At 38.5% G+C, this 57,671-nt stretch carries 43 protein-coding genes (2 of these 43 running past the window's edge); 24 read left to right on the top strand and 19 right to left on the bottom strand.

The window, feature by feature from the left end; genetic code table 11:
• The 3 genes from F580_RS0106370 to F580_RS0106380 all read left to right on the top strand — a co-directional run.
• A protein-coding gene (locus F580_RS0106370) for a diguanylate cyclase domain-containing protein (RefSeq protein WP_019026868.1) crosses the window boundary here: on the top strand, positions 1–4,958 show its 3' portion. 139 nt of this gene lie to the left of the window's left edge; 4,958 of the gene's 5,097 nt are visible here — the last part of the coding sequence; the start codon falls outside the window, past its left edge; it ends in the stop codon at positions 4,956–4,958.
• A 1,021-nt stretch (positions 4,959–5,979) separates the two neighbouring features.
• A complete protein-coding gene (locus F580_RS0106375; protein ID WP_019026869.1) occupies positions 5,980–8,010 on the top strand; it encodes a diguanylate cyclase in 2,031 nt (676 codons plus the stop codon).
• Between the two features lie 416 nt (positions 8,011–8,426).
• A complete protein-coding gene (locus F580_RS0106380) occupies positions 8,427–10,031 on the top strand; it encodes an ABC-F family ATPase (protein WP_026301285.1) in 1,605 nt (534 codons plus the stop codon).
• Between the two features lie 140 nt (positions 10,032–10,171).
• Here F580_RS0106380 and F580_RS24085 read toward each other — a convergent pair whose 3' ends face one another.
• The 4 genes from F580_RS24085 to F580_RS0106400 form a co-directional block, all read right to left on the bottom strand.
• Positions 10,172–10,660: a type 2 periplasmic-binding domain-containing protein gene (locus tag F580_RS24085; protein WP_019026871.1), complete on the bottom strand. Its 489-nt coding sequence runs from the start codon at positions 10,658–10,660 to the stop codon at positions 10,172–10,174.
• Between the two features lie 129 nt (positions 10,661–10,789).
• Positions 10,790–11,386, bottom strand: coding sequence for a TetR/AcrR family transcriptional regulator (locus tag F580_RS0106390; RefSeq protein WP_026301286.1), 597 nt, complete (start codon positions 11,384–11,386; stop codon positions 10,790–10,792).
• Between the two features lie 75 nt (positions 11,387–11,461).
• A complete protein-coding gene (locus F580_RS24090) occupies positions 11,462–12,352 on the bottom strand; it encodes an alpha/beta hydrolase (RefSeq protein ID WP_019026873.1) in 891 nt (296 codons plus the stop codon).
• A 414-nt stretch (positions 12,353–12,766) separates the two neighbouring features.
• A complete protein-coding gene (locus tag F580_RS0106400) occupies positions 12,767–14,176 on the bottom strand; it encodes an MATE family efflux transporter (RefSeq protein ID WP_019026874.1) in 1,410 nt (469 codons plus the stop codon).
• Positions 14,177–14,437: 261 nt separating this feature from the next.
• Here F580_RS0106400 and F580_RS25440 point away from each other — a divergent pair, with 261 nt between their 5' ends.
• The gene (locus F580_RS25440) at positions 14,438–16,765 is read left to right on the top strand and encodes an ATP-binding protein (protein WP_019026875.1); all 2,328 of its coding nucleotides are present in this window, start codon (positions 14,438–14,440) and stop codon (positions 16,763–16,765) included.
• A gap of 114 nt (positions 16,766–16,879) precedes the next feature.
• On the opposite strand, the gene F580_RS0106410 is transcribed toward F580_RS25440, so the two are convergent.
• A complete protein-coding gene (locus F580_RS0106410; protein ID WP_245560589.1) occupies positions 16,880–17,830 on the bottom strand; it encodes a choice-of-anchor H family protein in 951 nt (316 codons plus the stop codon).
• A 129-nt stretch (positions 17,831–17,959) separates the two neighbouring features.
• On the opposite strand from F580_RS0106410, the gene F580_RS25445 reads away from it, so the two are divergent.
• The 3 genes from F580_RS25445 (at position 17,960) to F580_RS0106430 (ending at position 20,523) form a co-directional block, all read left to right on the top strand.
• A complete protein-coding gene (locus tag F580_RS25445; protein ID WP_019026878.1) occupies positions 17,960–18,358 on the top strand; it encodes a PepSY domain-containing protein in 399 nt (132 codons plus the stop codon).
• A 42-nt stretch (positions 18,359–18,400) separates the two neighbouring features.
• Positions 18,401–19,078 carry a response regulator transcription factor gene (locus F580_RS0106425; RefSeq protein ID WP_019026879.1) on the top strand — a complete coding sequence of 226 codons (678 nt, stop codon included), beginning with the start codon at positions 18,401–18,403 and terminating at the stop codon, positions 19,076–19,078.
• A gap of 86 nt (positions 19,079–19,164) precedes the next feature.
• Entirely contained in the window at positions 19,165–20,523 is a 1,359-nt protein-coding gene (locus tag F580_RS0106430) for an ATP-binding protein (RefSeq protein WP_245560590.1), read from the top strand.
• A gap of 75 nt (positions 20,524–20,598) precedes the next feature.
• On the opposite strand, the gene F580_RS24100 is transcribed toward F580_RS0106430, so the two are convergent.
• On the bottom strand, positions 20,599–23,208 hold the full coding sequence (locus F580_RS24100; RefSeq protein ID WP_019026881.1) for a M1 family metallopeptidase: 2,610 nt from the start codon (positions 23,206–23,208) through the stop codon (positions 20,599–20,601).
• A gap of 198 nt (positions 23,209–23,406) precedes the next feature.
• Here F580_RS24100 and F580_RS0106440 point away from each other — a divergent pair, with 198 nt between their 5' ends.
• Positions 23,407–24,711, top strand: a complete 1,305-nt coding sequence (locus F580_RS0106440; protein WP_019026882.1) for a DUF3300 domain-containing protein — start codon at positions 23,407–23,409, stop codon at positions 24,709–24,711.
• Positions 24,712–24,723: 12 nt separating this feature from the next.
• Here F580_RS0106440 and F580_RS0106445 read toward each other — a convergent pair whose 3' ends face one another.
• Together F580_RS0106445 and F580_RS0106450 are read right to left on the bottom strand one after the other, a co-directional pair.
• Positions 24,724–25,200: a DUF4442 domain-containing protein gene (locus tag F580_RS0106445; protein WP_019026883.1), complete on the bottom strand. Its 477-nt coding sequence runs from the start codon at positions 25,198–25,200 to the stop codon at positions 24,724–24,726.
• A 269-nt stretch (positions 25,201–25,469) separates the two neighbouring features.
• On the bottom strand, positions 25,470–26,366 hold the full coding sequence (locus tag F580_RS0106450) for a LysR substrate-binding domain-containing protein (RefSeq protein WP_245560591.1): 897 nt from the start codon (positions 26,364–26,366) through the stop codon (positions 25,470–25,472).
• A 182-nt stretch (positions 26,367–26,548) separates the two neighbouring features.
• Between F580_RS0106450 and F580_RS0106455 the strand changes: the two genes are divergently transcribed.
• Positions 26,549–27,325 carry an isocitrate lyase/PEP mutase family protein gene (locus tag F580_RS0106455; RefSeq protein ID WP_245560592.1) on the top strand — a complete coding sequence of 259 codons (777 nt, stop codon included), beginning with the start codon at positions 26,549–26,551 and terminating at the stop codon, positions 27,323–27,325.
• A gap of 231 nt (positions 27,326–27,556) precedes the next feature.
• Here F580_RS0106455 and F580_RS0106460 read toward each other — a convergent pair whose 3' ends face one another.
• Positions 27,557–29,929 carry a TonB-dependent receptor gene (locus tag F580_RS0106460; RefSeq protein ID WP_019026886.1) on the bottom strand — a complete coding sequence of 791 codons (2,373 nt, stop codon included), beginning with the start codon at positions 29,927–29,929 and terminating at the stop codon, positions 27,557–27,559.
• Positions 29,930–30,326: 397 nt separating this feature from the next.
• Here F580_RS0106460 and F580_RS0106465 point away from each other — a divergent pair, with 397 nt between their 5' ends.
• Positions 30,327–31,052 (top strand): hypothetical protein, encoded by a 726-nt coding sequence (locus tag F580_RS0106465; RefSeq protein WP_157443021.1) that lies wholly within the window; start codon positions 30,327–30,329, stop codon positions 31,050–31,052.
• A 562-nt stretch (positions 31,053–31,614) separates the two neighbouring features.
• Here F580_RS0106465 and F580_RS0106470 read toward each other — a convergent pair.
• The gene (locus F580_RS0106470; RefSeq protein WP_019026888.1) at positions 31,615–33,183 is read right to left on the bottom strand and encodes a methyl-accepting chemotaxis protein; all 1,569 of its coding nucleotides are present in this window, start codon (positions 33,181–33,183) and stop codon (positions 31,615–31,617) included.
• A gap of 63 nt (positions 33,184–33,246) precedes the next feature.
• Positions 33,247–33,789 (bottom strand): SCO family protein, encoded by a 543-nt coding sequence (locus F580_RS0106475; protein WP_157443022.1) that lies wholly within the window; start codon positions 33,787–33,789, stop codon positions 33,247–33,249.
• A 755-nt stretch (positions 33,790–34,544) separates the two neighbouring features.
• On the opposite strand from F580_RS0106475, the gene F580_RS0106480 reads away from it, so the two are divergent.
• The 4 genes from F580_RS0106480 to F580_RS0106495 all read left to right on the top strand — a co-directional run bounded on the left by F580_RS0106480 (position 34,545) and on the right by F580_RS0106495 (position 37,398).
• Entirely contained in the window at positions 34,545–35,156 is a 612-nt protein-coding gene (locus tag F580_RS0106480; protein ID WP_245560593.1) for a TetR/AcrR family transcriptional regulator, read from the top strand.
• A gap of 260 nt (positions 35,157–35,416) precedes the next feature.
• On the top strand, positions 35,417–36,073 hold the full coding sequence (locus tag F580_RS0106485) for an MlaC/ttg2D family ABC transporter substrate-binding protein (RefSeq protein WP_019026892.1): 657 nt from the start codon (positions 35,417–35,419) through the stop codon (positions 36,071–36,073).
• 37 nt (positions 36,074–36,110) lie between these two features.
• On the top strand, positions 36,111–36,737 hold the full coding sequence (locus F580_RS24105; RefSeq protein WP_019026893.1) for a hypothetical protein: 627 nt from the start codon (positions 36,111–36,113) through the stop codon (positions 36,735–36,737).
• A gap of 31 nt (positions 36,738–36,768) precedes the next feature.
• Positions 36,769–37,398: a DsbA family protein gene (locus F580_RS0106495; RefSeq protein WP_019026894.1), complete on the top strand. Its 630-nt coding sequence runs from the start codon at positions 36,769–36,771 to the stop codon at positions 37,396–37,398.
• A 127-nt stretch (positions 37,399–37,525) separates the two neighbouring features.
• Here F580_RS0106495 and F580_RS0106500 read toward each other — a convergent pair whose 3' ends face one another.
• Both F580_RS0106500 and F580_RS0106505 read right to left on the bottom strand, forming a co-directional pair.
• Positions 37,526–39,787, bottom strand: a complete 2,262-nt coding sequence (locus F580_RS0106500) for a carbohydrate binding family 9 domain-containing protein (protein WP_019026895.1) — start codon at positions 39,785–39,787, stop codon at positions 37,526–37,528.
• Positions 39,788–40,083: 296 nt separating this feature from the next.
• Positions 40,084–41,289: a serine hydrolase domain-containing protein gene (locus F580_RS0106505; protein ID WP_019026896.1), complete on the bottom strand. Its 1,206-nt coding sequence runs from the start codon at positions 41,287–41,289 to the stop codon at positions 40,084–40,086.
• Between the two features lie 164 nt (positions 41,290–41,453).
• Between F580_RS0106505 and F580_RS0106510 the strand changes: the two genes are divergently transcribed.
• A complete protein-coding gene (locus F580_RS0106510; RefSeq protein WP_026301291.1) occupies positions 41,454–41,816 on the top strand; it encodes a DUF2750 domain-containing protein in 363 nt (120 codons plus the stop codon).
• A 65-nt stretch (positions 41,817–41,881) separates the two neighbouring features.
• On the opposite strand, the gene F580_RS0106515 is transcribed toward F580_RS0106510, so the two are convergent.
• The 3 genes from F580_RS0106515 to F580_RS0106525 form a co-directional block, all read right to left on the bottom strand.
• Positions 41,882–42,223 carry a GIY-YIG nuclease family protein gene (locus F580_RS0106515; RefSeq protein WP_019026898.1) on the bottom strand — a complete coding sequence of 114 codons (342 nt, stop codon included), beginning with the start codon at positions 42,221–42,223 and terminating at the stop codon, positions 41,882–41,884.
• A gap of 526 nt (positions 42,224–42,749) precedes the next feature.
• Positions 42,750–44,102: an ATP-binding protein gene (locus F580_RS24110; RefSeq protein ID WP_169338299.1), complete on the bottom strand. Its 1,353-nt coding sequence runs from the start codon at positions 44,100–44,102 to the stop codon at positions 42,750–42,752.
• Positions 44,103–44,149: 47 nt separating this feature from the next.
• Positions 44,150–44,554, bottom strand: coding sequence for a PAS domain-containing protein (locus F580_RS0106525; RefSeq protein WP_019026900.1), 405 nt, complete (start codon positions 44,552–44,554; stop codon positions 44,150–44,152).
• Positions 44,555–45,342: 788 nt separating this feature from the next.
• On the opposite strand from F580_RS0106525, the gene F580_RS0106530 reads away from it, so the two are divergent.
• From F580_RS0106530 to F580_RS0106540, 3 genes are all read left to right on the top strand, one after another.
• Positions 45,343–45,909, top strand: a complete 567-nt coding sequence (locus F580_RS0106530) for a type II secretion system protein (RefSeq protein ID WP_019026901.1) — start codon at positions 45,343–45,345, stop codon at positions 45,907–45,909.
• A 339-nt stretch (positions 45,910–46,248) separates the two neighbouring features.
• Positions 46,249–47,808 carry a glutamate synthase-related protein gene (locus F580_RS0106535; protein WP_019026902.1) on the top strand — a complete coding sequence of 520 codons (1,560 nt, stop codon included), beginning with the start codon at positions 46,249–46,251 and terminating at the stop codon, positions 47,806–47,808.
• 176 nt (positions 47,809–47,984) lie between these two features.
• On the top strand, positions 47,985–49,310 hold the full coding sequence (locus F580_RS0106540) for a DEAD/DEAH box helicase (protein ID WP_019026903.1): 1,326 nt from the start codon (positions 47,985–47,987) through the stop codon (positions 49,308–49,310).
• Between the two features lie 135 nt (positions 49,311–49,445).
• Here F580_RS0106540 and F580_RS0106545 read toward each other — a convergent pair whose 3' ends face one another.
• On the bottom strand, positions 49,446–50,282 hold the full coding sequence (locus tag F580_RS0106545) for a mechanosensitive ion channel family protein (RefSeq protein ID WP_019026904.1): 837 nt from the start codon (positions 50,280–50,282) through the stop codon (positions 49,446–49,448).
• A 267-nt stretch (positions 50,283–50,549) separates the two neighbouring features.
• On the opposite strand from F580_RS0106545, the gene F580_RS0106550 reads away from it, so the two are divergent.
• From F580_RS0106550 to F580_RS0106575, 6 genes are all read left to right on the top strand, one after another.
• Positions 50,550–51,005: a YehS family protein gene (locus F580_RS0106550; RefSeq protein WP_019026905.1), complete on the top strand. Its 456-nt coding sequence runs from the start codon at positions 50,550–50,552 to the stop codon at positions 51,003–51,005.
• Positions 51,006–51,130: 125 nt separating this feature from the next.
• On the top strand, positions 51,131–51,319 hold the full coding sequence (locus F580_RS0106555; RefSeq protein WP_019026906.1) for a DUF3545 family protein: 189 nt from the start codon (positions 51,131–51,133) through the stop codon (positions 51,317–51,319).
• A 416-nt stretch (positions 51,320–51,735) separates the two neighbouring features.
• Positions 51,736–52,812 (top strand): MipA/OmpV family protein, encoded by a 1,077-nt coding sequence (locus tag F580_RS0106560; RefSeq protein WP_020621317.1) that lies wholly within the window; start codon positions 51,736–51,738, stop codon positions 52,810–52,812.
• Positions 52,813–52,822: 10 nt separating this feature from the next.
• Positions 52,823–53,254: a DUF3019 domain-containing protein gene (locus tag F580_RS0106565; RefSeq protein ID WP_019026907.1), complete on the top strand. Its 432-nt coding sequence runs from the start codon at positions 52,823–52,825 to the stop codon at positions 53,252–53,254.
• An 82-nt stretch (positions 53,255–53,336) separates the two neighbouring features.
• Positions 53,337–54,083: a response regulator gene (locus F580_RS0106570; protein WP_019026908.1), complete on the top strand. Its 747-nt coding sequence runs from the start codon at positions 53,337–53,339 to the stop codon at positions 54,081–54,083.
• Positions 54,084–54,132: 49 nt separating this feature from the next.
• A complete protein-coding gene (locus F580_RS0106575) occupies positions 54,133–55,437 on the top strand; it encodes an ATP-binding protein (RefSeq protein ID WP_019026909.1) in 1,305 nt (434 codons plus the stop codon).
• A gap of 38 nt (positions 55,438–55,475) precedes the next feature.
• On the opposite strand, the gene F580_RS0106580 is transcribed toward F580_RS0106575, so the two are convergent.
• Positions 55,476–55,973: a CreA family protein gene (locus F580_RS0106580; protein ID WP_019026910.1), complete on the bottom strand. Its 498-nt coding sequence runs from the start codon at positions 55,971–55,973 to the stop codon at positions 55,476–55,478.
• A gap of 114 nt (positions 55,974–56,087) precedes the next feature.
• Positions 56,088–57,671, bottom strand: partial view of a hypothetical protein gene (locus tag F580_RS25450; RefSeq protein WP_019026911.1) — the 3' portion only. 510 nt of this gene lie beyond the right edge of the window; 1,584 of the gene's 2,094 nt are visible here — the last part of the coding sequence; the start codon falls outside the window, past its right edge; its stop codon occupies positions 56,088–56,090.

The raw sequence follows: 57,671 nt of genomic DNA on the forward strand, positions 1-57,671 counted from the left end.
CGGATTACCCTTCAATAGAATTAGACGCTCGTTGGAGAAACGAATTTAAAATTTTACGCGCCATCGATTCAAAATGGGTGATTAAAGCACACGCTTTAAAGCGACATCAAAACAGTCATATATTGGTACTAGAAGATTTTTCGTCAACAACGTTAAGTAACCTCATCGCAACAAACACACTCACATTTAGCCAACGTCTACATATAGCGTGCCAGTTAACCTCCGCCTTAGCTGATGTGCACCGTTTACAATTAATCCATAGAGATATTAACCCAAGTAATATTTTAATAGACCCCGCTACACTGCAATTAAAACTGTGCGATTTTGCCTTAACCACTCGTCTTAGTCATAAACAAATAAAATGTCTGAATCATGACCTATGGGGGAAGTTTGAATATATTTCACCTGAACAAACAGGACGTACCAATATAAAGGTAGATTATCGCAGCGACTTTTATTCGCTAGGCGTTACTCTGTATGAGCTGTTTAGCGGACGTTTACCCTTTACTTCGCAAAATGCGATGACCTTATTACACTCCCATATTGCTCGTACGCCCGAGCCTTTAGTTAATATAAAACAAGACATTCCATTGGTGGTTTCGACGATTGTCACTAAACTCATGGATAAATCGCCAGAGAATCGTTACCAGAGTACTTATGGGCTACAAGCGGATTTAGATAAATGCTTCGATCAATGGAAAAAGAACAATACTATTGAAAACTTTATTTTAGCCGAAGCTGATGTATCTTTTCATTTTAATGTATCGAATAAACTTTACGGCCGTGAAAATGAACTGGCGACTATTTTAGTAGCATATCAACGCGCCTGCACAGAACATAACGAGTTAGCCATGGTTAGCGGTTATTCTGGTGTGGGTAAATCAGCCTTAGTACATGAATTACAAAAAAACATTATCGCCACCGATGGTTTATTTATCATGGGTAAATGTGATCAATACAACCGTGGGCAACCTTTTTTAGTCTTAATTGAAGCTCTGCAACAGTTACTACAACATCTGTTAAGTGAAAATAGTGAAAAACTCAATCAATGGCGAACTAAGTTACAAATGACGCTTGGTAACAATGCCGCGATTATTACTGAGTTATTACCCGATTTAGCCTTAATTCTTGGCCCTTCATCAGCATTAACCGTGTTACCACCCGCTGAAGCTGAAATGCGATTAAACATGGTGTTTATTGATTTTGTTAATGTGCTGTATTCTAAAGAGCAACCACTGGTTATATTTCTTGATGACTTGCAGTGGGTTGATATGCCCACATTAACCCTATTACAACAAGTGAACGATAGTAATAAAAATGGCTTATATGTTATTGGTGCATACCGCGATAACGAAGTCGATGAGGCGCATCCCCTTACGATTGCCTTACAAAAGATAGAACAGGCAAACGCATTAACGAAAATCCATCTCCTCCCGCTAAAATTAAAGAGCGTTCAAGAATTACTGTGTAATACACTACAGTGCGATTTTGATGAAGTATCGGCTTTAGCTGAATTATGTTTAGAAAAAACAGAAGGCAATCCTTTTTTCCTCAACCAGTTTTTATTAGCACTTTATCAAGAAGATAACATTAGTTATAACCATAAAAAAGGTAACTGGCAATGGCGTATTGAAGAAATAGACAAGCACTCAATGACTGAAAATGTTGTTGATTTAATGATTGAAAAACTTAAAAAACTCAATAGCGAGACACAATTGCTTGCGTCTATCGCTGCACATCTTGGCCATAGTTTCAGCTTGCATCAATTATCATCAGCGTGTAATCACGATACGATAACAACCGCAAAAACCTTATGGCCAGTATTAGAAGCTGGATTTATAGTACCACAAGATGAGTATTACCAATTTATCGATGATGAAGCTAGCTTAAACCAATCTCACTATTGCTTTTTACACGATAAAGTTCAACAAGCCGCTTATCAATTAACGCCTGAAGAAGGTCGTGAACAATTATTACTGCGTATAGGCAAACATTGGTTAGAAAACATAACAGAAGATGAGTTAGACGTTAACCTTTTCACTTTACTACGCGTACTTAATGGCGCCATCAACATCATAAATAATACTGATGAATTAAAAAAAATTGTCACGTTAAATTTACGAGCAGGATTAAAAAGCAAAGATGCTGCCACTTATGATACGGCGGCCAGTTATCTACGAATTGCTAAACAACATTTAGCAATTGATGCATGGGAAAATGATCCACAGCAAACCTTAGCCGTATACAAAGGGTTAATAGAAACTGAGTTTTTAGCCGGAAACATCGATACAGCAGGAAATTTATACCTTAAGAGCGTTAACAGTGCCCCAACAAATAAAGCTAAAATAGCCTTAATTTTAGTGCAAGCAGATCAACATCAGTCACGAGGAATGTTTCCAGATGCCATAGAAGTTTTAATGGGCGGCTTAACACTTTTGAATGTTGACTTCCCAGCAAGTGAAGCTGAGGCCGAACAACAATTAGTTACTACTTTTACCACGACGAAAAACTTAACGAAGCAATATACTGATGAGCAACTATTAGCCGCAGATAAAATGACAAATGAGCATTGTTTACTGCGTATGGAAATACATAATGCTTTAGCTTCCGCTTTTTACTTATCTGGCTGTGCCCGTTCATACGCCACTAACGCCTGTAATATGGTGAAATTAACCTTAGAACATGGCCAATGTGAACTTAGCTCCATTGGATATGCTGCTTATGCCACTGCTATGTCTATGATGGGTGAAAAATATCCTGCTTGTTACCAAATGAGTAAACTGGCAAAAAGTGTTTCAGACTTATGGGAAAGTAAATATCACCGCGCAACCATTTATCAATATTTTGCTTCAAGTTATCAACACTGGTGTGAACCCATTGAAAATTCTTATATTTTTCAAGAACAGATTATTGCTTGGGGAGAAGAAGGCACCAACCTTGTTTTCGCTGGTTATGCCGTTTTATTTAAGGCCTGTAACAAATTCATTAAAGGCGTGCAGTTAGAAGAATTACAAAAAGACATTGAACAAGGTTTAGCTTTTTTGAATAAAAAGCAACAGCCTGCAACCATAAACTTTGTCTTATTAGGTGCTTATCAATCATTATTAGCCTTCCAAGGAAAAACACTTATTCCACAAGCATTGAGCACGGAAGCATTAAACACTGAATCGTTCAACGTTGGCCAATATTTTAATGATGATTTTCATACCCCTTCGATGGATATGGCTTTTTATACTTTTGCAACTCTCCGTTATGCTTATCTGATGAATGACAAAGTATTGCAAGCGCAATGCATTCAAAATATTGATATTGTTTGTATGTTTTTACCCGACACACCAGAAATGACAGAGAGCTTGTTTTACGTCGCTTTAATTTTATTGGATGACAATATTACCCATAAGAATACCAAAGATAATTCCAATAGTAATGCTCAAAATAATGCAAAAGCTAACTTGGAAAAAGCACAAGAAATTTGTGACCAGTTTCAAATATGGTCCGTTGATAGTCCCAAAAACTATTCACACAAATATTTATTACTCGCAGCAGAAATAGCCAGAGTTCAAAGGCAAGATGCCCTAGCAACTGAATTTTACAATAAAGCACTTGATGCCGTTGAAATAGCTAATTTCATTCATTGTGAAGCGCTGATTAACGAACGGTACGCAAAATACTGGGCTGATGTAGGACAGAAACGTATCGCCAAAAATTTTATTAAAGATGCACATTACCTTTATGCTCGTTGGGGGGCTACAGCAAAATGTACCCAGTTAGAACAGCAATGGCCGCAGCAACGTTTCAATTTAATCAGTGGTACTGTTCCATTGGGGGGCAGTTCACAAAGTTCAATACACAGCACTTTCGCTAGCCAGACTCAATTTCTTGATTTACATTCACTGCTAAAAGTTAATCAGCTTTTATCTGAAGAAATTTATGTCAATTCTTTATTAGAAAAAATGATGACTGTACTGATGGAAAATGCAGGCGCTCAGCATGGCGCGATTATTATTAACGAAGAAGAACAATTGATAGTGGAAATAGTCGGTTCTATTAATGATTTTTCTGCTCGTATTGACAGCCAATCACATAACATCAACCTTGATGATGTTGCTGCTGAAAAACAGCCTTTATTACCCGATACTTTAATTCGTTATACGCAAACAACCATGCAAACATTGATCATTGATAATCCAGGCGAAGATGCTCGTTTTATTAATAATAGTTACTTACGGATGAACAATCCCAAGTCGGTTCTGTGTTTGCCTATTATTAGCCAAGGTCGATTAATCGCTATCGTTTATTTGGAAAATAACATTACGGAACACGCTTTTACTAAAAAACATAAAGATACGGTTGAGCTTATTTCAGCACAAGCTGCTGTTTCATTAATTAATGCACGGCATTATGAAACACTAGAAAAGAAAGTCGCACAGCGTACTGAAGAATTGCAGTTATTGGCGATTAAAGATGGTCTTACCGGTATTTTTAATCGCCGTGAATTTGATACCACCTTAGAGAAAGAGTGGAGTCGGGCTTCTCGAGAATTTGGTTCATTATCATTAATAATGATAGATATAGATTATTTTAAAGCTTATAACGATAATTACGGACATCCCGAGGGTGATTCTTGTATAAAGTTAATTGCTCAAACGTTAAGTTCAGTAGTTGCGCGTAAAAATGATTTTGTCGCTCGTTATGGTGGTGAAGAGTTTGTTATTTTAATGACAACATCAGATCAAAACGCGGTTGAAAGTCTTGCTCAACGTTGTATCAAAAAAATTAGGGATTTAGCCATTCCTCATCAATTTTCAGAAAACGCCGAACATGTCACCATAAGTATTGGTATTGCAACGATAAAAGCATTACCTAATGTAGAGCCTACTACGTTAATAAAACAAGCAGATATAGCTTTATATCAATCAAAAGCAAATGGTCGTGATCAATATACCTTCTCTATATAGAGATAATTATTACGGAGTGACGTCATATCCTTACGCCTAATGATTTAATGACCGCTTGTGGCATCAGTTCCCCTAAAGAGCAACCGATAGCTAAAGTCTATAATGCGCAAGTTGCGCATAAAATCTATGGCGCAATGTGCCCCATACCGCCACAGAATTTAATACCTAAAATCATATTAATCTAATGTCCGCTTTGTTATTTTCTAATCAAATTAGAATTTTTGACTTTATAAATTCCTGATGAAATTTAGAACAATTCTATTATCTAACGCCGGCTTATTTTCATCGGTTCAAATGTCGCTAGATAAGCCAAGGCTAAGGTCTTCTTTCGTATCAAAGTAGTCGTTAGACAGGGTGATTTGGAACAACAAATTTAGACCGCAAAGTGGTAGCTACTGCCCTTAACCACTCACTTTAATAAATTAGTATATTCCAAATAAAGTAGCTATTTTGTTAAGAGCTTCTTTGTGCGCATAACAGACCAAATCAACTTCCTGATTTACTCAAAATTAGGTGCGCTATTGATACGTAAGCTGACAGAATAATTTGAATATGCCATGCACACTCTGTTAAGGTTTGTTGAAGTGAACAACATTAAAACTTAAAACTTTTCTGCTGGATTTTAAGTTGACATTTAAGTAAGGCCCACACATCATTAACAGCACCAAAGACAATATGACTAAAGTAGAGTTACAACTATACTTAAACCCAATATAATCACTATGTGTAGCTGTATTTTAAATAAAGTGCATAAATAAACCTTAATGTGATAAATAACAATTTTTATTCTGATTATATAGTTAGTTTATAAATGTCAAAACTTAGCGGAGTTAAAGCAACTCGTCGATAAATTCATATACAGTGAAAGGAGGGCGCACTTAAGCTTAGGTATGAAAACACCAAACCAAGTACATAAAAAAGACCAGCAAGTAGAAGCTACTTGCCTTCCATTAAAAACTATCAACGTATATTAGGACGGGACAGTGTTTAACAATGATATATATTAAAGAGGCTTAACCAATTGAAAATAATCAATCCCCGTGAAAGTTTTCAGCTTAGTTCTCTTATTATGTCACTCCGTGAAACGCAGCTAAGTACACTATATTATTCTCTTGCCCTCGCTTTTTCAGTGCTCTTGTTTTCAGCAAATGTGCACGCTGTAGAGAAGGTGGTATTGCAACTCAAGTGGAAGCATCAATTTCAATTTGCGGGTTTTTATGCTGCCGTGAAGCAAGGCTATTATGAGGAAGAGGGTCTGAGTGTTGAAATTCGATCTGCCGATATGCAGCGCAGTACCTCGGAAGTAGTGCTCAGTGGTGACGCCCAGTATGGTATTTCTGATTCCAGCTTGGTGTTATCTAGGCTAAAGGGGCGACCCTTGGTGGTGCTTGCAGCAATTTTTCAACACAGCCCTATGGTTCTGTTGACCTTGGAGTCTTCAAGGATAATCAGTCCTCTGGAGCTGAAAAACAAGAGGGTAATGTATCAACGTAATATCGATGACGCTGTTTTATTAGCCATGTTTATTGAGATGGGTTTAAGAGAAAATGATCATATTTATGTGCCGCATACTTTTAGTGATAACGCTTTAATCAATGCTAATGTTGATGCTATGTCGGCCTATATCACAGATCAGCCCTATTTCTTTAGGGAGCGTGGAATAGCAATCAATATCATCTCACCCGCGAACTATGGCATCGATTTTTATGGTGATATGATTTTTGTCGAAGAACAATACCTGTTGGCTCACAAGGATCAAGTCTTGGCTTTCCGTCGTGCTAGTCTTAGGGGCTGGGACTATGCCATAAAACACCAGGAAGAAGTGGTCGATTGGATTTTGGCGAATATGGAAACCGATAAATCCCGTGATCATTTGCTCTTTGAAGCGGAAAGAACTGAACGCTTGATTCAACCAGATCTGGTGGAGTTGGGGTACTTTAGTCATAACCGTTTTCTCCGCATTGCCAATATTTATCGACAGTTGGGTTTTGCGCCTGCCCACGCAGAAATATCAGGTATTAATTATCTCGACTATTACAAGGAAGATGGTCGCAATCTCCGATGGTTGTACATAACTGGATTGATTTTTCTCTCACTATCCATTCTTGCACTGGTATTATGGATACTTAACCTGCGACTTAAGGCTAAAGTCGTCTCGCGTACTAGGGAGCTTGAGGAGACGACTCGCTCTCTAGAGCAGCATCTTAGAGTATTAGACCAATATGTAATTACCGCCTCATTTACACAGGACTGCACATTAACAGAAGTATCGAAAGCATTATGTAATATATCTAGATACGAAAGACAAGAGCTTATCGGTAAGCCACTCTCGTTTTTGCTTCATCCTGATACGCCTGAGGACACTTACAGCAGCCTATTGGAGGCGATTAAAAATGGCCAGAATTGGTCCGGTGAACTCCTCTATTGCGACAGTCAGGGAGACGATTGTTGGATATATACTGAAATTGAGCCACAACAAGACAGAAATGGATTAACCACGGGTTACACCGCAATATCGGTTGATGTTAGTGACAAGAAAAAAATGGAAATAATGTCGACCACCGATAGTCTCACGGGTTTAGCAAACCGCCGCAAGTTGGATGACGCACTTGCACAATCTTTGGCCGAAGCACAACGCTATAATAAACCCTTATCAGTTGTAATGTTGGATATTGATAAATTTAAAGTGGTTAACGATAGCTATGGTCATATTGTTGGCGACCAAGTAATTAAAACTATAGCTAACTTATTGAAGTCGAATGTACGCGATAGCGACATTTCTGGCCGTTGGGGCGGTGAGGAATTTTTGTTAGTTTGCCCTGAGACTGAACTAATGGGAGCACAGCGCGTTTCTGAATTACTACGACAAATTATCAACGGCCACCATTTTCTTGATATCCCCAACCAGAGCTGTTCCTTTGGAGTGGCGCAGTGGGATCACACTGAGTCTCTGAATACTTTACTGGAACGAGCCGATAAGGCCCTCTACTCAGCAAAAACAAAGGGTCGAAATCGCGTGGAGTTAGGGCGTGTTAGTGGCTCGGTTGAATAATAGAATGTTGCGTCGACTAATTGGATCCACAGCTCAAAAGAAGACATTAAGTTTTTCAGAAGCTAATGTCTGTTATGGTGGTAACAGTGAGCCTTAGCTCGTAATCAAATGATCAACTAAAAACAGGTCACCGCTAAGGACTTCTTGGTGCATTAAGCGGAAGTCTTAATAGCTAACTTCTTCTTTGCGCACTTAGTGAATTAAATACGGTGTAGTAGGTTTGCCCTAACAACTAAACACTATCTGTATACGATAACCCCATAATTAGATTACGGACAACCTCCAAATCCCGCCATCACCAATGAGTTCGTTATTTGTACAATTAATCTAATTATCATTATCATTAAACCGTCAACTCAGCTATAATACGCGACTTGAAAAATCCATGATCACTTTTTCGTTCGGAGTATAGGCTTATCATCACTACAAGTAATATCACCATGCAATTTGGCGCAGAGCCGTTGTTTGAAAACATCTCGGCTAAATTTGGCAACGGTCACCGTTACGGTTTGATCGGCGCAAATGGCTGTGGAAAATCTACATTTATGAAGATACTCAGTGGTGAATTAACGCCAAGCTCGGGCAATGTATCGGTTAGTACCGGTAACAAAGTAAGTACTTTGGGCCAAGATCAGTTCGCCTTTGAAGAGTTCAATGTTATTGATACTGTGATCATGGGTGATATGCCGCTATGGAAAGTTAAGCAAGAACGTGACGCTATTTACGCTCAAGTAGAAATGAGTGAAGCCGATGGCATGCGCGCGGGCGAATTAGAAAGTGAATTTGCTGAAATGGATGGTTACACCGCCGAAAGTCGTGCTGGTGAAATTTTATTAGAAGCCGGCATTGAAGAGTCTTTTCATTTCGGTACTATGCAACAAGTTGCACCCGGTTGGAAGTTACGTGTATTACTAGCACAAGCGCTTTTCGCTAATCCTGATATTTTGTTACTTGATGAGCCAACCAACAACTTGGATATTCATACCATCAGTTGGTTAGAAGCTGAGTTAAACAAGCGTAAATGTACCATGATCATCATTTCTCATGATAGACATTTCCTTAATTCAGTTTGTACTCATATGGCTGACATAGATTACGGTGAATTACGCATTTACCCGGGTAACTATGAATTCTTCCTCGAGCAATCGGGATTATTACGTGAACAGTTATTATCAGGTAATGTTAAAAAAGCGGAAGAAATTGCTGAGTTACAAGATTTTGTTAACCGTTTTGGTGCTAATGCTTCAAAAGCAAAACAAGCGAGCTCTCGTGCTAAGAAAATGGATAAAATTAAACTTGATGATGTTAAGTCGTCGAGCCGTATCACCCCTAAAATCGCCTTTGCTCCAGGTAAAAAAATGCATCGTCAAGCATTAGAGCTTGAAAACCTAGGTCACGGTTTTGATGGCGAAATGTTATTTGAAAAAGGTGATTTATTGCTTAAAGCAGGTGATAAATTAGCGATTATCGGCGAAAACGGTGTCGGTAAAACCACCTTGTTACGCTGTTTAATGAGTGAACTAGAGCAAACTGAAGGTGTGGTTAAGTGGTCTGAAAATGCATCAGTGGGTTATTGTCCACAAGATAGCGGCTCATTTTTTGATAATGACTTAACATTAATGGATTGGATGTCACAATGGCGTAGACCTTGTCATAACGATTTAAGTGTTCGTGGTATGTTAGGCCGTATGTTGTTTACTGACGATGATGCCAACAAAAAAGCACGTAACTGTTCAGGTGGTGAAAAGAACCGTTTATTATTTGGTATGTTAATGATGGCTGATATCAATGTATTAATCATGGATGAGCCCACTAACCACATGGATATCGAAGCGATTGATGCATTAAATAATGCCCTGAAAGATTTTGAAGGTACGTTAATTTTTGTAAGTCATGACCGTGAGTTTGTTTCAAGCTTGGCGACACGAATTATTGATATTAAAGATAAAAAATTAGTTGATTTTCAAGGCTCATTAGATGAATACCTTGCTAGTCAGTTAGAAGCGAAAAAAGTCGCTTAATTTGGCATAGTAAAAATCAATCTAACAATAAATTCATCGATGGACTGTTGTTAGATTGATATAGCTAAGCATTATATTTTGTGGTTTATTTTAGTTGAGCTGTTTTCGTCATTATCTCGACTTGTTTGCTGCAGATACCGTCACTGAAAATCATGCTTTTGATACTTCGCAACAATTTCTTTTAACGTCCCTTTCTCAACTAGGCGCGCAAAGCCCTGAGCAATATTCTGCTGCAACGCTTCATTGATAGACTGTTTACTTAAGGCAAAGTAAATAGGGTTCTGATGAATAATCAACCCAGAATAGCGCAAGCCATAATATTGCACATCATGTTTAATTCCATGAATAACGTTGCGTTTTACTTCTAAAAAACCACTGATCCTACCGCGTTTTAATAATCTTAATTTAGTTTCATTATCGGGAACATGAACGAAGTATCCTTTATAATCATTGTGATGGATAAAACGTTCGATTACTTTCCCGTAGTAGGCATCTCGTTGAATTGCTATTGGCTTATCAAGCTTGATAATGTCATCAAGGCTATTTAAGTGGTAATTTGAATTGACATAAGTGACAAAAACAATAACTTCATTTCGAATCGGTCCGATAAAATATAAATTAATTGCCACTTAGTCATCGGGCTACTCTTAATTACTGATGCGTTAATTACTAATTATAGGAAGTGGGGGGGGGGAATAATATTTTATTAAAACTTAGCGGATAAAAGTGTTAAGGCTAGCAAAGAGACTTTTACTTAATTACACTTGATATTGTTTTAATAACCTAGCAACGCTGTTTTTAAATAAAGTGTCTGAGGCGTTTATTAGTACCGTGTGTTGGGTAATCGCATGACCTAAATATAAACTATAAAGCTCATAAGCGATGGCCACGCTGTCAACTTCAGACGTTAATTTATTTTGCTCAACACAACGATCAATTCTATGGGTGAGGTAGTTGAGCAATCTATTTTGTTGCTCAATGGTAAAGGTTCTTACTTTTGACGAAGGTCTATTTTGGAATTCAACCACAGCCTTGATAAAAGGACAGCTTACTTGGTGTTCTTTAAACATTTCACTGGTCCAGTCGGCCCAGTTTCCTAATAACGAGATCACATGCTCCAATGGATCTTCTCGCCACGCTGGTTTTATTACTCGCTCTCGAAATAAAGCTTCACCATATTCTAAGATGGCAATTTGCATATCTTCTTTATTTTCAAAGTGTGAAATAACGCCGGTTCTTGATAAGTTACAGAGCTTAGAAACCGTGCCTATGGTTATGTCGGCAAGTCCATACTGGCTGCTATGTATTATGCTTTGTTTAAGTATTTCTAAACGGGTACGTTCGCCTTTGTTCATTGGTAGCAATTCCATTAACTTTGTTATCAACGTCTAGCTCTTACCTTATAAGGAAATAAAAACCTTTTCATTTTCCTAAGTGGCAAGAAAATGAGTAGATTTGGTATTAGCCAAAACCTGTGCAATCTTATTAATGACGCTAGTATCGCTTAAAATCCTGCTATGACCAAGCCCTTGTGTCGTAATCAAGGTTGTTTGCTCTTGTTGTAAGAATTGTCTAACGTCCTCAAAGGGGGCATACCTATCTTGCTCGTCATGAATAAAGGTAAAATCCAACGTTAACTTATCTCGGTTACTTTCGGTAGTTAATTGCTGCCATTTTTTACCATGCTTATGGCTGATACTCTCTAAAACTCGAGTCAGTAACTTTCTTGAAATACCTGCTTGTTCTACTTTTTCAAACATTAATTCGAAAAAGTTAATCGGTGATGAAATAAGGATTATCTTTTTACTCGTCAGTAAATATCTTGGTAGGTTCAAGGTGGCAATTGCGCCCATTGAATGACCAATAATGGCCTCAACCTCGATACGCTCTTCATTGAACTGCTCAATAAGTAATTCTAGGCTTTCAATAAAACTGAGTAAATGTGAGTTATTGCCAGATGATTTGCCATGACCGATATGATCAATGGCAGCTACCCTATAACCTAGCTCGGTTAATGAAAGGATCATTTCTTGAAAGCTTTTACTAGTATCCCCCCAACCATGACTGACAATAACGACTCGGGAACCAGAGCCAAATAAATTCACGTGAGCAATGCCCATAGAGGTCAATAATTTTAACTCTGTAGCTGGCTTAATTTGTTCGAAATCATACTGACGTCGACCATAAGGTTTCATTAAAATATTTTCCCCCAAGAAGGAGCTGAACCTAGGGGCTAATGTACTTAATAGACCGGTTAAACCACGACTGATTGAAGTTAAACCAAATTTTGAACTGGTATTGTTAAAGTAACTAAATTTCATATTTATTACCCGTGTGTTATCTAAAACACAAAATAGTACGACTGTGCTTTTATAATAGTTCGACTGTACTATTTTGTAAAGTTATTTATTAGCGGCTTGGCATTTTTGTTAAAAATAGTCATAAAATAAAAGCTATAAAAGTACTCTTTTCGAGAGTGATAACAAGGGCAGTTAAGCGTTGGCAACAGATGTTAAGTGCCAGCTTTTATGGGCAGGTTTAGGGGGAGCTTATTAGAGCCTATTTTTCCTAGTCGGTCGTGAGCAGAAACTATTTTACCGGAGGGGATTTTCCTTGCTTAGTATCGCTAGCCCTACTCTAGCAGTGGCTATTGTTATTCCCGGGCTTCAGTTTTATTAGTAAGCATAATGTATAAATACTGCTTACTCTGACTATTAACACAGCAAAATAACGGCTTAGCTAGCTGAAAACTTACTTTTCTCCAGGTCATCAGTAGTGTCTTTGGGCAGACCATTTTTTGTTAAATCATCACTAGGTAAACGTTTTTTAAATTCTCGTTTGAGCAAGTAAAAGCTTACCGACGCTTGAATACAAACAGTAATAACAGAAACATACCACAGCTGTTCTATTTGGAAATCACTCTGTTGTGATAACCAAAGAGCAGGCAGGATAAAAGTGGTTAAACGTGTTGCCGTGCTAATTAATGCCGGCATGGTATTACCTAGTGATTGAAACATACCTGAGCAAGTAAACACTAAACCTGACGGGACAAAATTCCAACAAATAAGTTGTAAAAACATCATACTGATTAAGATAACTTCTTTGTCATCAGAGAAGCCTTGTACCATCAATTCAGCTTGGCTTAAACAGACTAACGTGAGTATTGCCATCAGTGAACAAGTCATGATGGCAGACCAAGTAAATGTCTCTCTCACTCTTTGATAGTTTTTCGCACCAAAGTTTTGTCCGGCAATGGCGGGTGCAGCAAAGGCGATAGCCATGGCCGGTAAAAATAATGATTGCATTATCCGTGAACCCAAACCAAATCCTGCTTGCGCATCCGCGCCAAAGGGCTGAATTAACCAATAAATACTGGCCATATAAATAAACATTAGCAAGAATTCACCACCAGCAGGTAGGCCAATGGCGAGTAATTTTTTAATGCGCGGCACATCGACATACCAAAGGGAGAAGTCAACACTGACGTATTTCTCAGAGGTTTTGAAATAATAACATAACAACACTACCGCGAAGACAACCGACAGTGAGCTAGCAAAACCGGCACCGGCAATGCCCATGGCATAACCTGATCCCCAACCGGCAATTAAAATAGGTGAAAGCATAATATTAAGCAATATAGAAAGCGTTTGAATTACCATGGTTGGTTTAACGATACCGGTACCACGCAATGCTGCACTGATAGAAACCATAACAAACTGCAAGGCCATACACGGAATGAACCAATGTAAGTAAGCTAAGCCCATTATTACCGTTTCGGCATCTTGCGATATTAAATTAAGGTAAGCCTCTGCCCCTAAATAGCCGATAACACAAACAATGACACCAGTGACTGTAGATATCATCATCGATTGATTAAAAGTTAAGTTAGCGTCCGTTTGATCCTTAGCACCAACCGCATGAGAGATAAGAGCAGCAGTACTGACATTAAGTATCTGGGTGAGTGCAAATATCAAAAACATCGCATTACCCGCTAAGCTCAATCCTGCTAAAGCCGCAGCCCCTAATTTGCCAACAAAATACAAGTCGACGATGAAATATAGCGTTTGAACAAGCATGCCTATCATCATCGGCAATGCCATATTAATTAGATGCTTAGGGATTGAGCCTTGGGTAAGATCTTTCATGGACGATGAAATCCTTCAATGGATAATGGGGATGAATGATGACGAGAATAATAAGACTAACAGCCGTTAGGATTTTCTAGCGGCTTAACATATCGTATCTAAGCATTAAAATAAATAACTGCATGAGAATGATTTGGTAGAGCAACAATTATTTACTTATTACGCTATTATTTCCTATAGTTAAATCAATTGATATTTTTTCAAGGTCGAGGCATGCAAATCCTGGAAATACCTTTTCATAAACGTTTAACAAGCAAGTTTATGGCTATAGCGTTCGTGCTGTCATTATTACCTCTTATTTTCCTTTATTATTATTCAACCAATAGTGCTACCGACATGTTAATTAACACCTTACAGAGCAATCTTAAGGAAAAGGCTTTTTTGGTGGGCGCTGATATCGACCGTTACTTTACCCAGCGAGAACATGATGTGCGGGTATTATCACAAGCTGACGTACTTGAAGGTAATGATATTGAAAGCATAATTCAATACCTTACTGAAGTTATCCAAGAAACACCCTACCTAGATGATATCGATATTATCAACCCTCAAGGCATTGTTATAGCCAGCTCTGGTGCACAAAATGAAAAAGGTAAACATGTATTAGAACTATACCCAGAGTTGAAAAGTTTATTTTCTGATAGCCAAGCGGCAAAGCAAGGTGACATCTTTGTCTCTAATATATTGCAACTAGATAATGGACCAGGTCTTGCTTTTATCACACCGATTACCGATGACAGTAATGAAGTCGTTATCAAAACCTTATTGGTTGAAATTAATCTAGATACCATAAAAAAGATAGTGTCGGATTTTGATGAACGTGTTATTGGCAATAAGTATGTTTATCTGGTTGATAATGATGGCCGTGTTATTGTCACTGCCGATCCTAAAGTTAAATTGCTCGATTTTTTCCCTGATCTTTTTGTTGAAAAAAATTTACTGACTAAATTCTCCTCTCAGGGGGAGGTTGGCAGTATTATCTATACCGATCACCTTGGAGAAGAAGTGATGGCCGGTTATGCCGATATGGCGGAGTTTGGTGTTAACAAAGCCATGGATTGGAGCATTATCGCGGTGGCACCTTTAAAGGATATTATCGAGCCACTTAATAGTTATAAGTATACTCTACAACTGATCACCCTCATTGCATTTTTGCTCGCGGTAGCATCAATGCATTTTCTAAGCCGTAATATCTTACTAGCGGTGCTGGCTCTTGTTGATGGTGCTCGCAAGGTTGCCGGTGGAGATTTTCATTTCCGTGTTAAGGATAACCGAGATGATGAACTTGGCTATTTGGCTAAAACCATAAATAGCACCTTAGATTATCTTATTAGTGCACAAGAAAAAGAGATAATAGCCACTAAAACTAAAGCCAGGTTTCTCGCTGTCATGAGCCATGAAATACGCACGCCATTAGCGGGCATTATCGGTATGGCTGACTTACTTACTGCAAGTAAGTTAACGGTTGAACAGTTAAGTTGGAGCCGAAATATTAATAAATCGGCTGATAACTTATTGCATATTCTCAGTGAAATTCTTGATCAATCCAAACTTGATGCGGGAAAAATGTTAATCGAACAACGAGATTTTTGTTTAACCACTTTAATAACAGAAAGACTGGAAGTCTATATCGCTCAAATGGCTGGCAAAGGCCTTGAATGTGAAGTGAGCATTGCGGATAATGTGCCTGCTGGTATGCATGGCGATCAAACGCGTATTGGCCAAATACTTACTAACTTATTATCTAACGCCATTAAATTTACCGAAAATGGCAATATTAGTGTCAAGGTATGCATTAAAGATAACAGCCATAAGCTCAGTGATAATACTAATACAGGTAAGGACATCAGTGATTCTGAAAATGACCTTGTTTTAATTTCCCCCCCAAAAATGCTTTCTATCATAGTGACAGATACAGGCATAGGACTGAATAAACAAGAAATAGAAAAATTGTTTAAGCCTTTTTCTCAGACAGATGACTCTATTTCTCGTACTTATGGAGGTACTGGTCTAGGGCTATCTATATCAAAACAGTTAGTGGAATTGATGGGCGGTAATATAGGAGTGGAAAGTGTTGCAGGGCTTGGTAGTAAATTCTACTTTACCCTACCTTTTATAGAAAATAAAAACCCGATAATTCAGCATGATACAAATAAATCAACCGGTAGCTGGATCGCTATGCGTTCACTGAATATCTTGGTCGCAGAAGATACCCCGGTTTTACAAAAAATAATTACCAAGGTATTAACCAATCTTAACCATACGGTTATTTTGGCTGAAAATGGTGAGATAGCGGTGGCAAAACTTAAATCGGAAAATATTGATTTAATATTGATGGACATTCGTATGCCGATTATGGATGGCATGGAGGCGGCACGTGTTATAAGAGCTTTGTCATCAGAAAAATCAAAAATACCTATTATTGCCCTTACTGCGGATATTGCTGCCGGCAACATCGATGACTATATAGAAAGCGGTATAAATGACGTTTGTGCTAAACCGTTAAAACTCGATGAATTATTAGTTGCTGTTAACAAGTTATTTGATGAAAGAATTCATTGCTATCACGAGAATGTTGAAAAAAAATAGCTTAGTAGTTACGTTGCCAAAACGAGTAACGGCAAAATACCATTCCGCATAAAGAAGTGAGCACTTTCTTATACGGATTGGTATAACAACGGTAAAGTTATAAAGTCCACCAGGTTAATTAAATGTCGAAGCCTTAGGGTTGCCCCGACCAATAAGTAAAGTCAGTATCATTAATAATAAAAGCGCTAAGGAATAATTGCCGGCGTGAACATGAGTTTCATCGTAATATTCAACATATTCGGTATCATAATCACTGCTCTCTAAGGGCAGGGCGTACAAGCTATTACTATCATCACTACTATAAGAGGCAATAATATTCGGATAGCCCTCTTCATAAAGATCAATAAGTACATCGTAATGATTAGGATTAAAACCTTGCATTAAGGTGCTATACACCTCAAAGCTATCATCTGAACTCTCACCCTGAATTATAAAACTGTCAGTGCTGTAGTAGTGCTGCCAAGGGCCGCCATTTTCACTTAAATATAATTCTGCATAAACAATCGCTTCATCAAAAGCACTGTAGGTGATTAGATCGGCATCAAAGGTAACGCTAAAGGTTTGATAATAACCGTCACCATCGTAATCTTCGATTAGCTGTGAATAGCCCTCATAAATGATAAAACTACCGTCACTAAAACTTCTACTGGTACTGTTCATACTTGCCATTTTAGCCCTGTTTTTATATAAGTTAGCGGCTGTTTTATCGCGTGCTTGTTGATGTTTTTGGGCAATGAACGCTTGTCGAGATAGCTTTGAAGCTTTATTCAAAGCTTGGTCACTATCACCTAGCGCTATTCTCTGTCTGATCTTTTGCAGCAGGGTATTGGCTGATGTCTTGTTAATGTCATTAACCGATTGGCCACTAGAATAGTTTTGCTTGGTCTCTAATTCAGTACTATCTGCTTTAGCGCTATCAACTTGCTCAGCGACGCTTGGTAATGCCATTGTCATCAATAAAAATAGCAAAATCAGCGGTAAACTCGTCAGTATTTTGGCTGATAATAAGTCGGTATTTCTCAATACTGAGATGAAGGGTAGGTACTTGATAAATTGTTTCATCATAAAGCTCTCGTTACGCTGATTTAAACCTATTAAAGCGTAAGTAAAGTGAACTCAAGCTGAACAGCTTTATCGCGCACTGTTAAGCGATGAGTCGCGTTATGATCCTCCGTGCCAAAATTAATATTCAGCATGCGTTCAGCTAGTATTTTCTATCATAACGGTATACTTGGTTTATTTGCGCCAAGCATTCTTTTACACTGGTGTTATAAAGGTTTTTCTCTATTAGGTATCGAGATGATGTTACGAGTTCTTTTTTTAGCGCTAATTCTGAGTACTACCGCTTTGCTAGCAACTGAAACGCTGGCAGTAAATAAGCAGGCTCAGAAACAAAAAAGCCAGCAAGAGGTGAAAAAACACATCAGCTCAAAGCAAGCGGCAAAACTTGTGCAAAGGCAATATGGCGGCAAAGTATTAAAAGTAAATAAACAAAAAAATAATGCCAGCTATAAAGTCAAAATTGTAAGACCTAATGGGCAAGTGATCTCTAAAAAGGTGAATGCAAAAACCGGTAAAATAGAAAAACATTAGCTAATCACTAGCTATTAACTAGGGATACCAAAGGAAGCTGTTATGCGTTTACTTTTAGTGGAAGACGATCAAGCTTTACGACAAGAGCTTCAACAACAGTTAGTTGTACAAAACTATTCGGTTGATGTCGCCTCTGATGGCGAAGTGGGCTTATTTCAAGGCATTGAATATGACTATGATATTGCCGTTATTGACCTAGGCTTACCTAAGATTGATGGTATTACGCTCGTTAAAACGTTAAGAGAAAAAGGTAGAGACTTTCCTATTTTAATTCTGACCGCTCGCGATCGTTGGCAAGATAAAGTAGCGGGTCTCGACGCTGGCGCTGATGATTATCTGACTAAGCCTTTTCATGTTGAGGAGCTTAGCTCTCGTTTAAATGCGTTAATCAGACGTAGTGCTGGTAAAGCGAGTTCGACTATTACTAATGGCCCCTATAGTTTAGACACCGTAACTTCACAAGTCTTAGCCGAGCAAGTCAGTGTTAACTTAAGTGCCCATGAATTTAAAGTATTTAAATATCTTATGTTACACGTTGGTGAGGTTGTTTCTAAAACCACGTTAACTGAGCATATTTATGATCAAGATTTTGATTTAGACTCTAATGTCATTGAAGTTTTTATCAGGCGTTTACGAAAGAAACTTGATCCTGAGGGCAAACATAACTTTATTGAGACCAAGCGTGGTCAAGGTTATCGTTTGATCAACTTTACCGACTAGGATCGCTTTTGAACCGTTACTTTAATAGCATTTTCAAGGTTTTTTTTAACTCGCTGAAAGTCCGCTTGATGGTAAGCATATTAGCAATGGTGATCATCATATTACCAAGCATTGCCTTTATCATCATGAACTCGTTTGAAAAGCATATGATGCGCAGCATCGAAAAAGAGCTAAGCGCCTATAGCTATGCTATTTTGGCGGTAGCAGAAGTCGAGCAATCAGTGTTAGTTATGCCTGAAATACTGATAGAAAATCAGTTTAATGTCAGTGCCTCTGGCTTGTATGCATTCATCTCAGGTGAGGCCAGGGAGAAAAAAACACTCAAAAATTCGTTAGCTGCCAATGCTAACAAAACACTTGTCTCAGTAAAACCGAAATTATGGCGTTCTCAATCTTTGCTCACCCTTAACTTACCTAATCAATTACCTGAATCTATCGCAAGACTGGCCACAGGAGAGACACATTTTTCCACCATTGAGCTAAGTAACAGTCCGCATTTTATTTATAGCTTTGCGGTAAGCTTTAGTGAAGGGGAACAAAGTTTTCCTATGACAGTTCATATTCTTAGAGACAAACAAGCTTTTTTACTGCTCATAAGCGATTTTAAACAGCAACTGTGGCTTGGTTTAGCGATATTAATGGTGATTATATTTATATTGCAACTAGTCTGGTTGATGTGGACGTTGAAACCTTTATCTACTTTAGAGCATGAAATAAAAGCGGTTGAGCAGGGCAGAGCTGAAAAACTGACCAGTTCATACCCTAAAGAGTTAGCTAAGCTCACCAGCCAATTAAATAAATTATTAGCGACTGAACAAAAACAAAGGCAACGTTACCGCAACGCCTTGTCAGATCTTGCCCATAGTTTGAAAACGCCATTGGCTGTTTTACAAGCGCAAAGCGATATTTCACCGGTAAATCAGGAGCAAATAACCCGGATTAATTTGACTATTGAGCATCAATTAAAGCGCGCACAAAGCGCCGGTCATTCTTCTTGGTTACTTGGCATTGAGATTCAACCTATTGTTGAAAAACTGCTTAAGACCTTAGCTAAAATCCATCATGAAAAACCGAAAAAAGTTAGCTTAAATATTACCGGTAAAGTGGTATTTCAAGGTGATGAAGCCGATTTGTTAGAGTTATTAGGTAACCTGCTAGATAACGCTTTTAAAGCCGCGAAAAGCACTATTGTCCTCACCGTAAGTCAGCAAACTGATACCTTGATCATGAAGGTTGAAGATGATGGTGTCGGACTCAATGAGCTTCAAATCTCACAAATATTGGAACGTGGTGTGCGCGCTGACACCTATGTTCAAGGGCATGGGGTCGGCTTAGCTATCGTTCGAGATTTGGTGGCAAGTTATCAAGGCGAGTTACATATCAGTCGCTCTGACACACTCGGCGGCGCTCAATTTAAAATTACCTTGGCGGGTAATAAAAGCTAGCAGTACATTGGCATAAGTTTTTTCAATAAAAAAGGCACCTACTTCACGTACGTGCCTCCAACCTTAATAATTCATTTATAAACTTTGGCTATTTATACCATTCTGGTAGCGAGCTAAAAATTGAGAGAATGACTGCGCTTCTCGTTTTTTCATCACTAAGCAATTATTCTCAGCCTCTAATGATTTACTTAAACTCGCTTGATATACCTCGCCTTTGGCATGATAAAATGACTTCATTTTTTCGACGTTATCAGCTTGGCATGATGGCGACATAATAAAAGGTAAGTAACCTTGATATATTTGAGGTAAAGCTTTCACCATTTGGTCAAAGTTTTTATCTAACCATTGATAAATATGGCTTTGATCTTTGTTGATGTAGAAGGTACCACTTAAGGGGGAGGCTTTATCTCCGGCAGGAATATCCTCATTAAGTATTTGTTCTAGTAAGTACTGTACTGATTTTTCTTTAGTAAAATACATCGAAGACATGATATTAGATTTTAATGAAGCATCAGAGCTTGCCAAGTAGGTATCAAAGTAGGTTTTAACTAAATCGCCGTTATCTAACATCGCGGCAATTCGAAGGGCTTCCCTACCCAAGTTATCATCAATGCTTTCATCCCCCTTTAGGTACTTGTGCGCTAAAGTAATTAACTCTTTATTAAGTTTAGGGTTATTACCTAGTTGTCCTAAGGTTCTTAGCAGTCTTGGTCGTAGGGCTAATATGGCGTCATCATCACCTGCTCGGGTTTTACTGCCTATGCGCTTATACCAAGGCGTTAATATTTCGGTAATATAGTCGCTAAAGGCGTATTGATTAGCGGCATTAATATGTTGCTCACCAATCACTTTTATTTCTTCAATTACTTTAAGAAATACGATGGCGTTATCTTCATGGCTTAGTTGGGTAAGTAAGGTTAAGTGATCAGCGACCGAAATTTTACCGGCATTTAATAACCCGCTACTATTTGACAATAGGGCTACTTTTTCAGGGTTACTTAAAGCGCTAACGTCATTGACCAAGGCTTTATATTTGTCTTGAGGAATTTCCCAACGAAAATAACCATTACCGTTCGCGACGGGGAAATACCAATCAGCTTCAATTAAACTTTGAATTTGTAGTGGTTTATCAGTTAATAAAACCTGCTTGAATGCTATTTTATTGTTTTGTTTATATTTAATGGTTAAGGGGACTTGCCATGTCTGCTCAGGCACCTTTGAACCATAGTTTTTAAAGCGCTGTTGTGTTACCTGACCTTTATCATTAAAGGATATTAGTGCAAAACCTGGTTGGTTTAAGAAGGTATTGGCAATTTCGCTAATCTGATAGTTTGATTGTTTTTCAAGGGCATTCCATAAATCTTGGGCTGTGGTATTTTTCCATTGATGCTTTTGCATGTAGTTTTGAATGGCTATCTGAAAGTCGTCCTCACCGATAGTTTGTTCAAGCATATTTAAAATAGCATGGCCTTTACTGTAATTTAAACCCATGCCATCTTCGGCATCATCAGCAGTGATTATTTCTTTTCTAATGGCTTTCGTGGTTGATAAAGCATCTTCATAAAAAGCATCTTCTTGGGGCAGAGATAGATTACTTTGGTATTGAGGATAGTGCTGAGCCATTATTTTTTGCGCCATCCAGGTAGCAAAGGCTTCGTTTAACCATAAGTCGTTCCACCATTTCATGGTAACTAGGTCGCCATACCACATATGAGCTAGCTCATGAGCAATAACATTTAAACTCGATTCGGCATCTCTAGCACTGGCCGTATCGCCACGTAATAATAATTCAGTCCGGTAGGTGACTAAACCCGGGTTCTCCATCGCGCCGAAGGCATAATCAGGTACGGCGATAAAATCTAGCTTCTTATAAGGATATTTCATGCCAAAATAATCTTCTAAAGCAGCTAATATTTTAGGGGTGTGTTTAATGGTAAAGCCAGTTTGGTTGCCTGTGCCTTTGGGAGAATAAATGAATCCTGGCACTGAGAGGCCTTTAATTGGGGTTTTATCTAAGTCACCCACGGTAATGGCGATTAAGTAACTCGGCATTGGCGGCGTTGCTTGGAAATGAACGGTTTTATTATCTCCTTGGCTAATTTCTTTAAATACCGGGGTATTGGTGGCAACCTTAAGGTTTTTAGGGACGGTGAGGGTAAGTTGGTAAGGTATTTTTACATTGGGCTCATCAAAAATAGGAAAAGCACGGCGAGCAAATAACATTTGAAATTGCGTAAAAATATAGTGTCTACCTTGATATTTTGTTCGGTATAACCCTAAAGCATCTTTGGAAAACTTACCGGCGTATTCAAGCACTAATTGATAGGATCCCGAGGCAATATCTTTGCCATCACTTAACCATTGAATATCATACTTTCCCTTGCTGGCGGTAAGCACTCGCTCGGAGTTGTTATTTTTTAAAGTAATTGATTTTACCGTTAAATCGAGCCAATGAATGCCAATACGTTTTGTTGCCTTAGTCACGTTGATATCAATGGTAGTAATGCCTGAGTAGCCATCTTTAGTGGGATCTAAGTGCATTTCAATAGATTGAGCGGTAGGAACTGTAGCGCTAGGTAGGCGATGCTCTTCTGTCTCAGCCAATGCTAATGGCGACAAAATCACCTGCATGAATATTAGGCAAATGCCAAGAGAGCTTTTTTTAATTTTTTTATAGTTAAACATTTATTTATCCCTAATTTATTTTAACGTCATTGAGTTTAGCAAAACAATGAAGGATGACAACGTTGGGGGGTTCTTAGTCGGGCTTAGCTTAGTCTCGCTGTTAGGTTAGGTTAGTCATAGCGGTTTTTTGTTCAGTCTTGGTTCAGTTAAACACGGGTATGCTAGTGGCTATGATAAGTAATAAATATAGGTCAGCTTATGAACCTTCTTAGCAAAAACTCATTAAAGCACAGCAAACTACTCTACGTACTCTGTTTAATTTTGGCTGTTTTTTCAACGACATTAACTGCACAAGAACAACAAGAAGCCACTGCAGTTGAAACCTCTGAGGCTGAACTTGCGCAGATGCTAGCACCAATAGCACTTTATCCAGATACGCTACTAACCCATATTTTAATCGCCGCTACCTATCCCATTGAGGTGATTGAAGCGGAACGTTGGCTGAAGAAAAATTCACAATTAACCGCGGCGCAACTCGATAAAAAGGCACAACAACAACGTTGGGATGCCAGTATTAAAGCACTGTTAGCTTTTCCCAGAGTTATGGCTAAGTTGAGTGACGATCTCACATGGATGCAAAAGCTTGGTGATGCGTTTCTACAGGATGAGGCCAGGGTGTTAGCGAGTATTCAAACCTTAAGACAACAAGCTGAACAAGCCGGTAGCTTGGCAAATATCGACAATGTTAACATCATAAAAGAGCAGCAAGTCATTATTATTGAACCCGCGCAGCCTGAAATTATTTATGTGCCTTATTATGATAGTCGCGTGGTCTATGGTAATTGGCATTGGTCACACTACCCACCCATTTATTGGCATAATCCCTATTATTATGCCGCACATTATGGCCATTTTTATTGGGGTCATGGCGTGCATATTAGTAGTTATTTTTACTTCAGTGCATTTCATTGGCACAACCGCCATGTCGTGGTGAATCACTACAATATGCATGGATACCATCCAAGAAAGAAAATAGTGGTCAGTCATCATGCAAAACGTTGGCATCATCAGCCTAAACATAGGCGTGGTGTTGCTTACAGTAGTGGTCGATTAAAACAAAAATATTATCGGGCTATTATTCACAGTGACCCCAAAATTCACCATAATAATCAACGTATGGCTGGCAGCAGCCACCAAGTGAGATCATATAATAATATTACCTCGGTTAATCGACACAAAAACTTTAATGAAAAATTAAAGGTTAAGTCGCATCCGCAAAGTAAGCAACATAATAAGCCCAGTGGCCATAAAGTTAGCAAGTCAAAAAATAACTATTATGCTGACAATAGTCATTTTAATAACAAAAAACATTATAATAAGAGCAGCCACAAGAGCAGCCATAATCGCGCAGGTAATGTTTATAAGGTTAATGCCACGAGGTCAGAAATGGTGCGCCCTAAAGCGACTAGAGTACCAAGTAAGCAACATAATTCAAGGCCAAGACAATCAGTAAAGAAAAGCTCAGTACGAACAGCAAGTCAGCATAAACAAAGAATCCACTAGGGAAGTTTAAGCTTACTTGCCACTAGCCTTGGGCTTTTTACGACGAATATATAGCGTGCGATTGAGCTTAGCAACAACATCGCCTTGTTCGTCTTTTACATAGACGGGGATTTGCGGTAAATATTTTTCACCGTTGGCGGTATGCGTAATAATATCGTCAATGAGCTGTTGGTTAATGGCAAAGTCTGCAATGACCTTACCTTTACCTGGCTTGATAAAATCAATATCAGCAGACTTATCCCAGACCACATATTGATCGCCTAATTGCGCGAGCAGCATCAACATATAAAAAGGATCTGTCATTGCAAATAAAGAGCCGCCAAAATGGCTACCAACAGCATTTTTGTTCCACGGCCGTAAGGTTAATTCTACCCGGGCCGTTTTAAAATCTGTTGATAAATGCTTTATGCGAATACCGGCAAAAAACAAGGGTGGCCACGCATTAAGAATTAGGCGGAATAGCCAAGGTTTTTTAAACATTATATTCATTTATACTTACCTAATAAGGTTTAATGACATTAAATTAACTGAGAGTAGCTAACTCATCGTACCAGTTGATTAAGTGTAATATAAACCTTATAACGGTTAAAATCTAGTGAGCGTATTGGGAGTTTACTCATCAGTAGATGACCTTGGCTCATGTTGTTAAGTGAGTATTAATGATAAATGCAGCAGTTTTCTAGCGATGCTAGCTAAAATAGCAGCGCTAGTGCCACACTAGATAAAAAGTTATTTTCACTGAGTTGATATTTACCTATTCATCCCGTAACAGTCTCTTTATCCATTTCTTGTTTTAACCAGCGAATAAACACGTTTAAACGCGCTATTTTTGCTGACTTTTCATCATAAACAAAATAGCGCTGTACAACATTTGGGTGAGGGATGTTCACGGGCATAACAAGTTGCCCTGAGTTGAGTTGAGCAATGCATAAATACCGGGCAGCTAAAGTAAAACCGTGACCGTTAAGTACTGCATTCAAAGCCATGTCAGTGCTGTGAACTTCGGTCCATTGTTGGTGCTCTTGGTATCCTTGGGTATTGGTGTGCTCAAACCAAGTTGGCCAATCGTAACGGCCGGGCTTGTCTAAACTAACTAGCCAGGTTTTGAGCAGATCATCCGGTGTAGTAAAACTCATTTCTTTAGCAAGCTGTGCCGAGCAGACTGGATAAACTGGGTCTTCACCAAAATACTGACAAGTAAGTGTTGAGTCGGTATTCTCAGTGACCTGTGGGCCGAAGCGAATGGCCAAATCGATATGTTGCTCTTTAAGGTTTTCGAAATGAGCAGACGACATCACTTTAATGTTTATATTGGGGTGTAGTGCGGAAAACTGACTTAATCTTGGCATCAACCATAAGGTAGTAAAAGCTTGGGTCGAACTAATAGTTAAACTACCTGATATTTCTTCTTTAGTAATCTCGTTGATATTTTTTTCTATTATTTGAAAAGCTTGTTGAGTCGCTAATAACAATGTTTTACCTTGCTGAGTTAACAGCATCGTTTTACCTTTACGCAAAAATAACTGTGTTGCTAAATTTTCTTCCAATTTACGCATTTGTTGACTTACAGCCGCTTGGGAGATACACAATTGGGTTGCCGCTTTACTATAACTTTGATGCCTTGCGGCAGCTTCAAAGCTATGTAATAAATTCAAATTTTTTAATGCTTTTTTAATCATCATTTAAGGGGAGACAAGTCAGGTTACTCAATACAGTATTATAAGCATAGCTTATAATACTAGTCGATTTTTATCGTTGGTTTTTATGTCAGCCAAGCGGCACAATTCATTCATCAAACACCGGCTCTGCTAAGCAGAGCGCTATTAATAGAGACCAAATGATGAATGCAGCAGACTTTAAATCGTTACACCAACAACTTGAACCACTACTTATTTGCAATGTTTGGGATGTTGCTAGTGCACAAATCGCAGAAAAAAACGGCTTTAAAGCGATAGGCACCTCAAGTGCCGCTATTGCTAGCATGCTTGGTTATGCAGACGGTGAATTTATGCCATTTAACGAGTTACTTTTTATCGTTAAGCGTATTGCCTTGAGTTGTAAACTGCCGTTGAGTGTCGATATGGAAGCGGGCTTTTGTGATGAGCCAGCAGTAACGGTCGGTTATATTAAAGCACTAGCAGAAATCGGTGTTGTTGGTATCAATATCGAAGACAGCAAAGTGAATAAAATCAATGGCGAGCGGTCTTTAGTTAACGAAAATCACTTTGCTAATTACCTTTTGGCGATAACAACTCAATTAGCGAAAGATAAAATTTCGTTATTTATCAATGTCAGAACAGATACCTTTTTACTGGGTGTAGAAGGGGCGACTCAAGCAACCCAAAAGCGCGCTAAGTTATACCAAGATGCCGGCGCTGATGGACTATTTGTGCCTTGTATTGTCGAAGCAGAAGCGACCAAAGCCGTAGTCAACAGCACCACACTACCCGTTAATGTAATGTGTATGCCGGACTTAGCCGACTTTGCTGAGTTGAAGTCTTTTGGTGTTAAGCGTATCAGTATGGGCAATTTTATCTTTGATTCATTGCAAAATGAGATGACAACAAGATTGAACAATATTGTGCAAAGCCAATCCTTTCGGTCGATTTTTTAATTTTACTTAATTTGACCGTTTTTTAACCGGGTTACCGAAATACCCTAGCGTTATACAAGTATCAAAATAAACAAGTTCTTACTATTGGAGTCACAGGGTAGTGTTAAGTAATTTGTATAAGTTTAATGCCTGTAATGGCTACTTGGCGCTAATAAACGGACGTTCAAGTAATATCGTATTAAGATGATTTTGTGCTAGAACTATTGCTTGATATATTTCTCAGCTCAATTATTATCGAAAATGCATTCTTAATTGAATACCAAAATACCTATCGGCATCTCGCGCTACTTGATAACGAAAGCCATCACCGCTATAGCTGGTAAAATACTGTTCATCCGTTAGGTTTTTTCCGATTAGTGCTAGCTGGTAGCTATCATCATCGAATGAAAATATTACACTAGCATTTACCAATGCGTACTCTGGCAATATTACTTCCGGACTAAATTCCCCGCTGTTACTCGGTAAAGTTGCCTTTTGCTCATCAGTAAATACGTAAGCAATATCCCACTTAATATTCATATATTCCAATTCAGTAACGTAATTTAATGCAAGCAAGTATTTAAGATCAGGCGAAAAGGGCACATCTAAACCCGAGCGGTCGGTGCATTGTTCTGCTTCAGGACAGAAAAACTCATCAATTACCGCTTCTATATGGGCAAAACCTGCAGTTAACGTTAGGTTGTCTGTTGGTTGAAATATTATATCTATTTCAATTCCTTGTGTTGAAACGTTGCCAGCATTGGTTAAACGAGTAATGGTTACGCCACTAGAATTGTCAAAGTTGTTGGCTTGAAATCCTTTAATTTCAGTTCGGAACAATGCCGCATTAAACATGAAATCAGGAGATAAAAACTTGTAGCCGAGTTCGTAAGCATTAGAGGTTTCTTCTGCTATGGGCAAAGTATCCTTTTCTGCCATATTATAAAATACGTTATAGCCAGGTCCCTTATAACCTTGTGACCATGTTGCGTATATCATGCCCATATCATCTAATTCAACTTGCCCACCCAGCTTTACCGAGGTGTTGGTATTGCTAGTTTCACCAGAGAAATTGGTGTTTTCAGTCGCAGGCCTCACGCCTACCCCTCGACGACCATAGGTATCATTACTGATACGGTAATGTGAAAAAATTATTTCATCATCGGTATATCTAACACCAAAAAGCAGTTTGAAGTACTCTGAAACTTGGTATTTTGCATCAGCAAACAGTGCCCAATTATTGAACTCAGTGTTCATATTTGCCGTAGCGCTGACAATATTGTTAGCATTGCAGCTTAAATTTTCACTGGCAATAAAGTTTGCTATTTCTTGCTCATCAGGGTCAGTTAATCCTAATTCTGTCTCCAAATAATGTGATATCGCTTGGTTAAACTGACCGTTGTTATTTTGACAGCTTGCCTCACGGGTAAAGCTGCGCTCGGAATCTACTTTCCAGAAGAACGCGCCGACTAACCAGTCAAAGCGGGCACCCAGAGGCGAGGCAAGCCTCAACTCCTGTGAAAATTGATGCCAAGTTTGTGGCCCAATGTCATGTAACTGGAACGGAACATCAAAAACAGCTTCAGTAGAATCACCCGCAATGGAGGTAAAGTCCCCCTCGCGGTACTCGGTATTTTCCCATTCTCGATAAGCGGTGATGGACGTTATTGAATAATCTTGCCACTGTTTATCATACTGAACTGAAAATGACATTGTTTTGTCTATGGTTTGAGTTTCAAAGTCATGGTCAACTTTCCGCTGATTTAAATCAAAGTCGGCGATACCGTTAACAATGCCGTTACTCTTTGGTGCTGCTGAAGAGTCTGGATTTCGGCCACTGGGCAATGCTTCAATGTCAGCACAACAATTGTCATCAGCGGCGGTATTTTCGAAAATAAACAAAAAATTTCCGTCATCTGAAGTATTGGCATCTAACATTAATCGAAAGCCTTGCTTGTCATAGCCATTTACTTTTTGATTATTGTAAACGTTGGATAAATTACCATCGTAGCTAGATTTGAATGCCACAAAGCTAGCAGAGAGTTGGTCATTAATTCCCCCTTGTACTTTTGCTTTTATCCGGTATTCATTACCCTGAAACATCGAGAATTCAACCATGCTTTCTGTTTCACTAGTAGGGCGCTTTGTTGTAATGTTGACAACGCCAGCGGATGCATTTTTACCAAACAGAGTACCTTGAGGCCCCCTAAGAATTTCAATTCGCTCTAAGTCATATAGGTCGATGAATGCTTGTCCTGAACGACCCAAAACTACGCCGTCAACGACAGTAGATACACTTGGCTCGGCGGCAATACTAAACGATATCGTGCCTATTCCTCTTATAGTGATTGCTGAATTTCGACTTGTGGTGCCTTTTTTGAAACTTACTGAAGGAACCAATTGTTGTAAATCTTCAAAGCGATTAGAAAACGAAACATCAATTTTTTCACTATTAAGCACAGAAACGGCTAGAGGTACATCTGCTAAGCGTTCAACACGTTTTTGAGAGGTGACCGTTATGGTTTCGATACTATTTTTTTGCTGTAATTCTTGCGGTTGTGCAGCTAAGCTAATCAGTGCAAATGTCGACACTGCCGCAACTAACAACTTGCTTGGGCTTTGCATCATCGTTCCACTAAAGAATAAGTCATAAAATAATAGTATTGACCATAACTATAAATTTGACATCTATATTTAAAGATTATGAAAACTGAATAGTCAATTTACCCATACAGCCACGTTGGAGGATTTACCCTTTTTACTTAGTATGTTAAGACTAAGCTATACTCAAGTTATTGATTTTTGCTCATGGCTTTATTTTCTACACTTTTAGGGATGAGCTACATAGCGCTATGTAATCAATAAAGAAATTTAAACGATAGTTTTGCGTTATTATATTTAACCGCTAATAGACAGGAGCTTAAGTACATTGAAGTGGCCTTTATATTTTTACGTCATATTCTCGCTCACATTTTGCGTTTCACCTGTTTACTCAGCTGAGATTAGGTTAAATATTCCTAAAGTGAGTGATAGTCCCAAACAACACCTTTTTTATCACGAACTCCTCACCCAAGCGATTAAAGAAATTGGTCATACACCTATACTAAAAGTGCACGATATCCCGCAATTGAGGATAAAGCGATACCTAGATTTGGGCACAATATCCATCTATTGGATGTTAGAAACAACAGAACGTAATCAGCATTACATCCCTATTGAAGTAGACCTTACTAATGGCTTAATTGGCAATCGTATTTTGTTGATTAAAAAAGGGGAACAACCGCTTTATGATAAAGTAAAAAATCTTGCCGATTTTAGAGATCTAGGTTTAGTGGGTGGCATGGGGGTACGTTGGTTTGATGCAAAAGTTTGGCAAATTAATGGTTTACCGTATCATGAACATGAAGGTAACTGGGAAGCGATTTTCAAAATGCTCGTTAGAGGCAGAGGCATAGATTATTTTGCCAGAGGAATTAACGAGATTACCTTAGAAGTCAGTCGATATCCAGAGTTGCAGATAGAGCAAAATTTGCTATTTATTTACGACCGAGATTTTCGTTTCTATCTGAGCAAAACTGGAACGAATGCAGGTGAAAAATACAAAAATGTTATCTCTTTAGCCTTAAAAAAAGCCAAAGAAAGTGGATTAATTGATCGACTAATTAGAAAGTACTGGGGTAGTGATATTGAATCACTAAACCATGCTAAACGGATTAAGATTTATCTATCTTTGCCCAGTGAGCAATGATAAAACAAACAAAAAACGGCAGCCAATGTCAGCTATCGTGGCGATAGTGAACATAAAAGTGAAGTATATTGTTCAAATCATTAGGAACGCTGTGTGCTAACAGTGAACATAAGAGGTCAATCTCATTGATTGACGCGATTCTTCTTTTTATGACACCTCCACATACGTGGCTCTTCACAAATTATGAGAATTCTTGAATCGTATTTTCTGGGCCGTAGCTAAATTGGGACAAATAATTAAAGTTCTTGAATCAAAAGTCGTGAGAAAATTACAAAAAATTTCAAAAGTCGCAATAAAATAATGGTAACTAAGTGGTAAAAGTGAGCCTTAGCTTTTAGCCAATGGATAGTTTAAATTAGTTCACCGCTAATGACTTCTTGGTGCACAAAACGGGGTAAGACAACAAAGCAGAAGGTTAGCTATCGTTTGTTCTTTAGGTCAACTGAACGCCTAAAAGTGGACATTGAAGCGTTAATTAAAGGGCAAACTTTTCATGGATATAACGTTGCCTATTTTATGTTCACTATCTTCGAGAATAGCTGACATTAGTTAGTTAAAAAAATTAGTCTAACTGATAATGTTTAACCAATGTCCCCATTTGTTGAGCTTGATCCTGTAATTTAGATGCATCATCAAGCCCCTTTTCTGCCTCGATAAGAAAGAGTGCTGACACTTCATTTATGGAGTTAGTATTGCGGTTTATTTCTTCTGTTACCGCTGTTTGTTCTTCTGCTGCCGTAGCTATCTGGGTTGCCATATCAGATATGTTCTTTATAGCATTGGTTATGTTAGCAAAACTCTGTGTTGCCCTTTCTGCATCTGATACGCTGGTAGTTGCTAAGTCATGGCAACCACCCATAGTTTTTACTGCTGACTGTGTACTTGATTGCAATATAGAAATCATTGATGTTATTTCTTGCGTAGAAGTATGAGTGCGTTGTGATAGAACTCTAACTTCATCAGCAACTACCGCAAAACCTCTGCCTTGTTCGCCAGCTCTAGCAGCTTCTATAGCCGCATTTAAGGCCAGTAGATTGGTTTGTTCTGCAATACTACTGATAGTTTGTACAATGCCACTGATTTGTTGGCTATTACGGTCTAATTCTGAAATTATTGCTGATGCATTTGATACCTGTTGCGCAAGTTCGGTAATCGACTGCTGACAAGTATTGGCGATCTCGCCCCCTTCTTCACTTGCTTGGACAGTCTCGTTAGATGCAACCGCCGTTTGCTCCGCATTGTTAGCGATCTCTTGAGTTGCAGCTGCCATTTGAGTAACCGCGGTAGCAACTTGTCCTACTTCATTTTGCTGCTCGTGCGCTTGGTTGGTACGTGTTTTAGCTGAATTGCTAGCATCAGTTGACTGCGTTGCTAAAGTAATTGTTACCTGGTTTATTTGGGAGAATGTTTCGTGTAGACGTTTTAAAAAATTATTAACTTGTTCCACAAGTAAGGAGTCATTCCCTGAATTATCTATTTGACTAGATAGATCACCTTTAGCAGCCTTTTCAACAGCACCTATGACTAGGTTAGACTCAACAAATTGTTTGTTACCCTCATAAATGTAATAAGTAGACACAATAAGCGCTAAAACAGCAAAAAACACATGGTAAACAAACGGTGCTAATAATCCCCATTCTGTCTGTTCTCCCCAAGAAAACATGTTGATAGGTTGCCCCCACAATACTAAACCGATACTTTGACAATAAGTAAAAAGTATATGATGTACGACTACGGTGCCGACAAAAACTAACAAAGGAAGAATATCGCGGTATCGTATTAAAAGAGTAAAACCGACGAAAAACAAAAAGTGCCCCTCACCCAAACCATTAGATTGTTGCACGGTTATAGCAAGTAAACCCGTAAGCGCTGTTGCCATTATTATTCGGCACATTGTGGTACCGGGCATGGTTTTGTAGGCAATAATGCAGACCATTGATATTATCAAGCCACCGGTGATGCCCAACTTAAAGTAGCCGTATTGGAAAGAGGTAATAAATGCAACGCTAATAGAAAAAACAATCACTGATAATAACAATATTTTGTCGGTGATTTTAAAGTCAGCCTCAAATTTTTCTTTTAACTCTTTAGACATCTTATCGTCATAATATGCAAATAATGTTTTGAACATTTTACTCTCCGACTAAATTATAGTTAGCTGTTTAAACCTACACAGCGTTTAAAAGGATGGGGTTTAATGATTTAAAGCGAATAATTCTCTTTGCAGCGTTTCAACTGAAAAGCTATTGGGATTATAAATTTTTACCAATCTCCAATCATTTACTTTTCGCCGTAATAAATAGGTTTTACCTAAGTGTGATATCTGATTTCCTTCCTGCTTTATGTTTAAACCAAACTTGTTAGAAACTTCAGTCAATTCTTCAGTTGGAATATGTAAACCGATAAATGAAGCGTGGAACTGTTTCGCAAAGCTTGATGCCTGGGCAGAGGTACTGTTGGCATCAATATCAACAAAAACTACTTGAGGCCATAGGGAGGGATTTTTCTGTGAATCAAATAACTGTCTAAGTTTCGATAGTGTCATTGGGCAGACGTCACTACAACCGCGAAAACCAAAAAAAATCAATGCGTTCTCATTACCTTCTTGATCCAAAAATGAAGCATCTAGTTTTTTATCTAGCGTCAAGGGTATAAAAGGAATGCTGAAGATGAAAATAATCAACAGAAGCCATAAGGTAAAGCCTATTGAAACTTTATATTTGTTCTTATTGAGCATTCGTCCCCTTCAAATATTAATAAAAATCAACAAATTCGATATCATCATAGATAACATAAAATTAGCAGAGATTTTTTTATTAGCAATTACTATAGATGAACTATTTAACGAAGGTTTATTTTTCAACTCTAAAAATTTAAAAGGATAAGTTTACAAAGTACTAACTACAATTATAAAAATTATGATCAAACGAATAACATGTCGTGGTATCAATAGATATACATATGCCGCTTTGTGCCATAGAAGCATTAAAGGGATTTTATTAAGGTCGTATCTAATCTGCCCTTTAGCTGAGGTGAATTGAGTTCATGAAAAGAGACCGCTTTGTGGTAGAAGTGATCATACGGGAGGCTTATTTCAAAAATTAGGAACAGTCATAAAACGTAACTAATATGTTAAGTCTTCTCATCCGGTGACGCGATTCTCATTTTTTATGACACCTCCACACATAAGCAATAATAAATAAAAAAATAATAATGATTATTTTTAGCGTATGCACTTTACTTACTGACTTCGTTAGATGAACAACTCAAAATAGTACTCGCGCTAAATAAATACAGATACTCTTTTTGACAATAACAAAGAAAATATCCGTCCATCAAGCACTCGGTTTGACTCTCAGCTCTATAGCTATCCCTAAAATTTATCCAGCTTCATTAGAAACCATCTAGCTCTATATTGGAATGATCACGCAACTGATAAAGAAGGTTAATAAGCACTCCTTGCAACATACCAAGCGGTCGGTTATTCTTTAAGTGAAAGTTAATATTAGAGAAGTAACCATGAGTGATGCCGAGCAAACCCGCCAAAACATATTAACCGTGGCAGCTGATGAAATTCATCAGCACGGTTTTAACGCAACTAGCTTGTCGGTTATTCTCAATCGCTGTGAAATATCAAAAGGCGCACTGTACCACCACTTCACCAGTAAAATGGCGTTGGGTTATGCGGTATTCGAAGAAATTTATACGCCGGAGTTTCTAGAACTCTGGCAGTCAGCTTTGACTGTTGAGGATCCTGTTGAAGGCTTATGTGATTTTTTTACCTCAATGACAGAGCAAATGTCTTGTAGTGAAGTTGTTTGTGGTTGTCCACTCAATAACCTCTGTGAAGAAATGGCTAATGTTGATGAAGGCTTTCGTTTGCGTATTTTGTCTATGCAAGAGCAGTTGAATCAGTTAATTGTCGATGCCCTGATGAAAATCAGTGATGATTTACGCGAAGGTCTAGCGTTTAGCCAAGTAGGGTATTTTATCGTCGCTACCCTCAATGGGGCGACCACCTTAAGTAAAAGTTCACGTAATAAAGAATTGTTCCAACAAGTTATTGCTGAGTTATGTTTTTATATTAGAGCCTTGAAAAAATAACACCACTGACGGCTTGATGCTTTATTTCCCCCACGGATGAACGCTTTTTATTTTAACGTTTTAGCCAGGAACTTAACTCGCTAATTCATTGCTCGCTTATTCCCATTTACACTTTCGTAAACTTTTTTGTTCTTTATATTCTATTTAACAAACCGCTCGGTCGGTGCTATTCTCTTGTTATAAATAAAGCATACCGCTCGGTCGGTATGCTTTATTTCCTATTTCGCAGTACATATTTTATATTAAAGGATCGTGTTACCATGCGAGCATTCATAATAAAAAGCATTTTTGCTTTGGTTTTATCTTCGACTATTGTAATTGAGGTTATGGCAGCATCATCAACAGCTTCTTCGACAACTAAGTCAGCCTCTTATTTAGCGAGCGCATCACCTTATGTGGTCTTAAAAACAGCGGGTACTAACTTGTTCTCACGTATATCGGCCAATCAGCAAGCCATTGCTAAATTTCCACATTTAATGCGCGATATTGTCGAAGAAGAGTTAATGCCAGCAATAGATTATCGTTATGCATCGTATCGTATCTTAGGTAAACATTTAAAAAATATATCTAAACAGCAGCGCGCAGACTTTGTTGTAGCCATGCGTCATTATTTGGTAAGAACCTACTCCATTGCTTTATCTAAATATAAAAACCAACAAGTTATTTTTGAGCCGGAAAAGCCGACTCAAGGCAAAAGAATTATTGGCATTAAAACTCAAATTGTTGAACAAGGCGCACCGACCATTAATATAGTCTTTCAGATGCGAAAAAATAAAAAAACCAAGCAATGGAAGGCGTTTGATATCACTATAGAAGGCATTTCTTTATTAAGCACTAAACAAGCTGAGCTGAATAGAAAAATCGCTAAACAAGGCATAGATTACGTCACCCTAGAGTTAGCGGCTCTAGCTAAGTAAGTTTTTCAATGTAAAGTTAACCAACAAGGAATTTGTTTTGTTACAGTTATTTAAAGTATTGGTATTACCTTTTATCTTAATTTCATTGCTATCGGCGGGTGTCATTGCCACCATTAAGATAGATTATTTTTTCTTAGAAAATAACTTGGCTGAGGTTTCACTCACTGAGATTTTTCAGCAATTGCTACTGTTAGCGAGTGTGGGTATTTTCATCTGGTCAGCTTATAAAGTTGAAGAGTCACGCACCTTGTTTATCTTGGTTGCAGGTTTTTTCGGCTGTATGTTTTTACGCGAACTCGATTACTATTTTGACATGATAGTACACGGTTTTTGGTTCTATCCAACGCTATTATTAGCGAGTTCAGTGATTATTTATAGCGTTAAGCATAATAGTAACTTGATAAACTCTGCTCGCTTATTTAGTCAAACGAATGCCTATTTCAATATCTTAGTAGGCTTAGTTATTATCATGGTCTTTAGTCGCTTATTCGGCTCAGGCACGCTGTGGAAAGAGGTAATGAACGATGATTACCATCTGATCTACAAAACAATTATTCAAGAAGGCCTAGAGTTATTTGGTTATGTGTTTTTATTCATCGGCTCCTTTCACCAGTTTAGAGGTGTGTTGGGTAAAGTGGCTAATGAGCAAAGAATGAAATTATGAGCGGTATAAAACTTCATTATTAAGGAATCCTATGACGACCACGTTATATTACCTGCATGATCCTATGTGCAGTTGGTGTTGGGGCTATCGTCCAATATGGGATGTTTTGCAGCAATATTTACCGACTTCAATATCGGTGGAATATGTTGCCGGTGGTTTAGCCCCTGATTCCAATAGCCCAATGCCACTGGCTCAACAGCAGGTGATTCAAAATCACTGGCGAACTATCGAGAAGAAACTAGGCACCCACTTTAATTATGATTTTTGGACCCATAACGTGCCAAGGCGTGCCACTTATAATGCCTGTCGAGCAGCAATTGCCGCGCATAAACAAGATTGTCAAAAAACCATGATAGATGCTATTCAACGAGCCTATTATTTGGAGGCTTTAAATCCGTCAGATATTGAGGTGTTAATTACTTTAGCAACAGCGTTAAGCCAGCGCGATACTATTGATTTCGATATTGCTAAATTTGTTAAAGATCTGAGTAGCACTGACACTGAAAAAGAGCTAGCAAGGCAGGTCAGTTTAGCAAGAGCGCTGAGCCAACAAGGCTTCCCATCATTAGTACTTGAGGTAAACGGCATAAGGCATCAAATAGCTATTGATTACAGTGACTATCAACAAACCCTCGCAGATATTTTGCAGCGCATGGATTGACGGCTTAGTTAGTGAGTTAGTTAAATATTCAGTTAGCTGACTTTACTTAAAGCAATAAACTTAAAGCAATAAAAAAGCGATGTTAAACATCGCTTTTTTTCATTTTTTACGTGCTATTAAAAATTTGTTACATCTGCCAAGCGTAACTAAACTTAGTAAACACTGAGCGTTCATCTCTGGTTAGCTCTGCCAAACCATCATTTTGGAAACCACTATCCGAGTAGCCAAGAAAGAATAATGTTTGCGGATTAATTTTATAAGAATAAATCAGTTGAGTTGAGAAAAATCTACTTTTTGCATCAGGGAGATCATCAGCATCTTCTTCGGTATATAAATCAACATCTCGGGCAATATCTGTGTATTGCAGCACAAGTTTTAGTTTACTGCGCATACTAAACTGATAGCTCAGTCGAATATCTGATTGATGAGCCGTAAATAATCGGCCATCATCAACATCTAGGTGAGAGTAGTTATAGTTAATGCTGGCATTAATATGTCGATTTACATCCCATTCAGTAAAAGCTTCGATGTAAACCACATCGCCTAATTGCGCATTGGCAAAATCAATTTGTGTACCAAACTTGAAAAAGGTGCCAATAAGAGTATTCGCTACCGGCCTCATTTCAACAAAGGTTTTAAATTGCGTTTCTTTAAAATACTTTTCTTCATACAGTCTTTCACGGTGAACTAGGCCAAAGTTAGTATAAAACTGCTTCTGTCCTTGCATGTTGCCATGAATCTCATATTCTTCTTCAAGCACATTACCGTCTTGGTCATAGGTTTTATCCCAGTCACCAAAGTAGCCCCATTGGGTTAAGGTATTATCACTGTCACCGTAATAAATTCGGCGACCACCTAAGACTACTCGCTCGATATTACTTCTCGATTGAAAGCCTAAATCGGCTCTGAAATCTTCACTAATATTAGTGTAGCCAGCATTTAGACGGTAATCTCGGGTACTACGCGCATAATTTACCTTTAAAGCCGTGCCTCTTTGCTCTTCACTAACATCAAATTCAGCCATCACATCAGCGGTATTTTTGGTATCAGATTGGGCTACTTGGTATTGAATGCTGTCGTTTTGACCTAACCAGTAAGTGCCATCGAATGATGCCAGGGTATTGTGGTAATTATCAGATTGTCGGTGAGTCATTAATACACCAACATTATTACGCTCACCCACATCTATTTTATAACGTGCTATCGCGACGTTCGACTTCTCATCCAAGGTGGCAATGTCTGAGCCTTGGTTACCAGGCATTAAAAAGGAAGTATTACTGTCATCAGCTACCATCAAACCATAACTGTGCTCGTTGGTTTTACCGGTCAATTTCAAACCGGTATCTGGATCGGCAATATTACGCGTATGGACAAAATTAAAGTTAGTGGTATCAAAATAGGAAGCGCCATCAAGGAAAAATGGCCTTTTTTCAGGATAGAATAAAGAGTAAGTATTGTTAACATCGAGTTGTCCAGCATCTGCTTCAACCTGAGAGAAATCTGGGTTTAAGGTAGCGTTTAGCACGATATCTTGCGTTAAGCCCCAACGAATATCTAAGCCAGGCTCTATCTCAATATCACCATCTTGCCACTTTCCCGGTACGTCAGGTTTTTCATCGGCTCGTGATAGTGTCAATGTTGGCGTTAATTGAAAGTTTTTCCCTGATTTAATTTCTTCAAAACCGACTAGTTGATGGAACTGGCAAAGGTTACATTTTATATCGCGATCAAATTTATTAGTGGCCATTTGTATCTTTACATCGCGAGGGTAATTTCGCCAACCGGCAATATTCCACACCAGTTTTTCATCGGAGTCAGGAAATCGCAAGGCACTAAATGGAATGCTCATTTCAACAACGTAACCAAAGTCAGTTATTTGACCAGCACTGTCCCAAATAGCATCCCAAGAGCTGTCTTCGTCCCAGCCATCAGTATCATCCATACGCACATCTGCTTGTGCGCCTAACGGATTGACAAAAAACTCATAACCACTGCGTTCATCGTTAAAAGTATCGATGATAATGGCGACGTTATCATCGGCCCACAGGTTATCTCTGTCTCGCAGTGATGCTCTGATTTTTTCAGGGTTAGGATCATAGGCAATAAAAGCGACATTAAAAGAACTGCCATTTTCATAAAAGTAAACTTCAGTTTTTACCGGTGAGGGGGTGCCATCACCTGGACTTTTCTCGTATTTTAATTCCATCTTGGTCGCGGTTTTCCAGACGGCTTCATCCATACGGCCATCAACCTTGATGACGGCTTTATTATGAGTTAATTGAAAGCGCTTTCTGTCCGCCTGTTCGGCAGCAATGGTAAAAGTGCATGTTAGGACAGTAAAAGCCAGCAGGGTTTTAGTGATTTTTTGACAGTTTTTGAGCAAAGACATAGGGAGTTATTTATAATTTCATTTGTTTTTATTAAGGTAATTGTCGCGCGAAACTTAGCAAAAGTTTACTGTCAGATGTAACAAAAGGTAACCGTGGCGGCTTTGTTGCTGAAATTTCATGCGGATATGCAGCAGGGCTACGACTCGTGTCGTAGTTGTTTGGCATGATTTATTTTCGTCATCGACAATTTTTTTCAAAATAAAGCTGTTTATAGCGAAGGGATTTCAATTTTATTAAGGTAAATGTTTATAGCGGACTAAGTTATTAAGTGTAATAACTTAGCGCACTCAAATAGTTAACGCTGATTTTTAGTGCGTTTGGTTAAAGGTCGGCTAAATAAAAGCTCTACCTGTGACCAAAACTGGCTAGATATTTTACTGATAGCGTTAGATTCCGCGTTAATGAGCATGGCGAATCCTAGGTCTAAATCGGGTGAGTAACCTATTTCAGCCCGAAAGCCGGCAACCCAACCAGAATGATAAATAATTTTCCGGTTGTTGAATTGGTAAATTCGCCAACCATAACCATAATGGGCATCGGTTAAATATTCGCGCCAATAGCGGCGCCGTAAATCCTTTGCTGTTTTTATCCTCGGCGTCGTTATTTCTGTTAATAACGCGGGTGATAAAATCTCGGGCTTATGCCCCATATTGGCGATTAACCATTTTGCTAAGTCGGTAATACTGGCATTAACGCCAGCTGCAGGAGCCACTTTATAATAATCAGGTTCAACTTTTACCGTACGCCAAATATGCCTTTTGATATCACGGCCTTGGGAGTCTTTTTTTCCTGTTTTCACCCGTTTTATCAGGATATGGGGTTTGGCGGTGTTTTTTTGTTCTTTATAGACATCGATACCAACAGAAGCGTTAGTCATATTAAGCGGGGTAAAGATCCTTTCTTGCAATAGGGCTGCATAGCTTTTTCCTTGGCTAGCTTCTATGGCGGGTTGTAGCATAGCGTAAGCTATATTTTGATAGCCATAACATTTTTGCGGCTGACAAACGGGCTCAATACGATCAAATCGGCTGATAATCTTGTCCATACTCCAGTTTTCATGTAGCAGGTTATCAAAGGCATTTGGCATTAAGCCGCTAGAATGGCTTAACAAGTGTTTTAATTGAATTTTTTGTGCTGCCCCCTCTGTCGCTAAGGTAAAATTAGGCACATATTTGGTGATGGGATCTGAGAGGTTTAACTGTTTTTCTTGCGCTAACATGGTGGTGATAGTGGCGGCAAAGGTTTTAGATACTGACGCTAAGCGAAACACCGTGTTGTTATCTACTCGATTAGATTTAGCTTTGTCGGTATGACCAAAGCTTTCTATGGCAACGATACGATTGTTTTGCACAATGGCATAAGCGCCGCCGGGAATACTATATTGATTGAGTTGCTGTGCTACTTGCGTTGAAAACGTCTCGTTAAACTGACTAACTTTATTGGCAATAGTCAGCGGGCAGAAAAAAAGTGACAATAAAATGCAGCTTACTCGAACTAACATAGCAATCTCTTTGGATGAAATGGGCGCTAATTCTATAGATTTAATCGCTAAATAAAAAGCCTTTAATTTTTGGGGTTATTTATCATGCTTATAGACAATAACATGATCTCTGCGAGTAACTTCGTTATAATTAGCCTATTCAATTAATTAGAACGAATAATCTTATGAGCGATAGCAACAACGTCATGCAAACCTTTTTGGCAGAAACTAAACCAACACAAATTATCTGGGCATTACAAGATAAAGCGAGTGAAGACTGGGTCGTCCTTGACTCTCCTGGTTTTGAAAACACCGATGTTATGCCGCTTTGGTCAAGTGCAAAGCTAGCTCAACAGCATTGTATTGATGAATGGCAAGACTATGTGCCTTGTGAAATTACCCTTGCGGATTGGTTTGAGTTTTGGCTTGAAGACTTAAACGAAGACAATGTTATTGTTGGTATTAATTGGCAAGGTGATGATGAGTGTTTAGAGATGGAACTAAGCGAATTTACCCAAGCATTGGCTAAAGTAGAATCGTTAAAATAAAGTTTTATTTATAGTCAGTTTTTTTCAAGCTGACTATAACCTTGATAATTAGAGTATATAAATAGCTAAATACTGGTTAAATTTGGTATTTTCAGTATTTCCCTTTTAAGTAACTTTACCGCCACTTCTGCGGGTACTTGATAAAATTCATTGACGTACTCTTGTGCTTTTAAGTATTTTTTTAGCTGTTTTTTTACCTTACACGGGTTACTGCATAACAATGAGAAAGCAACGCGGTATTCGCCAATAGTCTTTGCTGATAATAAGCTTGCATATGTTTGAGGATTCTCAGGGGTACAACCAATTTTGATTACATCAGAGAAAAGAGAATGTGTCATCACATAAACATGGCCTGAAGCAATATTGTTAATGGTCATCGCTCCTGTTGAATTGCTAATGTTGCTCATCAGTAGTAGTCCCAATATCCTTAAGTTGAGCTTATTGAAAACTCTTTTTTAAATTCTAAGCTGTTTTTTATAGTAATATTCCATTTTACCACTTCTTATTATTGCAAACCTTGCGATAGAACAACATCGATCAAGTTAGTTACAGTTAGTTACAGTTAGTTACGGTTGTTCGCAACCAATCATAGGTATGTGACTGGTCATAATGCTTGAAATCTTCAGTCAGTGGATGAGATTATTAATCACAAGATAAGATCTTAATGATCACTTAGATACGATAGCTGACGTTTCACTATTTCGTTTTTATGACTTCTTGGTGCGCTAAGCAGAAGGAGATTGGTGCTTTTCTAGAATGTCTGCTTGTGAGCCGATAGCAGATGATGTGTAAGCTCTACCTACTAATTACAAGTCAGTTGCTAGGCAGTGGTGTTTGTGTGATTAATTATAAAGATTAGCTCCAGTGGGTTTTAATCAACTACACCAGTGAATTGGTTGTTTTATGTAATTTAAACCTACTATTTTTATGATTTTAATGTTGCCTCACGAAGGATTTTTGACTATGAACCTCTTCTTTCAAAAGTTTGTTGATATAGGTAAGTAGTACGGGGAGTTCCAGAGGTTTTTCGCAGACCGCGTCCATACCGTTTGCTATGTATTGTTTAATATTTTCAACATCTATATCGGCTGTTAGAGCGATAATTGGTATTGTTGACCTACTACAGTCCCATGATCTAATTATTCTTGTCGTTTCAATGCCGTTCATAATAGGCATTCTAATGTCCATCAATATCAGATCGAAATCATTCTGTTTTAGTAGTCTAAGTGCTTCTTCACCATTATTTGCCACTTTAACTTCATGAGTAAGCTTCCCTAATACCGCCAACATTAGCTTTTGCAATATTCGAGAATCTTCAACTAACAGTAGTTTCAAACTTCGATTAGCTAGCCATTCATTATCGAATTCATCTCTTTCTTTTAACACTAAAACATTACTTGTCTGTTGACATAAAATGGTAAACCAAAAGTGACTACCTTCACCTTTAACACTCTCAGTGCCTATTTTTCCACCCATTAATTCAACCAGTTTTTTTGAAATAGACAAGCCTAAGCCAGTGCCACCAAAGCTTCTATAGGTTGAACGATCTGCTTGAGTGAATGGCTTAAATAGTTTTTTTTGCTCCTCCTGAGTTAATCCAATACCACTGTCAATGACTGAAAATTTTAATAGAATATCGTTATTGCTTTTCTGTGTTTGGCTAACGGTAATGTTGATGTAACCCGTTGAGGTGAACTTGACTGCATTACTAAGCAGGTTAGTAAGGACTTGTCCTATCCGCAGAGAGTCAGCATGTATACCATAGGGAAGATTTGGTGCTAAGTTAAGCTCTAGCTGTAATTTTTTTGAGTTGATTTGAGGTAAGAATAAATCCACAGTTTTTTCTACAAAAGATTGTAAATGAAAGTCTTTAAAATTAAGTTCTAACATACCCTCGTCGAGTTTAGATTGATCTAGTATTTCGTTTAGGATCTTCAATAAGGCTCTAGCCGATGAGATGATGTTGTCTGTCCACTCTTTTTGTTGCGGGCCTATTTCACTTTGTTGTAATAATTCAGCCATACCCAAAACCCCTGCCATAGGCGTTCGGATTTCATGACTCATATTGGCTAAAAAATCTGATTTAACCTTAACTAACTTGACAGCTGTTAGCCTAGCTTCGGTTAATTTTTTTGTCGATAAGGCAAAAGATTCATAGGCGAGTATTATTTCATTATCTTTAACGCGTAGTTTATCTTGGTAAATTTCTAATGTTTTATTATTCCTAGTATTTTCTTGGGACTTCTTGAATAGGTGATACAAAAGAAAAATTACCAAGGTAATCATCAAGATTAACCCAGTTATTAATACTATTAGTGTATCGGTGAGTTGCATTAACTAAGTTCTTGAATATTCTTTAAACTGTCCCAAGCAAACTCGTTTATCTCTGAGGTGAAGCAACGAGTATGAACAAAAGTTTCGTCTTTTTTATAAACATTAGAGTTTATACTGACATAAAGAATTGAACCGTCTTTTTTCTTTAACCTAGCTACATAACTGAGTAATGTTTCACCATTGGTTAGACGAGTTAAAATATCTTGAATGATGTTTTGGTCAATATGAAATTCGGCAATATTGTGCCCTATATATTCATCTGCGGTGTAACCCAGAGCATCGAGTTCCATTTTATTAGCAAAATGCACCGTACCATCTGATCCTACCAAGTGAATCGATACAGCTGCTTGGTCTAAGAAGCTCCACAAATCTTCTACTTCGTCGGTAAGGTTAAATTTCACCATCAAAATGTCCTTTTACAATAGGTTTTAAATAGTATAAATGTTATTTAGTTAACTTGAGATATGACTTTTTATCAATATCCCTGTGGCCAAAAATAAGAGTGTTAACTTGTTACAGAGCAAGTAAATTGTAGTCGAATATTCTTTTTATGGTACTAATTTTATGAATTCAAAATATGGACCTAGCGAATACAAGTATAGTTCTAGGTATTACGGGTTAAATCACGGAATGTGTGAAATAGGTTGTGTGGTATTAGGTAATGGATTTGCACATAACCGAAGCAGTGATATTTTGGAGTATACTAATTTATCTTTTTAGCTGGAGAACATTTGAACTCAAGGCGAGAAGCAGACATTTTGATTTAGCCACTCCTAGCTTCCGCTTATCACTTAGTGATCATTAATAATTAGATGATCAACGACCGCTTTGGGTGGCTAAGCGGACTATTCATTAAGATAAACTCACGGCTAAATTATGTCTTCTTTGGTGGTAGTAGTTAGCCTTTAAAATTCAGGCAACAATGTCCGCTTATGGCTATAAGTGATCATTAAGATTGCAGATTGAATCCTAGATAATGTGACTGAAATTTCAAAATATTTAGATATCAGTAACTCTACAAGTTAGAGCTGTAAAAGCTCTATTGATGGAAAAATCTCACGAGTTATGACCAGTCACAGGTAACCGCTTTGGTTGGGTGGTTACCGTAGAGATGACTATTTAGAGTAACAACTTTAAATATGGCTGTATATAATATACAATCTCGGTATTTGTAATGTTGTAGTATAAAAATATGAGCGCTAAAGGTTTCACCTTAATTGAATTAGTCATCGTTATAGTCATTCTTGGTATCTTGTCAGTTACCGCTTTACCGCGCTTTATTAACTTAACTCAAGACGCCCATGATAGTGTCGCCCATGCTACTTTTTCCTCCTTTGAAAGTGCAGTTGCTCTGTATCATAATTGCTGGATAGCAAAGTCAGCGCCAGGTCATGTTAAAGATCTCGCTTGTTTTGGTAGCGGGGATATTGATTCAACGCCAACCGGTTATCCATTGGGGCAGGATACCGCAACTTCAGATAGTGATATGGATGGTAAGGTATTAAATGGCGCTAATTGTGAAGAGCTTTGGCATGGTTTACTTGACGACGAATTTCAACTCGCCATTCATAGTGATGCGGCCTTTACTGCGGAAAATGATATCGTCTATTGGTTTACTGCTTATGCTGTAAATTTACCTGATACACATTGTTATTATAATTATATATCCGATAACCCTGCCAAAGGCCAAGAAAATTGGCAAATGCGTTATTATCCGGGCACGGGCAAAGTTACCGTAGGTAAAGCAACGTTAGGTTAACCTATTATATTAAGGCTTTATTAGTCTATTTTCCTTAGAGCCCTATCTACTTTTTAGCATGATTATAGTGTGTTTAGTTTTATGCTCCACCTTTTCAACCTCAACGCTAGACATATAAAACAGTATTAGTTAGTTATCGCAATCCCCCTTCCTCTCTATCCCCCCATCTAAAACACAAGCTTAGCTAAAAGAGCTTATTGAGTAACCTTGTTTATCCAGAATTAAGGTTAATATAGTAATTAAATCAATGCGAAGCCTTATTTGTGTCTATGATTAATTATAAATTAAAGTGTATTGACCGTTTTTGAGCATCAATAACCAATTAAATAAGGGCAACCCATGGCAAAAGCAATAATTGCTGATATTAAACCGATTAAGGTGAGTTTAGAGAAAGACCAAGAATATTACTTTTGTAGCTGTGGTCGCTCAAAAAACCAGCCATTTTGTGATGGCTCCCATAAAGGTAGTGGTTTGAAGTCACAGCGATTTATTGGTCAAGAAAGTGGTGACGCTTATTTGTGTCAATGTAAGCAAACGAGCAATGCCCCTTTTTGTGATGGTAGCCATAAAAAATTAACCTCAGAGCAAATTGGCCGTGAAGGGGATACTGCTCAAATAGCGGTGACTAATATGCCTATTGCGAGTGCGACCAAAGAAGAGCCTACGGTTGAATTTATTCATCAATTGGCGAAAGAAGGTTTATCTGCTATTGGACAACATGGGCCGATGACATCAATGGGCGTACCGAGAGATCAACTACCACACTGGGATGATTTACAAATTATGGTCGCGCAGATGGCGCGAAAACCATTAATGGAAGATGTGGCTGTAGCGACTGAGTTGATTATTGGTCCGCAGGCTAAAAAACCCTTAAAATTGAAAATACCTTTATTTGTTTCAGATATGAGCTTTGGCGCTTTATCTGAAGAAGCTAAAATATCTTTAGCCAAAGGCGCACAGCTTTCAGGAACCGGAATTTGCTCCGGAGAAGGGGGCATGTTGCCAGAAGAGCAGGCGGCTAATTCGCGCTATTTCTACGAACTCGCCAGTGCCAAGTTTGGCTATGATGAAAAGTTATTAAAAAAGGTACAAGCCTTTCATTTTAAGGGCGGTCAAGCGGCGAAAACAGGAACCGGTGGGCATTTACCCGCCAGTAAAAATGTCGGTAAAATTTCACAAGTGAGAGGACTAACACCAGGAAAAGCGGCGGTGTCACCACCAACGTTTAAAGACTTAGTTAGTGTCAGCGACTTCAAAGACTTTGCCGATCATGTCAGAGAAATTACTGGCGGCATTCCTATCGGCTTTAAATTAAGTGCCAACCATATCGAACAAGATATTCAATTTGCCTTAGATGCCAGCGCCGATTACCTTATTTTAGATGGTCGCGGTGGTGGTACCGGCTCTGCTCCTGAGATGTTTCGCGATCATATCAGTGTACCGACTATTCCTGCCTTGGCTCGAGCGAGGCGTTATCTTGACAAAGTTGGCGCCAGTGGCCGGGTAACGCTTATTATCACCGGTGGTTTACGGGTACCAATGGATTTTATTAAAGCCTTGGCTCTCGGGGCTGATGGGATAGCCATTGCCAATAGTGCGATGCAATCAATTGGCTGTGTAGCGGCAAGAATGTGTCATACCAATAATTGTCCCGCGGGTATTGCCACGCAAAAAGCCGATTTACGACAACGCTTAAATATTGAAAAGTCATCTAAACAATTGAGTAATTTCTTTGACGCCTCTACTCAGCTGATGCAGGTTATGGCCCGTGCCTGTGGTCATCATGATTTGAATCAATTTACCCTAGATGATTTATCGACCTGGCATCGTGAAATGGCGTTACTCAGTGGCGTACACTTTTCCGGAGTACTTGCTCCTGGGGCACTTCTCCAGGAATAAATGTAAAGGCGAAGGTTACAATTTATATACTGGGTCTAGCCATCACGTTAACTTCTAGACTTTGTCGATTGCTGTTATACTGCAGCAATTCTTATGCTGTCAGCCTTTATCTATTAGTTAGTTAGTTCTTTAAAGTATGCTGAAGCAAACATTTTCTTTTGCTCTCGAGACACCTTATGTCCTTCTCTACCCTTAAATTATCCGCACCAATATTAACCGCTTTAGCGGATTTAGGTTATGAAAAACCTACCGCGATCCAAAAGAAAGCGATACCACATGTTTTATCGGGTAGAGATATTATTGCTGCTGCGCAAACCGGCACAGGTAAAACTGCTAGTTTTGTTTTACCTTTATTAGAGCAACTTAATAGTCGATATAAAAAAGCTAACCAAAAACTTCGCGGTAAACGTATTCGTGCGCTTATCTTAGTACCTACTCGAGAATTGGCGGTACAGGTAGAAGCCAGTATCGTTCAGTATGCTAAGCATTTAGATATTAGCTCGATGGCAATGTACGGTGGTGTTGATGCTGAAGAGCAAAAACAACGTTTGATTTGGGGGATAGATATTCTTGTTGCTACGCCGGGGCGCTTATTAGATATGGCACATCAAAGAGCATTGTACTTTGATGAACTTGATATGTTGGTACTTGACGAAGCCGATAGAATGTTAGATATGGGCTTTATTGATGATATTAATAAAATTATTGAGCGTTTACCTGAACAACGGCAAAATCTATTGTTTTCTGCCACCATGTCAGAAAATGTCCGAGGTCTCGCCAAGCGAACTATCCATAAGCCTGTTGAAATTAGCGTCGCTCGAGATGAAAGCTCTAAGCCTAAAATACAGCAATGGTTAGTGACCACAGATAAAGGCAATAAGTCGGCCTTGTTGAGTCATTTAATTAGCACGCAAAGCTGGCAAAAAGCGCTTATTTTTATTGAGACTAAGCACGGGGCTGCTAAGTTAGTAAGCCAATTAGAAAAACGTGGCATCGCGGCTGAAAGTATTCACAGTGGTAGAACTCAAGAGATAAGGGAGCAGCTACTTAACGACTTTAAGTTAGGAAAAATTAAGTATTTAGTGGCAACCGGTATTGCCGCACGCGGCCTTGATATTGGCGAACTTAACTTAGTGGTAAACTATGACCTTCCAGGGCAAGTTGATGAATATATTCATCGTATTGGACGTACAGGTCGAGCCGGCGCTTCAGGTGAAGCGGTATCGCTCGTTTCTAAAGATAATTTCAGAGAGCTATGCGCGATTGAAAGTCGCTTAGGCCATGTTATCGAACGTAAGGAATTTGTTGATTTTCCGGTGAAAAAGACCGTGCCGGTATCTATTTTAAATTTCGTGCCTAAAAACGCTAAAGTTAAAAGCAGTCAAGCTAAGAGTAGTTCAGAGCGAAACCATCAGTCGAGAAGCTCGAAGCCCCAAGGCAATGAGCGTAGAACAAACCAAACCAAAAAGACTAACGTTAGAAGCCCTTGGCCAGCTAAATAAGTATTAACCGATAAAAGTTTGTAGTCGCTAAATAAAAACCGCCTAAATGCTAGCATTTAGGCGGTTTTTTGTTTTGGTAGTTAAACCTCGCTATAAGCAAGAGGCGTGAGCCGTTGTAACTACTAGACCGACTCGTTACGACTGAATCAAATGTACATCGCGTTGTGGGAACGGAATAGTAATAGAATTCTTATCAAGGGCTTTTTTAATGCCTTCATTAACTTCAAAGTAAACTGCCCAATAATGCTGAGGTAAACAATGTGGTCTAACAACAAAGTTCACTGAACTATCAGCCATTTCATATAAACCAATAAATGGCGCTGGCTCTTGCAACACTTTGTCATTGCTAACCAGTACTTCCATTAATACCGCTTTGGTTTGATCAATATCTGCGCTATACGAAACACCAATAGTTAAATCTACACGAATTTTTCCTTCAACCGTGTAGTTAATCACTGAGCCATTTGAGGTCGCGCCATTTGGGATAATAATGCGTTTAGATTGTGGCGATAGTAATATTGTATTGAAAATTTGTACTTCTTTAACCACACCTAAGTGACCTTGAGACTCAATCAAATCACCTACTTTGTAAGGCTTGAATATCATAATTAATACGCCGCCAGCAAAGTTAGCCAAGCTGCCTTGTAGCGCTAAACCAATAGCTAAACCGGCTGCACCAAGTACCGCGATAAATGAGGTCGTGGCGATGCCAATCATTGAGGCAACAGAGATAAACAGTAGTACTTTTAGGATCCAAGAAACCAAACTGCCCATAAAAGGGATCAAGGTTGGGTCAACTTTTGAACGTTCCATAGAGAGTTTAACAAGCTTACTAATACCGCTGATGATCCATAAGCCGAGCAATAAAGTTAGCACTGATAACGCTAATTTAGGCGCATAAGCTAAACCAAGTTCATAAGCTTTCATGGTGAGAGTTTCTATTTGGGTGAGGGATGTATCTAGTGCATTCATTTAATTACCTTTTTAACAAATGTTGAAGTTGGCAATATTTTATACTTATTAATTAAAATTACAATTTATGCTTTTAATTACCTCTGATTTTAAAATAGATTTATAAAAGTTTCCGGCATAACTAAAGCTTTAAACAGCTAAGGTTGGATTTATCTAATCAAAACACGCTTATAACACTAGAGTCAGTTATACTGTGCACATATTTAATAAAATCTTCTAAGCAGTTATTCTATAGCTGCCCAAGCAAAACAACTCTTAGGCTTTTAAATGATTAATAACGACCTCCTTCGCCGCATCAGCAATATTTTTGAATTATCTGATGATGAAATCCGCACTGTTTTTTCTTTATGCCAATGTGAAATCAGCGCAGAGCAGTTAGCAAATTTCTTCAAAGAGAAAGATGATTCTGCTTATCAAGAGGTAGAGGATGCTCAATTTTCCAGTTTCCTTAATGGTTTAATTATTAGCAAAAGAGGTCCAAGTGATGGCCCTGCGCGTGAAAATGAACAAGTACTAACCAATAATATGATCTTTAATAAAGTAAAAATTGCTTTGTCTTTGAAAGCTGAAGACGTGATTGCTTCGCTTGAACGAGCCGGTCTGGTTTTGGGTAAGTATGAATTAAGCGGTTTTTTCAGAAATGCAAATAATAAACACTATAAAGACTGTTCTGATGATGTGTTATCGACATTCCTAAAAGGCTTAAGGATGAAAGCTCAATAATTTTTTTTATCGGACTTACTCTGTTTACTCGTCTTTAAAATGTCATCTTTGTTTCACATTACTTTCATCAAATTCCCTTACATTGCCAATGAGCGCTAACAATTGGCAATAACATGGGAATTAGCATGAATAATAACTATTGGCATGACATTGAATTATTAGACGATATCGAAGCGCAAGAAAGCGCGGAAAAAAATAGCAGAGCAACAGGTAAAGTGCGCCGACGAAAATGGCGTGAAATTGAGACAATTAAAGATCAACGCCGTTTACGCAGAAATATGGCTGATTTTGAACCGTATGCTTATTCGTTATAAACTCTACTTGAGAATAGGTTAAGCGTCGTTTTAGGTTGAAGATAAGTACTTAACTTATAGCGGCTTTACGGCGAGTAAAGCTTCTACCACCCTCAGAGTTACCCGTTAACACCCCTTTATTCTTCGGTTAAAAGCCAGAGCCTCTTTTTGAAGAGGCTCTGGCTTTTACTGAAAATAGCCGATAGATACTTTTGCTAATATCACATCAATATCAATATTAAGCTTATTCACTATTTCAATTAAGTGAACAGACTGGTTAAATTAGCCTTATCTTGATTCCTCTAAATGTATCGCAATGGTATCATTGCGTTAAAATTTGATACAAATTGATACATCAGCTTAATTTGTGTTACGTCTATTTTGCCAAGGCTTAGTTAATCTTATGGTTAACAAATAAAGACGTTCACAGGGAATATATGAAACATTTAATAAAAAAAACCGTAGTAAGCATAGTCGCCACCAGTGTTATTTTAACCTCCTTTGCCGCTAGTGCCATTGAAGAGTCTGAAAGTAAAGTGTTAACGCCTACAGAGCAAGTGACGGAAAAAACAACGAGTGAAACGACAGTAGAAACAACAAAACCTGGTGCTCAAGAAGTGACTGCTGAAAAAGATAAAGCAGTAGAAAAAGACCTTGAAGCTAAGGACGCGACCGTTAAAAAGACTCATGAAGATGATGATGAGATCTCAATTTGTATTGGTAACTGTGATGGCGAAAAACATCAATCGCATAGTTGTGACGACGATGATGGGGATTGTGAGCAAGTTCATCGCTTCTTCCATAACCGTCGTGATGGTTTTTATGTTGATGTCAGTGCTGTAAGCAGTGTCGGTGATGATTATGCTTTTGCCGAGCATGTAGATACTGAGTCAGAGTTTGATGTTGCCATTAGTTACCGAGTACAGTTATTGGGGCTGTTTATGGAATCACCCGGTATAAGCACTCGTCGTATTCAAGGCATGTATTCAATGCCAGCGTGGGGCGTTAATTTTTATAATAGTGATGATTACTCGTTTGATTTATTTTACCAATACAGTACTCGCGGCATTGAAGGCTTAGAAGGTATTCAAACGCGTAACGAAGATGAGCGTGCCGGTCTTAGAATGACGGGTTTTTATGAAAATAGTCAACTGCAAATGATTTACTCACCGGTTAGTCGCAATGGTGAAGGCAGTGATGGTATCGAAGCTTCAATATCCTATAGTTATAACTTACAGTTTAGAAATATCAATTTCTACACCAACCTTGGTTTGCAATATCGTTCGAAAGAAGTAACCCCTTATGGCGTGACAACCTGGCTTGAGGATGATTTATCGACCAACGCGGGTATCAGTTACTCGGCTGAAGTTGGCGTAGAATATCCGTTAACCACCGATTGGGTGATTGGCAGTTATGTTGGTTATAATGCGCTGTCTGATCGCAGTATTGCGGCTCGACAAGATACGGTCGAAGACGGTTATCGTGCGGGTCTACTACTAACATTTGTTTTTTAGGGAGATAAACATGTTCTCTCAAAAAGTAACCAAACAATTGCGACGTCTGTTATTACAAATAAAAACCAGCAGTTTATTATTGTTATTACTTGTCATTAGCTCGGTAGCCAATGCCACTGAAATTCAAGCGAGTATGCAGGTAAGTCCTAAGCAATGTGTCGCGATGCGCCAAGGTCAGGCTTGTTATGTGTCCGTACAGTTAAGTTGGCAAGTTCCTAACCTGGGTAATTATTGTTTATATACCGAGGGTCGCGCTACAGCACTCAATTGTTGGGAAAATACCACAACGGGCGAATTTAACGAATCATTTGATAGTAAAGTTAATTTAACCTTTTCATTAAGGCGCCAAAATGAAAGTTTATCTGTGGCCACAGCCGTGGTAAAAATGGCTTGGGTCCATAAGAAAAAAGGTAAAGCAAGAAAGTCATGGCGTATCTTTTAATCGCTTGAATTATTGAGAAATAACGGCAAAATAAATTCCAGGAATAAGGGCTTAAACCCAGACAAATAAAGGGTATAAACAAATGGTATCGCAAAACGGCTCGCATATTTTATTAGTGGAAGATGATATCGATCTTGCTGAATGGATAGCGGACTATTTAACCGCGCGGGACTTTAAGGTTACCACCTGTCACCGAGGAGATGAGGCGGTTGAGCTTATTGGCTCGCTTAACCCTGATATTGTTTTACTCGATGGCATGTTACCTGGTTTAGATGGACTTGATGTCTGCAAAGCAGTACGAGTAAGTTTTACTAACCCCATCATTATGATCACCGCACGTGATGAAGAAATCGACGAAGTGTTAGGTCTCGAGATGGGGGCGGATGATTATATTACCAAACCGGTGCGCGCAAGAGTGTTACTGGCTCGTATTCGCGGTTTACTTCGTCGTGAAGATAAATATCGTACAGAAGATAAAAGCAGCTCGAATCAGTTAACTGATAGTGAACTTGCCTCTCAGGGCGTGTTGAAATTTAGTGGTTTAGTGATTAGTGAACAGGCCCGAAGTGTCATACTCGATGGCGAGTTGGTGAAAGTCTCTTCCAATGAGTTTGATGTTTTATGGTTTCTTGCCAGTAAAGCCGGGCAGGTAGTATCAAGAAAAGAACTCGTCAGTCATTTTCGTGGTTTTGATTATGATGGTTTTGACCGTTCCATTGATTTACGCATATCAAGGTTACGTAAAAAACTAAAAGATGATCCGTCAGAGCCTTTTCGCATCAAAACCATCTGGGGTAAGGGCTACCTATTTGCCAAGGATGTTTGGTAAGTCAGAATTGTGTCTGCAATGTTATAAACAATTTTAAGGTTACTTGGTTATGCGTAATTTAACGTTTTCACTACTTGCGGTAGTACTTATCGCCACTATTGGCTTAGGCTGGATGTTTGACGGTATTTATAATCAATATCTCAATCAATATAATGACCAAGAGCAAGCATTATCTACTCAGCAACAAGATTCAATCACCACGTTGGAGCAAGTAGGTACTCACTTAGCTGTGGCACTTTCGGCTATTGATAATCGTCAAGAATTTATTGATAAGTGGCCCAGTGAAGGGGCATTGTCATTACACTTACGGCCATTAACAGGCTTTCCTCTACCACAAGCCTTACTGAACGATTTAACGGCTGGCCAGCCCTTATTGCTTGAAACGGATGACAGTATAGCCATGCACTTTTACCTCAAGGCTAGCGATGAATTACTGGTGTTAACCACGCCGCCAACACCCCCTAACCAAAGTACTTCTTTATTACCAATTTTTCTGACCAGTTTATTTTATCTGGCGGTATTATTCCTAATGCTACTGTGGCTTTATCCGCTAATAAAAAGGCTAATGACACTACGTCAAACCGCTAAAGCCTTTGGCGAAGGTAATTTAAATCAGCGTATAAACGTTGGCTCTATTTCTTATATTCGAGATTTAGAGTTAGAATTTAATCGTATGGCGCAGCGTATCGATGATTTAGTCACCGATATTAAGTTACTAAGTAGTGCGGTATCCCACGACTTACGCACGCCACTGGCCCGCATTCGTTTTGGCATAGATACCATTGCTGAAGAAGACGATCCAGTATTACGTAAAAAGTTTGAGCGACGTATTAGTGATAACGTTGATGAAATGGTCGATTTGGTCGAAAGTTTACTCAGTTACGCGCGTTTAGATCAAACGCTCATCACCTTAAATAAAGCGCCGGTTGATTTTGTCGCTCTAGTGAGTACCTGTATTAATAATAAAAGCCAAGATGATATTGAGTTGACTTTACATGCCCCTAAACAGGTAATGGTTGATGGTGATTTGTCTTATTTAGCGGTACTGATGAGTAACTTATTACAAAATGCTTACCAATATTGCCACAGTAAAATTGAGATAACCATAGTAGAGCAGGGCAGTCATATCATTGTTACGGTTGCCGATGACGGCCAAGGTATTCCCCGCGAACAAAGAGAACAAATTATGAAGCCTTTTATTCGCGGACAAGATAATGATAAAAAGGTAAAAGGATACGGCATGGGACTTGCCATCGTTAAACGTATTGTCGAGTGGCACCATGGTAATATCACCATTGATGCCTCTGCCTCTTTAACCGGTGCACAATTTACAGTGACCTTACCTAAGGCTTAGGTAGGGCTTAGGTAAAGTCACCGCTTTGCTTTGTTAAACTAATTGGCTAGTTTGATGGTACTTTCAACAAAAGCTTGTGTGCCCCACAATGGCACAGTTGACAGGCTGTGTTTGTAACTACCATCTGTTTCTTTAGTTGTATAAGAAAGGTAAAGCAGGGTTTGATTTTCAGCATCATAAATACGTCTAACTTTCATGGTCTTGAAGAAGATACTTTTTGACTGTTTAAACACTACTTCACCAGATTTACTCTTATCGATTGTTGCTATCATGGCAGCGGTTATATCACCTGTTTGACGGCAAGATATAGAACTATCACTGGGATCAGACAGACTTAAGTTAGCTTCAATGGATGCTATGTGACAAGTTACACCTGAAACTTTATCATCATATAAAGAGGACACTTTTATATCCTTTAAAGTAAAGAACCCTAACGAAACATCACCGACTTCATCCTTTGATAGGCTATTAATTATGAAGAAAGTGATCACTAATAAGATGAAGATTGAGCCGTAAATTTTTATCTTTTTTAACATGTTATTTCCATTGAAGTGTTATTTTATCATCATCACTGATGTTTGCCGTCAGTATACTATCTTTTGCGAGACAATATAAAAAACCACTGGTTTGTTGGAACTTGTTAGTTAGCACTAGTGAGGTAGGTTTGCCACATAGCTATCGGCAAACACGTGAAAAGCAGGGGAGTCATGCAACATCATATATCGTGCGTCAGTTTTTAGGTGTTTATCGCGATAATCTAGGCCGGTATAGAATGATTTTTGAACCATATTTAAAAGTTCTTCTTTATCGGTGATGATTTGCGTGTGATAGAGGAGGGTATCACAACCTTGTCTGCCAACAGGCCTTAGTTGACACCAAGGTATAAGGTGCTCAATGCTTTTAAGCACTTTATCCAATAATCTTTTGTCTCCTTGCTGAGCATAAATCCAAGCAATATCGATTAATAACTCATCTGAAAAACCGACATTGGCAGAGAGGGTTTCTGCTCTGGTTAATAAGTCTTGGTAATAATCCTTATCAGCTAAAATAGGTGATAAATCTCCTATAATAATATTGAATGTCACGGCAAGATCTTTTTGTAACTTACTCGGTAAAAATAAGGCAAGTTGCTCAATACGCTGCCTTTGTTTATTAGTAATAATATTATCTTTACCATATAGATTTAAGTGCAGTAGTTGCCTAGCGAATTGGTCATCATATGAGTTGCTATGAACATTTTCTTCTAATAATGATAGTGCTAATTCAAGTTGTTGCTGATAAAGATATAAGTCAATGAGCATATATTCAGAGTAACGATTATGTTTTATGTTGGTGCTAGTTAAATAAGCTTTGGCTTTATTGAGGTTTTTTTCTTGAGTAAAATAAATATGTTTGGCGGCATAGTGGCGGAAGTGTGACTCCTGGCTTGATTGTTCAATTTGTTGATAAATCTCACTTGCTTTTTTACTGTCGCCCTGTAATTGGTAATAACGCAGCGCATAATATTTAACACTAATATCTAAAGGCGCTATTTTTATCGCTTCTTTGATGGTTTTAATCGCATCGGGGTAGGATTGAAATATGGTCAAATCTTTTAGTGCGGTAATATTTGAGGGGTTTAATTTTATAGCGTTAAGAATAGCTTGCTCAGCGGCACTGTAATTTTTTAAGTAAACAACCAAGTAATCACTGATAGCGATATATTTTTCAGCCGATATGTCTTGGCTAGCAACCAACTCACTAAACAGTAGCGTTTGCTTTGTTTTTACTTCTTCAAGGCTCATACCTAAAAAGCTGTATGCGCTGTAGTAGCTAGCATACAGAAGTGCTTTTGCCCGATCAAAATTAGCATCAAGCGCTATTGCTTGCTGTAAAGCTTTAATTGCTTGTTGTACGGACTCGGCATTTTGTACCACTAATAAACTTTGTGCTTTTAATAGCAGCTCGTAGGCTTGGATATTATTGGTAGGTTTATGCGCCAATAAACTTTTTTCTTGTGGTAATAGCGTAAGTTTTAAAGCCTGGGTTATTGCAATGGTCAGTTCATCTTGAATGGCAAAAACATCGTCAAGCTTCCTATCATAGGTAGCTGACCATAAATGAAAGTCAGTCTCGGTATTAATGAGCTGAGCGGTGATGCGCAATTTATCCGCTGATTTTCTAATACTGCCTTCAAGGATATAATTCACCCCGAGTGATCTACCGATATCTTTTATGCTGATATCTTTATTTTT

Origin of the sequence: Colwellia piezophila ATCC BAA-637, from assembly GCF_000378625.1 — a bacterium.
Lineage (GTDB): Bacteria > Pseudomonadota > Gammaproteobacteria > Enterobacterales > Alteromonadaceae > Colwellia > Colwellia piezophila.

Excerpts from the sequence above, each read along its gene's own strand:
- F580_RS0106390 (WP_026301286.1), bottom strand. The coding sequence starts at position 11,386 with ATGAACAAAGGCGAACGTACCCGTTTAGAAATACTTAAACAAAGCATA.
- F580_RS24090 (WP_019026873.1), bottom strand. The coding sequence starts at position 12,352 with ATGAAATTTAGTTACTTTAACAATACCAGTTCAAAATTTGGTTTAACT.
- F580_RS0106400 (WP_019026874.1), bottom strand. The coding sequence starts at position 14,176 with ATGAAAGATCTTACCCAAGGCTCAATCCCTAAGCATCTAATTAATATG.
- F580_RS25440 (WP_019026875.1), top strand. The coding sequence starts at position 14,438 with ATGGCTATAGCGTTCGTGCTGTCATTATTACCTCTTATTTTCCTTTAT.
- F580_RS0106410 (WP_245560589.1), bottom strand. The coding sequence starts at position 17,830 with ATGATGAAACAATTTATCAAGTACCTACCCTTCATCTCAGTATTGAGA.
- F580_RS25445 (WP_019026878.1), top strand. The coding sequence starts at position 17,960 with ATGCGTTCAGCTAGTATTTTCTATCATAACGGTATACTTGGTTTATTT.
- F580_RS0106425 (WP_019026879.1), top strand. The coding sequence starts at position 18,401 with ATGCGTTTACTTTTAGTGGAAGACGATCAAGCTTTACGACAAGAGCTT.
- F580_RS0106430 (WP_245560590.1), top strand. The coding sequence starts at position 19,165 with ATGGTGATCATCATATTACCAAGCATTGCCTTTATCATCATGAACTCG.
- F580_RS24100 (WP_019026881.1), bottom strand. The coding sequence starts at position 23,208 with ATGTTTAACTATAAAAAAATTAAAAAAAGCTCTCTTGGCATTTGCCTA.
- F580_RS0106440 (WP_019026882.1), top strand. The coding sequence starts at position 23,407 with ATGAACCTTCTTAGCAAAAACTCATTAAAGCACAGCAAACTACTCTAC.
- F580_RS0106445 (WP_019026883.1), bottom strand. The coding sequence starts at position 25,200 with ATGAATATAATGTTTAAAAAACCTTGGCTATTCCGCCTAATTCTTAAT.
- F580_RS0106455 (WP_245560592.1), top strand. The coding sequence starts at position 26,549 with ATGATGAATGCAGCAGACTTTAAATCGTTACACCAACAACTTGAACCA.
- F580_RS0106460 (WP_019026886.1), bottom strand. The coding sequence starts at position 29,929 with ATGCAAAGCCCAAGCAAGTTGTTAGTTGCGGCAGTGTCGACATTTGCA.
- F580_RS0106470 (WP_019026888.1), bottom strand. The coding sequence starts at position 33,183 with ATGTTCAAAACATTATTTGCATATTATGACGATAAGATGTCTAAAGAG.
- F580_RS0106475 (WP_157443022.1), bottom strand. The coding sequence starts at position 33,789 with ATGCTCAATAAGAACAAATATAAAGTTTCAATAGGCTTTACCTTATGG.
- F580_RS0106485 (WP_019026892.1), top strand. The coding sequence starts at position 35,417 with ATGCGAGCATTCATAATAAAAAGCATTTTTGCTTTGGTTTTATCTTCG.
- F580_RS0106495 (WP_019026894.1), top strand. The coding sequence starts at position 36,769 with ATGACGACCACGTTATATTACCTGCATGATCCTATGTGCAGTTGGTGT.
- F580_RS0106500 (WP_019026895.1), bottom strand. The coding sequence starts at position 39,787 with ATGTCTTTGCTCAAAAACTGTCAAAAAATCACTAAAACCCTGCTGGCT.
- F580_RS0106505 (WP_019026896.1), bottom strand. The coding sequence starts at position 41,289 with ATGTTAGTTCGAGTAAGCTGCATTTTATTGTCACTTTTTTTCTGCCCG.
- F580_RS0106510 (WP_026301291.1), top strand. The coding sequence starts at position 41,454 with ATGAGCGATAGCAACAACGTCATGCAAACCTTTTTGGCAGAAACTAAA.
- F580_RS0106515 (WP_019026898.1), bottom strand. The coding sequence starts at position 42,223 with ATGAGCAACATTAGCAATTCAACAGGAGCGATGACCATTAACAATATT.
- F580_RS24110 (WP_169338299.1), bottom strand. The coding sequence starts at position 44,102 with ATGATTACCTTGGTAATTTTTCTTTTGTATCACCTATTCAAGAAGTCC.
- F580_RS0106525 (WP_019026900.1), bottom strand. The coding sequence starts at position 44,554 with ATGGTGAAATTTAACCTTACCGACGAAGTAGAAGATTTGTGGAGCTTC.
- F580_RS0106530 (WP_019026901.1), top strand. The coding sequence starts at position 45,343 with ATGAGCGCTAAAGGTTTCACCTTAATTGAATTAGTCATCGTTATAGTC.
- F580_RS0106535 (WP_019026902.1), top strand. The coding sequence starts at position 46,249 with ATGGCAAAAGCAATAATTGCTGATATTAAACCGATTAAGGTGAGTTTA.
- F580_RS0106540 (WP_019026903.1), top strand. The coding sequence starts at position 47,985 with ATGTCCTTCTCTACCCTTAAATTATCCGCACCAATATTAACCGCTTTA.
- F580_RS0106545 (WP_019026904.1), bottom strand. The coding sequence starts at position 50,282 with ATGAATGCACTAGATACATCCCTCACCCAAATAGAAACTCTCACCATG.
- F580_RS0106550 (WP_019026905.1), top strand. The coding sequence starts at position 50,550 with ATGATTAATAACGACCTCCTTCGCCGCATCAGCAATATTTTTGAATTA.
- F580_RS0106555 (WP_019026906.1), top strand. The coding sequence starts at position 51,131 with ATGAATAATAACTATTGGCATGACATTGAATTATTAGACGATATCGAA.
- F580_RS0106560 (WP_020621317.1), top strand. The coding sequence starts at position 51,736 with ATGAAACATTTAATAAAAAAAACCGTAGTAAGCATAGTCGCCACCAGT.
- F580_RS0106565 (WP_019026907.1), top strand. The coding sequence starts at position 52,823 with ATGTTCTCTCAAAAAGTAACCAAACAATTGCGACGTCTGTTATTACAA.
- F580_RS0106570 (WP_019026908.1), top strand. The coding sequence starts at position 53,337 with ATGGTATCGCAAAACGGCTCGCATATTTTATTAGTGGAAGATGATATC.
- F580_RS0106575 (WP_019026909.1), top strand. The coding sequence starts at position 54,133 with ATGCGTAATTTAACGTTTTCACTACTTGCGGTAGTACTTATCGCCACT.
- F580_RS0106580 (WP_019026910.1), bottom strand. The coding sequence starts at position 55,973 with ATGTTAAAAAAGATAAAAATTTACGGCTCAATCTTCATCTTATTAGTG.